The organism is Algoriphagus sp., assembly GCF_030694375.1.
GTDB lineage: Bacteria > Bacteroidota > Bacteroidia > Cytophagales > Cyclobacteriaceae > Algoriphagus.
In genome coordinates this window covers 287,767-345,304 of the sequence record NZ_JAUXYL010000041.1, presented here as the reverse complement: position 1 = coordinate 345,304, position 57,538 = coordinate 287,767, and the positions used below count along the sequence as shown (strand labels likewise).

Below are 57,538 nucleotides of genomic sequence, written 5' to 3'. Positions count from 1 at the left end.
TGTTTCCCTTTTTGGGGAACTTATACCCGATTTGTTTAACGACCACTCGATTTCTCAAACCAGGAGATTTTCATGGAATCATAACCTAAAGGCCAAAAAATCAAATTTATAGGCTGTAAAAGCATTTCCTGAGGACTCTAAAAAAATCAAGGCATTGGCTTTGGTTAAGGTATCTGAAATAACAAAATCATGAAAAAATTTTACATCACCGCTTTGGCACTTATTCTAAGTGTGAGTGCTTTTGCTCAGACAGAACGTAGCTTGGAAGAAATCGACCGAACTAATTCTTGGTTAAAAGTAGGTGCATTGATTGGCGCTCCCTCTAGTGCAGTTGGCAATTATTCTTCTTTTGTATTGGGATTGGACGTAGCCGCTCAGTTTTTGAGAACAAATAATTTTGGAGTAGGAATCGCAACGGGCTATTCCAAATACTTTGAGAAATCAGAAGCTCCTGCTTACCAGGGGATGAATGATGGTTTTGGAGCCATTCCACTTGGTCTTTTATTGAGATTCTATCCTCAGCCAGAAGGCATTTTTGTCGGAACTGACATTGGATACACGTTCCTTTCTGGAGTTACTTCTGTGAACACAGGTGGAGCATACATCCGTCCGATGGTAGGTTATCACAACTACGATTGGAATGTTTTTGCTTACTACAATCACATCTTCAGACCCGAGACTACCATTGATGTTCAAAGTGTTGGTCTAGCCATTACGCGCAATCTTAGATTCAACTAAAAAGAAACTTATAACCATATGAAGGCATCTAAAATCACCAACTTCCTAGCCATGAGTCTTATAATGGGACTTGGGCTTATTCAAGGAGCATTTGCTCAGGACAAAGGGCTTGACATTAAAATAGATTTAAGTCCGGAGCCAGTTTGGTACGAACAAACATGGCTGCTAGTAGCAGCTGGAGCTGCGGTATTTATCCTAATCCTTGTCGCGATTTTGAAGAATAACGGCAAAAAGATAGGCTAATAAAGTGAGGACCGGATTTTAGGATTTGGATTTTTACTTTTTATTTAAAAATTAAGGTTACTGACTTAAGTAGCCATTGAAAGGGAAAATGCGGTTACACTGCTTTTCCCTTTTCTTTTTAGTCTTAAATCAGAAATCTTTGCTGCCATTAATCCGTATGCTTTCGGAGGAAAAATTAATTTTACTGTATGAGAAAGTTATTCTTGGGGGTGTTTTTAGGGATATTGTTTCAATCGAATGTTTTTGCACAGGATAGTCCATTTCTTAGAGTAGAAACAAAGCGGAATATTCTGACCCAAAAGGTTGAAGTTTTTGAAGGTTCAAAACCATTGAGAAAACAAGATGTAATGCTACTTCTGTCCGAAGATCCTGAGGCATTGGCCCTCTACGAAAAGTCACTTCGGAGACAAAAAATCAATGTGGCCCTCTCGGTTTTAAACGTGGGATTATTTGCCGGCTCTACTTTCTTGGTAATTTCTCCTCAGAGCCAGTCCTCCACATTTAGTAATTTGTTTTGGCCGATAACGCTCGGGACTTTAGGTGTTGGGATTGTTTCAGGGATTTTAAGTGGAGACGTGCGAAATCTTACCAGAGAAGCTGTTGATCTCTACAACTTTGGAAATCAAAATGGCCCCCCGGTTTACTTTCAGGAAAATCGAATCGACCAGCAGATCTTTAGTTTTAAGATTCCGATTTCCGGAAAGCCCTCATTATTTTAGGAAGCACCAGGCGGTTGTTGGCCGTGTTCAGACTTAGGTGTATCACTTTACCCAAAAGGATTTTATCGCTTCATCATCATCCAGCCAGATGGATCGACTACGGGAGGTGTGGTGCTTAATACATCCACTTCTTTGGGACCTGCATTGATTCGCTGAATGCCCTCGGAAGTCAGCACTTCCAGGGGCATTTCAAAAGCTATTCCCTGAAGCGAAATGCTATATCTCGACTTGCCTTTTTTACTTACTTTCAACCGTGGCAATTCCGTAGAATAAAGGTATAAATCGAAGAATCCCTGAAGATTTTTTCCGGAATAAGCTTGCACAAATTCGATGAAATCGTTCGTGTTTACCTGATTCTGATAGGTGAATCGCTCATCAGATGCGAATGCTTTGAGCATAGGGAAAAAGATTTCGTCTCCCAAAATTCCCCGAAGTGAATGAATGACCATTGCCCCTTTGGTGTAGATCTCCGGATGATAGGCCTGCTCTTCGGTCGAATTGATTGGACCTACTACAGGTCTGGCGTGCGGGATATTTTTGGACTCGGATTTGACCTTTGTAAAATAGGCCTCGGGACCGCCATGCTCCCAGTAGAATAGCCAATCTCCATAGGCAGTAAGTCCTTCATGAATCCACATGTCTGCCCAGTCTCCCACGGAGACCTTGTTTCCAAACCATTCGTGACCAAGCTCATGGTGCAGAAGCCAATCGTACTGCACTTTTCCCATCTGAACAAACTGGAAATTGTTCCCATAGGCATTGATGGTTTGATGTTCCATGCCCAAGTAGGGCGTTTCGACCACCGCTATTTTATCCTCGGGGAAGGGAAAGGCTCCGAAGTATTTCTCTTGTGTTTCAGTGCTGGTTTTTAATACCTCCAATAAAGATTTGGCTTTGTTACGGTTTTCCTGAAGTACCCAGACATGCATGGGTACAAGCGCTCCTGAGACAGACAGAAAGTCCATTTTTTCCTCATGAAAAATACCCATCGTGAAGTTGATGTTGTACAAGTTGATCGGGTAGGAGGTTGACCAATGGTAAGTAACTTTTTCATTTTTCACCACTGTTTCTATTTGCCGCCCATTGGATGCCACAAAGTAAGGCTTGGGGACAGTAATAATGATATCCACTCCTTCGCTTGGTTCGCTGGATGGATGGTCCAGGCCTGGCATAAAAATTTGTGAACCCTCTCCTTGAGAAGACAAACCCATCCAGTGGTTTCCCAGCTGGTCCTTTTCCCAGGTAAACCCGCCTTCCCAAGGCGGATTGACGGCAATCGGAGTTTTCCCTCCGTAAAATACCTGAACCTGATCACAAGTACAGTCGATTGGGAAAATGTCCAAAATATCATTTTGATGATTGAATTGCACTTCTTTTCCATCCATCAGCACGCTGGAAACCTGATACGCTTCTATTAGATTGAGCCGTAGCGTGTCAAGTTTTTCGCTTGCAGAAAAAGTCACCGTATTGGACCCCTGAATGGATTGTGTTTCAGGAAGAAGCTCCAATTCCAGCCGGTAGTGCCGTACTTCAAATTTTTGCTGTAGCGGATCTACAGGTCCTCCCCAGTCCCAGTTTTGTGAAAAGGAATACTGCGCAGAAAGCACCAAAAGTATCATGAGGAAGATTTTTTTCATTTTCTTGGAAATAGTGTTAGGGAAGGCGGTAAAGAATTTCTTTCAATGGTACGCCAAAGTCTTCGGAGTGTTTTTCGGAGACTTTACGAAAGCCAAAGCTTTCGTAGAGATGAACAGCAGAATCCAATCCCGAAGTGGTGTAAAGATAGGCGCCAGAGAATCCTCTTTCTTGGTAAAAATCCATCCATTCCCTGATCAGTTTGCGTCCGAGTCCCATTCCGCGGTAATTTTTTTCCAAAATGAAATAGCGTAACTGAGCCTTGTTTTCTGGTTGGTGCATCAGCAAGAGAAACCCGACCAGTTGCCCCTGATCTTCCACTACCCAAACTTTGTCTTTGGCGGGATCATATTGTCTGTAAAATTCAACCAAGCTTTCCATCACATAGGCTTCAAATCCTAGCCCAAAGCCATGCTCCTCAAAGTATATTCGTCCGTGTAGTGCCGCTACTTGACCCAAATCTCCGGGTAAAAGCGTATTCCTAATGCTGATTTTTGACATGATGGTGTGTCCAAAAAAGAAAAGCCGCTAAGATTTTCAGCGGCTTGAATATTTAATCTTCGGTATAGTTGAATGAATCAACTTGCTCTTTGACCCAATCGGCGTACTTTCCTTTTCTGTACTCCTGCCATTCAGCTTTGTATTTGGATCCGTCGATCAGAAACTTAAATCCGGTGGATGCTTTTGGCTTGCTTAATGCGTTGACTAAATCCTCGGCTAGGTTGCGTTCTTTTACTTTTCGGTCAATAAAATCCTGCATCATCTGATGCTCCTGGGCCGGTTCCATTTTTGTAAACTCAGCGAAATTGTCGGGATTTTCATCGATTTCGTCCAAGACATCCTCTTCGGCCTCAGTCAAGTCGTAGTTGAAGTAATCTTCATCATCAGGCATTTGGTGAATCTTCTTCTTGTCGATTTGGTAGAAGCAGATCATTCCTTTAAGTAATTGGGCAGCAATATTGTCTACCTCTTTTTCATTAAGCGAAAGCATGGATGGGGTTTGATATTTTTTTAAAAATACTTAAGGTTGAATTTCAACAATTTGTTTGAATGTTAGCAATCTCGAGGCCAAAAATTAGCCTTATTTATTCGCATTTATGATTTTATCCAAAACTTCTGTATCCAGCTCATGACCACCGTCAAAAGTCAGCCTTTCCACCTGCTTTCCAAGATTTTGGATCAGTTCTTCTTGCTTTTGTATGCTTTCGGAGGTGATCAGATCATCCTTTTCTCCCAAAACCAGAAACATTTCTGTCTCTGCGAAGGCCTCATTTGCCGACTCAATATTCAAATCAAGCGCAAAACCCCCTGACCACAGCACGAGCGTATCAATTTTTCCAGTCCAATTACTTGCCCATCGTGTAGCCGTAGCAGCACCTTGTGAAAATCCCAATACGTGGACCTTTGGTTTTTCTTCGTAGTGCTCCATAAAGGATCCGATCAGTTTGTCCAATAGTCTGTGATTATTGGCGATGGCAGTTTCCCGCTCGTGTTTGGTCATCCAATTGGCCCCAACCCGACCTTGAAAGCCTTCCAAATAATTGTAATTTGTACCCTCCGGTGCAATGAAGAGTCGTTCGGGAGAATAAAATGATTTGAATTTTCGAACGAAAAACTCAGCAAGCTGCCCATATCCATGCACGACCAGCCAGATTTCTTTTTCTTTGAAAGTCGGTTCATGAGAGAGGAAGAAGTGCGATTCGTATTCAAATCGGATGGAATGCTTCACTTTTCTGAGATTAATGGTCTTTAATTCAAAAGTACGCCGTTGATTTTAACTTTTGTTTGTTTTCGATCTAACTGCCGCATTTTCAGATAAGCTTGGTCATTTTTTATACTTTCTCAAGTAAGGCACAATAATCAAGTAGGGAACTCCTGTAAATACAGCAATAAATAAGGCATTGGTTTGAAGACTTGGATTCCCCGTGAATTCAGTGAGTAGGATACCAACGGCAATAATCAATGCCATTCCAAACATGCCATTTCGGAATACATTTGCAATCGCTTCAATATTGATTTGCTCTTTTTCTGAGGACGACATGGTATTGTATCCGGCAATAAGAGAATACATTTTCCCATATTTCACCATTATACCCAGTACAATAAAAAGAATTACAATTCCTACCATAAATGCGATATTGAAATTGAGAGGCTTTTTTAGGTTGTTTGAAAATATAAAAATTTTCTAAAAGATTAGGTCACTCTAATTCTGAAAGGAATATAATACCTACAATTAGGCTTTAGTATTCTAATCCAGCGCTATTGAGATCGTCAAACTTTATGGGCAATAGAGCCGAAATGCCCTTGATCCGTAATACGGTTCCGCTTGCACTTAGAATCAACATCGTTATCGGTTTTTTGAACCGGTTTTCTGTCTCATTGATAGCCTGTCGACACATGCCACAGGGTGATACACCGGCCCATTTTTCCTCTCCTGCCCGATGCGCAACTATTGCCAGCATGACGGGTGCGGAAGTTGGATAATTTGCTCCTGCATAGCCCAAGACTATTCGCTCGGCGCAGGTTCCTACCGGATAGCTGACATTCTCCTGATTGGAGGATTGGAGTACTTCTCCATTTTCCAGTAATAGCGCCGCGCCAACGTTAAAGTTGGAATAAGGTGCATAAGCCAATTTTGAAATGGTTTGAGCTCTGGAAAGGAGAGCTTGCTCAATATGATCAAGTTCCTCGGGGCTCAGTTCCTCGATTTCGGAATTCAGAATTATTTTTTTCACTTTAAAAATAAGTTTAGGCCAAACCTAACGATCAAAGTAAGGAATTGTTCCTAAAATCCTGCGTATAACCCTTTCTTAGCCGAAAAATATTCCCAATTTCGTTGAGCAAACCCGATAAAATGAGCACAATACTAATTCTTGGAGCAGGTAAGTCCTCCACCTATCTGATTGATTTTTTGGCGGATAGTTGTGCGGAAAAGAGCAGAAGTTTGATTCTTGCAGACCTAGACCTGGAAGCAGCCAAAGCAAAACTTAAAAATCGAAAAGAAACTCGAGCTGAGCAGTTGGACTCAGCAAATGATGCGCAAAGAAGAGCGTTGATTGCCAAAGCTGATGTGGTGATTTCCATGTTGCCAGCATTCATGCACCCATTGGTTGCGAAAGATTGCTTGGAGCTGGGGAAGCATTTTTTTTCAGCCTCTTACGAGTCGGACGCCATGCGGGAGATGAGCGCCGAGGTCGAGGCAAAAGATCTTTTTTTTCTGAACGAATGCGGACTAGATCCCGGGATCGACCACATGTCCGCGATGAAAATAATCCATGAAGCTAAGTCCAAAGGAGAGGAGATCCTATCCTTCAAATCGTATTGTGGGGGACTTTTGGCACCGGAAAGTGAGGATAATCCTTGGAAGTACAAATTCACCTGGAATCCCAGAAATGTGATTTTGGCAGGGCATGGAACCTCCCGCTACATCGAAAAAGGCGATCTGAAGTATGTCCCCTATCATCAACTATTCAGGCGACTGGAAACGGTAAGTTTTCCGGGATTGGGAGATTTTGACGGCTATCCCAATAGGGATTCACTAAGCTATCGACAGGTATATGGATTGGAAACTATCCCGACCATGATTCGGGGCACACTGCGACGGGCCGGATTTTGCAAGGCTTGGGATGTATTTGTGCAGTTGGGCATGACCGATGATTCCTTTCAGATGGAAATGCATGAAAACACCACGCTTAGGTCCTTTTTGAATGCATTCCTACCCTACCATGAATCCTTGAGCGTGGAGGAAAAGCTGGCGGAAGTGATTCCGGACCTCGATTTTCCAACTTTCGAAAAGATGCAATGGCTGGGTTTTTTTGAAAATCGGCATTTACCCAAAACCAAGGGGACTCCTGCCCAGATTCTTCAGTCCATTTTGGAGCTGGATTGGGCATTGCTTCCGGAAGATCGGGACATGATTGTGATGCAGCATTTGTTTGAGATCAAAACCAAAAATGGCTTGAAAAAGGTAAGTTCGAGCTTGGTGAGCTTCGGACAGGATTCAGTGTATACGGCCATGGCCAAGACCGTTGGTCTGCCTTTGGCGATAGGGGTGGATTTATTTTTAGATGGGAAAATCAAAAAGTCGGGACTTCATGTCCCGGTGATTCCGGAAATTTACGAGCCTATTTTAGCTGAGCTCCTGAAGTTCGGGATTCGGTTTGAAGAGAGAATCCTTGAGGTATAGGATAAGGAAAGAGCTAACCGGAAAATGGGGAGGACTAAATTTTAGTGATTTAGGAAAGAGTAAAGTATGAGTTGGTTAGGGAATCCAGTCCAGGGGTGGATCTACACTTGCTCCACTCACCGTTCTACAATCGTCAGGTATGAGGCCATTGTTTTGCCTGAAGGTTAGATCAGATTTATCGATGTAAATCCGTCTGGAAGATTCTCCTGCAGCCATAAAATAGCCCAATACCACTTCATCGGGATTTTCCAGATTGATCATATTTCCCCGAATTGTAGCCGGTGGAGGATCAAAGATTGATCCATTGATTTCGGCTTGCTGCTTTACCAGTCGAAGGAATCGATAGGCTTCTTGTGAAACCGCATACTGTTTCAGATCTACTCTCAATTTACTCACGAAGCGAAGACCGTTATCTTCGATAAAAGCAGCCGGAATTCGGGTAGTAAGTCCATTGAAATTATCATCCTGTGCGATGAATACGCTTTGATTGCCTGTGATTTCAGTTCGATAGCAAATTGCGCAGCAGGGTTTTGGAAATACAATTCTATCTGGAAACTCTGGACTGGGTCTGGGAGTGAATAAATCCGGCCTCGCTTCCAAAACATGTACAACCGGGCTGAGTCTCCAGAAATAGAAGTTTTTTTGATCTGCCGGATCATTTATTTCTGAGATCAGTTGAACGCCGGATCGGGGATTGGTTTCGCCTTCTACCGGTACAGTGACGGTTTTTAAGGTGATATTTTCTATCTGAGGCACAGACTCCACCCGCTCGGGCAAAGAGGTGTAAACTTTCCCTTCCACAGTTTGAATCTGAAGGGTATAGGACTTTCCAATTTCTGCCCGAAATCCAGTTGGGGTAGTGTAATTTCCTCTGGAATTCTGATCCTCCTCCAGGAAAGTAATCCGTCCCTCATTGTCACGAATGACCACTGTAGCGCCCGAAACCGGGCGGATCAAGGCTTCAAAGACACTGCCATAGGTGGCACTGCGGGTCAATATAATCGTATGTGGTCCTGCTCCGGTATGAATGATACCTTCTATTGTCAAAAGTTGCTGCCCTTCAGGAATTGCTACCTTGAAGGGATCAATGCAGGCTACTGGCAATAGAAGGAGGATATAAATCAGTCTTTTGAACATTATTCGTTTAGGTAGCAAATGAATATTCCCCACTCTCTTTTAAGGAATCAATTCAAGGGATATTTAATGTCTCCAAATTTGAATCGAAAAGCATGATTAGGGTTTCCAGTCAAAAGGTGGGTCTATACTTGCACCACTCACAGTTCTGCAATCATCGGGTACAATTCCCGCAATTTGCCGGAAAGTAAGGTCGGATTTGTCAATGTAAATCCGCTTGGAAGATTCTCCGGCTGCCATAAAATAACCAAGCACCACCTCATCCGGATTGTCCAAACTGATCATATTCCCGCGAATCGTAGCCGGTGGAGGATCGAAGATCGACCCACTAATCTCCGCCTGCTGCTTCACCAAGCGAAGAAATCGGAAGGCCTCCTGAGATATGGAATACTGTTTCAGATCTACGCGTAACTTGCTCACAAATCGAAGCCCATTATCCTCAATAAACCCTGCCGGAATCCGTGTGGTGAGTCCGTTAAAATTATCATCCTGTGCGATGAAGAGACTCTGATTTCCTGTAGCCTCTGTCCTGAAGCAGGTGTAGCAACAGGCTTTGGGGGCTGGTGTCCGGGTTTCCCGATTTACAAACAAATCCGGTCTTGCTTCCAGCACATGGACAACCGGGCTGAGTCTCCAGAAGTAAAAGTTTTTTTGGTCCGCCGGATCATTGATTTCGGAGATCAATTGAACACCTGATCTTGGAATGATTTCTCCCTCTACGGGTATTGTCACTGTTTTCAGGCTTACGTTTTCAATTGCTGGACTTGACAACACACGCTCAGGCAAGGAGGAATAAACTTTTCCTTCCACTGTTTGGATCTGAAGCGTATACGACTTCCCGATTTCTGCTCTGAATCCTGCAGGCGTAAAATAATTTCCTCTGGAATTTTCCGTCTCTTCCAGAAATGTAATCCGTCCCTCATTGTCACGAATAACTACGGTAGCACCGGTGACCGGTCGAATCAATCCTTCGAAGACGCTCCCGTAAGTAGCACTCCTGCTGATGCTGATGGCATGAGGACCGGGTCCATTATGGATGATTCCCTCGATAGTTACGAGTTGTTGCCCCTCAGGCACCTCCACCTTGAATGGATCGATGCAGGCCATGGGCAGGAGGAGTAAGATATAAATCAGTCTTCTCAGCATCGGATTAAAATTTAATGGAATAACTCAAACTTGGAAGCGGTACGCCCAATATGGCCAATCGAAATGCTTGTGGAGGTGATCCAACTGCATCATCGAAGAAGATTGAGAATGGATTTTTTCTTCCGTAAACATTCAGCACAGAAAAAGTCCAATCTCCGTCGAAAAAGCGTCCTTTCCCTTTTAATTTAAAATTTGCTGCCAAATCCAATCGATGAAAATCGGGAACTCTCTGTTGGTTGCGGGAATCAAAATAGGCCAGATTATTTCCCGAAAAGTCAAATTTTGCTTCCGGGAAAGTGATGGGGCGTCCAGTGCTGTATGCAAAAGTCGCTGATACAGAGGTATTGGTGCTCACTTTGTAATTTCCGATCAGGGTCAAATCATGTGGCTTGTCAAAGTTGGATGCGTACCAGGCCCCGTTGTTGATGTTTTCCTCTTCGAAGGGTGTAATTACCCGGCGAAGTGATCGGGAATAGGTGTAAGAAATCCAGCCGGTCAGCCTACCCAAATTCTTTTTCACATAAAGTTCTATTCCGTAAGCTCGCCCTTCTGCCGGAATTAGCTCGGTTTCCAGATGATTTTGCATGATGAGTGTCGCGCCATCTTTATACTCCACGACATTCTGAAGGTCCTTGTAATAGACTTCGATAGACGTTTCAAAAATATTGCCCTTGAAGTTGTTGTAGTACCCCACCGAATACTGATCTGCGATCTGTGGTTCCAGGAAGTTGTCGCTAAGCTTCCATACATCTGAAGGGGCAATCGTGGCAGTATTGGAAATCAGATGGATAAACTGGTACATTTTATTGTAGCCAAGCTTCACCGAACTTGCCTTATTGAATGAATAGCGGAATGATGCCCTTGGCCCAAGACCATCATAGGTCTGGATCACTTCACCATCGCTGTAATTTGTTTCTCCTATGGCACTGCCATCGGAAACAGGTTTATTTTCCCGGTATTGACGGACTACTCTTGCCCCGAGGTATCGGTAAGTATCATAGCGTAAGCCATAGGAAAACCCAAACTTTTCGCCTAATTCAAATTCATGCTGAAAGTGAACTCCGGCCTCTTGCCCCACTTCGTTTTGCACTTTTTTGGGTAGAATTTCCTGTTGGGTGCCAGTTGGTATCAGTTCGCCGGGTTGAATATTGACCTGCTTGAAATCCCCCCCAAAGACAACCTTATTGGTTTCACTGAAATTATAGCCTAGATAGAGCTTCCCTCCAATATCCTGAATGTCTGAGTTGATATCAAAATCATTGATTCCGCTTTGATTGAAAATCCCATAATTATAGAGCGAATAGTAGCCCAAAGCCTCCAGGCTAAGCTTTGAACTTAGTCTACTTTTCCACTGCAGTGAATGGGCATTATTTTTCCAGGAGATCGTCGTGTCGGAAGCAAAAGCAAAATCATCGTAGCTCGTGTAATAGCTGTAAGTGAATTCATTTTTATCCGAAATAGGTGCACTGATGACCAGATTGCCATCATAAAAATTTGCCTGGGAATTTTTGACCGTAGGGTTGCTAAGGGAATTGAGAAACCAATTGATATATGATATTCGAAATCCACCTAAAATGGAAACTTTGTCCTTGATGACGGGTCCGTTGACTGAAAGCTTTCCTGAATAGTTACTCAGCATCAGGTCACCACCCCATTTGGTGATGCTGCCTGCTTTAGGCAAAATATCCAGAATTGCTGAGCTTCTTCCTCCGAATCGAGCCGGAACCACTGCTTTGTAAAGGGTGACGTCATTGACTACATCGGCGTTGAAAGCGGTAAACAATCCAAACATGTGGGATGGATTGTAAATCGGTGCACCGGCAAATTGAATCAGATTTTGATCCACGCCTCCGCCTCTGACGTTCAGTCCTGAGGATGCTTCCCCTACCTGGCTTACCCCCGGTAAGGTGGCCAAAGATCTCACGATGTCTATTTCTCCCAAAAATGGGGGTAACTCCCGAATCGTATTCATGCTCAGGGTAATGGCCCCCATGTCAGTGGAGCGGATATTTTTCTCAGGATCTCTTCCGAAAATAACCACATCATCCAACTGAAAGTCCTCCTGTAGCATCCTGAGTGAAATTCTCCCATCTCCTACAGCGGTGATTGGATAGTTGATGGTTTCATAGCCCACATAGCGAAACTGAAGATTGTATTCTGCCCGATCCAGTATCAATTCAAAGCTCCCGTTGTTGTCTGTGATTTTGACCAGATCCAATTCAGGAACGGTCACCGTGGCACCTACCAATGCCTCTCCAGTGATCGCATCAGTAATTCTACCGGAGATTTTAACACCCTTGAGCTGTCCAACGTCTCTTCCGACCACTTCCCGCTTCGTAGGAGAGGCGATCTGAGCCCAGCTGGCGTGACCAATGAAAAATAGTAGAAGGAATAGAATTTTTTTCATGTGTTTAAAATTGTTTTTATCGGTCACATGGAATCTTCGCATTGATTATAATATCCCAGTGTGTGACTTTTTTGTCACTCCTGTCTGCCTCAGGCAGGCTCGATTTCGACGCCTCTGTATTAAATGCCATTTGGATCAAATCTGTAAAGTTCCATTGGAAGTACACCTGCAATAGATTCCTCAGGTGCCCGAAGAATATAAATCTGCCCATTAAAGGTAAAATAGCCGGTGTTGATGCTTTGAGGTAGGCCTGGCACTGAATTTTTCGCCTTCCAAACCAAGGATCTCAAGTCAAGCTCAAAGAATTGTTCTGTACGTCGGTAAAGTCCGATATAGACTTTTTCTCCAATGACCTGAGCCAATCCATATCCGTTTCCCTGGGAACCCGGGTAAGAACTGAAAATCCTCCAAGAGTCATTTGTTGGTTGATATTCCCAAATTCGGCTATCGGAGGCTACGAAATAGGCTTTGTTTTCGAAAACAAACCAAGCCAAGCCATTATTGATATCAATTGGAGTGGGAGCTTGTGTACTCCAGGTTTGTGCAGTTGGATTGTACTTTCGGATACTTCTGGTACCGATTCCTGATCCACCTGCAAGGAAAAGTGCTCCGTTTAGCTCAAAAGCCAAGGAGTTAAAACTATTGGTCGGTAAATCCGGAAGCCGTGTGAAAGTGCTTCCGTCTATTCGCCAGAAATCTCTCTTTAATTCAAATACATCCCGTGAAACTTCAATGGCGCCCCCTCCTAAATAATTTGAAGTGGCAAAAGCTCCTTCCCGGCTTTCTCCTGGGAAGTTGACAGCTGACCAGGCATTGGATTGGGGATCAAATCGCTGAAATCCCTGATAATATCCGGCGCCTAACCTGAGGGATCCGATGCCTACAAAAAAGCCTGACTGATTTTGGAAAAAGACATTATCATAGATTCGCTGTCCTTCCGGAAACTGACCAAGCAAGGTGTATTTCCCGGACTGATATTCGAAATTTTGGCTGAATTCCAATATTTTATTCTGAACCTGTACACGCACTTTTACAATTGGATCAGTTGAGGCTGCAGGAATTCGAACTCTCAGTCGTGATTCGAATTGATTCTCAAGTATTGTGGCTTCCTGAGTTCCAAAGAATACCTTGGTCCCCAGGGGTAGATTTCGGCCTTGGATTATTATCTCAGCGCCAGGCTTTGAAAATGTAGGGCCATAAGATTCGATGATTGGATTGAGGGTTTTGACCTCGATAGATTCTCCATAAAGATCAACTCCACCCACGCTTGCAAAGGCCCTGACATAATAAATCTGATTGATATCAAGTCCTTCGGCTTCTCCAATAAATCTTCCGGGACCTTCCTTCACGCCGAGAGAGACAATGATTGGGGAGGGGAAATTTTCGGCGGTAGAAATTTGAAATCCATGGTCTGTTGTAGTAACAGGCTGATCGGTAATTAATCTGCCCAAGACTCGGACTTTATCGCCACTTACAAAAATCACTTCCTCTGTGGCAACCACAGTAGTGGCATCTCCTTCTTGGGTACAGGACCATCCAGCCAAAAGCATCAAAAAAATGCTCAATGACAGTATTTTTCGCATAAAAATGGGGTAGTAGTTTGTTCAAAAATATGAAAAAGAGGGAGTTTATCAACTGGGCGGAAAAAATGTCCTGATTATTTTACCAAAATCAAAAGGATTAGAACCGAAATCTCTTAATAACCCAATAAAAAACCGGAAAGCAAGGTTGAATATGAGCCTGTGTATTTTGAATCCTCCTCTTTAAGTACCAATTCTTCCGCTTTTTTAACCAGTTTTTGAAAAGTAAACTCGCAAACCCACCGATGAACAGGTTTGCTGTGCCCATCCCGTATCTGAATTCTCTGGCAACAAAATAAGCCTCGTTTTTCAGCCAGTACCACTAAGTCTTCCATCTGTCGGGGAGGGAGGATCACCCAAAACTTTCCGGGTTCGGTAAGGAGTGAGGATACTTTTTCAATCAGTTCGTCAAAAGACAATTCGTCCGTGTGGAGTGCTCTGTTCCGTTTGGAGTCTTGGGATTTTAAATGAGCTGGGAAAAAGGGCGGATTGCTGACGATCAGATCAAATTTATCGAGGTCGGGGAGATCTTGGATTCGGGCGTGGATTATTTTCAGTCTTTCCGAAAAGTGACTTTCCCGGAAGTTTTCTTCAGCCTGAGCCGCAGCATCCGCATCAATTTCGATGGCTTCAATTTGCGCATCAGGAAACCGCTGCGCGAGCATTAATGCGATTACACCTGTTCCTGTGCCGATGTCCAGAATTTTGGATGGGTTTTCAGCTTTTGCCAAGGTGCCGAGTAAAACCGCGTCGGTACTGATCTTCATGGCACAGCGATCCTGATTCACCCGAAATTGCTGAAACTGAAACCAAGATTTCCCCATTAATTTCGGGCCTTGCTGAAAAATTTGCTCCGGAATCCAGCTCGGTCTTCCATCGTATTAAGATCATCTTCAGAGACTCTTTTGACACTTTCAATCGTGTAGAAGGCCTTTTCATCCACTTCTTTCACCTTGGAAATAAATTCTTGGAGCGTGTCCCGCTTCATTACTGTAAAAAGTAAATTCACTTTTCCGAAACGTCCTTCTCCCCCCACATTGGTGAATCGGTAATTTCTCATTTTCATAAACTCAAGCAAATCCGGATGTGGTTCGGGAGTAATCACCCGCACGAGTACCCGTCCAATGGCGAGTTTTTCTTCCAAGGTCATCCCGACGTAGGTGCCCGTAGCAAAGCCTCCTGCATAGGCAATGTAGGAAAGTGGATTGTCTACATTTTGGAAAATCTGCCCAATGGCTAACAACCAAATCATCGCTTCAAAAAAGCCCAAAATCGGCACAATGTTCTTCTTCCCATTCATCATAAACATGATCCGGAGTGTATTGATCGATACGTCGCCAATTCGGGCCACAAAGATCAAAAGTGGCATCAGGACATAATTGAGGAGGTTTTCGGAGATCCCGAAGGAATGAAGCAAGTCTTGCATGGGTAGGTTAAAAGCTTTCGCAAAAATACCTCTTTTCTTCGGCTTAGGAGCTGAAATAAACTGAATTTGATCAGGTTAAATCTTACGGTTTCTTCCGGCAGGCAAGCCAAATAATATGAACTGAACTGTCATAATCAATAAAAACCAGATCAGAATATTCCAATTGTCAAACAAATCAAGCGAAATTCCAAAGATCAAAGGACCCAATGCTGCCAAAATGTACCCTGCAGATTGGACCATTCCCGAGAGTTTGGCGGTAGTTAAATCTTCGGCTGACCGAAGAGAAATTAAAGTGTAAGCAATGCTTAGGCTGGCACCACTTCCTATTCCGATGATGGTCAATGCTGCAAAGGCAATGAGTTCGTTTTGGATAAAAAGCGCACTGTAGCCGACCAGGTAGCCGATGCCTACAATGAGGATGACATTGGATTGTTCTTTGAGACGAATCAGATAATTGGGAACGAAGAATGTTCCGATTAGGGAAATCAACTGCATGTAAGACAAGGCAATTCCTGCTTTGACAGGACTCATTCCCCTTGCGATCAGCATGTCAGGAAGCCAAGTCACCATCGTAAAATACATCACCGATTGGGCTCCCATAAATAGGGTTATCTGCCAAGCTAATTTGGATTTCCAGACATTCTTGGCTTTGAGTAAATCCCCCTGAAAGCCACTTTTACGGCTGCTCATCTGAGGAATCCACACCACCAAAGCCAAGACCATGAGGACACCCCAAGATGCCAATGACCCCCGCCAACCTAATCCCAAATCGACAGCCAGCGGAACACTGACTCCCGACGCAACTGCTGCGAAGAGTGACATTCCAGTAGAAAGTATCGCTGTCATCAAACCGATTTTTTCCGGAAGTCTCGCTTTGAAAAAAGGGATCATTAACACATTGGCGATCACGATACCAACTCCGGTCAAAGCGGTGCCGAGGTATAGCAATTCGATTCCGCCGAGGACTCGTACTACTACGCCGATGGTAAGGAGTAATATTCCTAAAAAAATGGCTTTGCCATGCCCTAGTCTTTTCCCTATCGATGGGGCAAAAAGAGAAAATACAGCAAAAGTCAAAAGGGAGAGTGTCGTGAGAAATCCCGCCAGCCCATTGGAAATCCCAAGGTCTTCTCGAATAAATGGAATCAAGGGTCCAACCGAAGCTATCGAAGTCCTGAGATTGATTGAAATCAGAATGATGCCGAGGATTAAAAAGGCTTGGCCGGAAGATTTTTGCATTTACGATTTTTGAATTATGTTCTTCTTAATTCGATATTCAACATTCGATGTTCATTATTTTTTTATTAAATATCGAATAGCGAACACTGAACATCGAATATCGAAGAAAGGAAATCGTTAATTAAAATATCCATCTCTAAGGAAATTGATCCTCTGAGATTTCGAATGATCAAGATCTTGACTCCACCAAATCCTTCACACACTCCACCCAGGTGTCATTGGAATTTAGGCTGGGCACCAGATCCCAATGCTCGCCACCGAGTTCCTCGAATTGTTCTTTGTATTCTTCCCCCACTTCAACAGTGGTTTCCAGACAATCGGCCACAAAGGCAGGAGAAAAGACGAGTACTTTTTTTACTCCTTCTTTGGCCAGTTCCTTGATGGTATCTTCAGTGTAGGGTTTGATCCAGGGATCTTTCCCCAGTCTGGATTGGAAGCAGGTCATGACCTTGTCCTCCGGCAATCCTAATTTTTCTGCTACCAACCGGGTGGTCTGGAAGCACTGGGCCCGGTAGCAAAACTGATTTTTCAGCCCGTATTTGTTGCAACAGGCACCTAGTTGGCAATAGCCTTCGACACTTCCTTTGCGGATTTGGCGCTCAGGAAGCCCATGATAGGAGAATAAAAATTTATCATAATCGTGCTTTTGCATTGCTTCTCTACCCAATTCGGTCCAAGCCTCCAAAAAGAGCGGATGATCAACATAGTTGCTGATAAAAGTAATCTCCGGGATAATCTGCCAATCGCGCGCGATTTCCATTACGCGGTCAATCACAGACCCATTTGTTGCAGAAGCGTATTGTGGGAAAAGTGGAAGTACTATGATCTTTTTGACTTTGGCTTTCATCAACTCTTCCAATCCCTTTTCAATGCTTGGATTCTGATAGCGCATAGCCATAGCCACAAGGTACTGCTCCGGGTCTAGCTTTTTGATCAGCTTTTCTTTGAGATCTTGAGTGTGAAAAAGCAAAGGTGAACCTCGATCGGTCCAAAGTTTTCGGTATTCCCCAGCTGATTTTGGTGCCCGAAAAGGCGCGATTATCAGATTGACAAGCATCCAACGGGGAATGAAAGGGAAATCAATCACCCTTCCATCCATCAAAAACTCACGGAGGTATTTTCTTACATCTCCCGTTTTGGTGCTGTCTGGAGTTCCTAAATTGACGAGTAGAATGCCAATTTTAGCTGCATTTTTTGCCATTTTAATCTGGTAGTTTTTGCTTTGGAAAGCTTAAAAATAGCCCCTTTGTTTGGTTTATCTCAATTGAAGTTTTCTAAGAGAGATTGGAAAAAATGGTTTTCGGGTGTGAGCTAAACCCCATGACCAGTTTAGCCTCTATCTGAAAATCGATGAAAACGAAGTCAATCATTGGTCAATCTAAAGAGACAGTACGCAGGTGCTCTCATTAACCAAAATAACTAAATCAGTATACGGACGTATCAGACGCGTAACTAGAACGGACCTTAAAATCATTTTGCATAGTTTTGAAATTTCTAATCCGTTAATTTGAACTAGGTATGGAAAATCTAACAGATATGCCATCTGGAGTGTTGCTCTCGATCCTAGGAATTGGGCTTAGCTTTCTATTGATAATCTTCTACTTGGTCGTTCGTCTGCAAAAATCAGAGAAGGCAAAAAATGAGTCAGAGGATAAGTTTCAGCAGCTTGAAGGCAAAATCAATAAGCTGGAATTGCAAACGCTGGAATCCAAACTCAATCCGCATCTTTTTAAAAACATTCTAAACTCCATCCAATCACATGCTTATCAGACCTATTTCGCACTTGACAAACTGGCGAATGTGTTGGATTACATATTGTATGAAAGTCGAAATAAATTCGTAACACCCAAAGAAGAGATCGATTTTGCCTTAAACCTGATCGAAATAAATAAAATAAAGGTCAGTCCTTTATTTGAGTTAAAGGTCAAGACAAAAGTCAATGATTTCGAACCTCTATTCGAACAACGTGTATTGGCCCCTTTGATTTCCATTGATTTAATCGAAAATGCATTCAAGCATGCCGACCTACAGCGCTCGGATGCCTTTATTGCCGTGACGTTTGAGTTTAAAGAAAACATCTTCTCCCTAACTGTAGCCAATAAGGTGTCTACAAAAAAGCCGATGAAGAAAGAAAAGGGCGGATTTGGAGTGGAATCTTTGGAGCAGCGGCTGAAAATTATTTATTCAGATAATTTCAAACTCGACCGTTTTCTGGAAGGTGATGTCTATATCGCACATTTAAAAATAAACTTAATTGAACACAAAGCTAAAATGCTTGCTGCTAGACGATGAGCTACCGGGACTCACCTACCTAAAAATGCTTTGCGAGCAAATCTCCGATCTGGAAGTCGTAAAGGCCTTTGACAACGCTTCAACTTTTCTACGGGAAGTGCCCAAGTTGGAGTTTGATCTTTGCATTTTAGATATCGAAATGCCTGAAATGAACGGGCTTCAAATTGCCAACCTGCTGAATGGAAAGCCCGTGATTTTTGCCACAGCCTACAAAGAATATGCAGCAGAAGCATTTGACCTGAATGCGTTGGATTATATCCGGAAACCCATTCAACTCGACAGATTAAAACAGGCAATCGATAAGGCAAAAAAGCAAATCAGTTTAAGCATTCTAAACCCTAAATCATTTATCCAACTAAACACAAACAAGGGCAAGGCGATCTTATATTTTGACAAAATTGCCTACATCAAAACTTCCGAAAATGACAGCAGAGATAAGCTTGTTTGCCTCTTTGATGGAGAAGAATATGTAGTCAAAAACATCACCTTTGATAAGTTGAGAGAAATACTCCCAAACAAAGATTTTTGTAGAATCAACAAACAGGAAATGCTTGCACTTAGAGCTGTTCAGGTCTTTTCATTTGATGAAATCACCACTGGTTTATTTTCAAACCAGGGGAAAAAAATCAAATTTTCATTGAGTGAAAATTACAGAAACGAATTTCTGCAAAAAGTCAAAATCTAATTCATTACACATTTTTTCCTACTCATTACATTTCAGAGTTGCTTCCCTCCATCAACGGATTTCTGCTTTCAATTAATCCACATCTTCGTCATTCTAAATCTCTTTACTATGGATGCGAATTTGATAGCTGGGTCCTACTGGGAGTCTCCGAAAAATGAAAATTCATTTTTCAGTACAATTTTTTCGGTGCCTAAAGTCAAATCAAAAAAGATTGCCACGCCATCTCTGATAGCTCAAAAATGCAATGGGATAGCCATAGGTACTTCGCACATCAATTATGCAGCTCCTTGTTATCCCATACTAGCCACAGGAGGCAAAACCTTAGCACATGTCGAACTTTCTTTTCAGGCGGGAGCAGACGCAATAGTTCTTTCACCTCCCTCATCAGGAGAGCTCTTTAATTCAATAATGAATCAATACAGATTGGGATTCCATCAAATGAATAAATAGCTAAATCCTTTTTAACGAAAAATTATGGAAACGGAATTTAAGGAAATAGAAAAAGAAAAAATCGGTCAATTAAACTTCCCCAGTCATGACGTTCTGAGTTCTGAATCGGAGATAAATCTCAGGTTGGATGTGCTTGAGCGAGCCATGTCCTTAGGAAATCTGGATCAAATCAAGGTGAAGATTTATTTCGAAGACGATAGGGAAAAATTAGTTGTAGACACCACCATTTGGGCGGTGACTTTTGAAAGTGTAATCCTGAAACATGGGCTTATGATCCCAAACCACAGAATTTACAAGGTCATTTAGTTTTTCAAATTACTTTAAAAATGAAATTCTTACTTCTAATGCTAGTAATATTTATTTCTTCAGCCACATTCGCACAAGAAAAAAAGGTAGAATTCGCATTTTATGATGGGATTGCCATTATAGGAATTGTGGATAATGGAGGCTTTTCAAATTTCACAGGGCCCAATATCAACGCCACTTATAAAAATTCAAAATTTATTCTCGGAATGCTTCCATCACTTCGCTTTAAGGAAGATAGAAGCACTCCAAGAAATGCCTTTGTAACCCCTAATCTCGGAATTGGCTTTACCTACAGCTATAAAGTCTGGGCGATCCAATTGCCTTTATACTACAATGCCAAAACCGCCTCAACTGATGGAAAATGGCACGTAGGTTTAGGTGTAGGATTAAGATTAAATGAGTTTAACAAAATAAAATAAACGATATGCAAAGATTCAAAAACACATTTTTTTATGTGGGCATCATTGGAGGTTTTACTGCCTTGATGTATTGGATTGTAATACTGGGAGCAAAACTAGAACAGGGCAGAAATATTGTGATCCCGAATACTGGCAAAACCCAATGGCAGGAGTTTTTGGACTCGCTCATCTATAATTTGGAGCATCCATTGGCTATTCTTTTGGCTCAGATTGTCACCATTATTTTGGTCGCACGCTTATTTGGTTGGATATGCCAAAAAATTGGTCAGCCCACCGTCATCGGTGAAATCATCGCGGGAATTGTTTTAGGTCCTTCATTGATTGGCTTGTATTTTCCTGAGTTTTCAGCGACGCTTTTTCCGGTAGCCTCCTTGGGTAATTTACAGTTTCTAAGTCAAATCGGTTTGATCCTCTTCATGTTCGTCATCGGGATGGAATTGGATTTAAAAGTCCTCAGGAATAAAGCGCACGATGCGGTGGTGATCAGTCACGCAAGCATTATCATTCCTTTCGCACTGGGGATGGGACTGGCCTATTACATCTATGATTCTTTTGCTCCTAGTGGCGTTCAATTTTCTTCTTTTGGGCTCTTTTTAGGTATAGCGATGAGCATTACAGCATTCCCTGTTTTAGCCCGAATTGTGCAAGAGAGAGGCCTGCAAAAAACTCGTCTGGGAACCATGGTAATTACCTGTGCGGCCGCCGACGACATTACAGCTTGGTGTATTCTTGCAGCTGTGATTGCCATTGTAAAAGCCGGCTCGTTTGTGAGTGCATTGTATATTATCGCTTTGGCTGTTCTTTATGTCCTACTGATGGTCAAAGTAGTCCGGCCTTTTTTGGGAAGGATTGGGAGTCTGTACCATACCAAGGAAAGCCTAACCAAACCCATCGTTGCTATCTTTTTTTTAACGCTCATTCTTTCATCTTACGCTACAGAGGTGATTGGTATCCACGCCTTATTCGGAGCGTTTATGGCGGGAGCTATTATGCCTGAAAATCTTAAGTTCAGAAACATATTTATTGAAAAGGTGGAAGATGTGGCCTTGGTCCTACTCTTGCCTTTGTTCTTTGTCTTCACTGGATTGCGCACAGAAATCGGCCTACTCAATGATCCCTATCTTTGGAAAGTCACTGGACTAATTATCCTCGTAGCTGTAGTGGGGAAGTTTATTGGGAGTGCTCTTGCAGCCAAATTTGTTGGACAAAATTGGAAAGACAGTTTGACAATTGGAGCTTTGATGAACACACGGGGATTGATGGAATTGGTGGTTTTAAATATTGGCTATGACCTCGGGGTTCTATCTCCTGAGATATTTGCCATGGCCGTGATCATGGCTTTGGTGACGACATTTATGACCGGACCTGCTTTAGATTTGATTAATTGGGCCTTTAAATCAAAGGAGGAAGTGATCCCTGTGGAAATCAGTCAGATCAATAAATTCAGGATTTTAGTATCATTTGGTAAACCTGAACGAGGAAAGTCTCTATTGCGATTAGCCAATAGTTTTATCCGAAAGCTGAATGGAAATGCATCTGTAACAGCGATGCATCTGACCCCAACCAATGAGTTAAATCATTATAACTTGGCCGAATATGAGCGAGATAGTTTTCGCCCAATTTTCGAAGAATCCCAAAACCTAAATCAAAAAATTACCACGCTGTTTAAAGGTTCAAACGACATTGAATCTGAAATTACAGAGGTTGCAAATAAAGGAGATTACGACCTTTTGTTAATCGGCCTAGGCCAATCCATTTTTGAGGGCAGTTTACTTGGAAAGGTTTTGGGATTTACTACCCGAATAATCAATCCGGAGACACTCATCAACCAAGTAACGGGTAGAGAGAGTTTATTTGAAAACTCACCTTTTGAAGAAACAACACGCAATATTCTCAATAAGAGCAAAGTACCAGTGGGTATCCTTGTCGATAAAAATTTTACTTCTTCAGAGCGGGTTTTCATTCCCGTGTTTTCAAAGGATGACACGTTTCTAATTCAATTTGCTCAAAAACTCATCCATAACGCAGAATCACAAATCACGATTTTGGATTTAGCTGGGCAGATCAAAAACAACCCGGAATTCAAAGAAAAAATCAGGTCTATCGAGCAACAAGCCCCCAACCATATTAATTTACTCAGTGAGCAAATCATAGAGAAGGAATTCTTACGCGAACAAAATCTAATGATTGTAAGCATAGAAAGTTGGAAAAAGCTAGTGGATTCAAAAAGTCTTTGGCTTTCTGATATCCCATCGACTTTGATCATGAAAGAAAATGAATGATTCTCTAAAAATGTAAGCTATTGCAGATTTAAGTCAGATTTTTTTCGGTTGCTTCTCCTTTTTTCAGTGCCCATTTCATCAATGGCCCAGAGGTCATTGAAGTCACCAATGCCATTACTACCAGAGCGACAAAAAGCTTTTCATTAATCAGACCATTCTCTAAAGCGATGAGTCCAAGGATGATTTCCATTGCACCTCTGGCATTCATCCCAAATCCAATCGCCATAGATTCCCATTTTCCAAGTCCACCTCTTAAAGAACCAAATCCACATCCGATTACTTTGCCTGCATAGGCTACAATTATGACCACCAAAACGAGTAAAGGATCAAAATTGGTGAAGAAGTTGACCTTCAATCCTATTGAAACAAAAAAGACAGGTGCAAAAATATTATTGACAAATTGATGAATAATCTCTTTTGCACGCTCAGGCATATGATCAGAATCTCCAATTGCTACTCCCAAAATAAAGGCTCCGAAAATGGCGTGAATTCCGATATACTCCGTGAAAGCTGCCGCCAAAAAACATGCAGAAAGTGAGAGTGAAATCAATCCGCCCGGCCAAGCCAAACGTTTATTTACCCATGGCAAAACCTTATTAATTAAAGATTTGCCTACAGTGACCATGAAAATTGCGAACCCAACTGTAAGAAGAATGGTGTAGCCCAGTCCCATGGTAGTGGCTTCTTTGCCCATGAAGCTAAGAATAATTGAAAAAATCATCCATCCAATGATATCGTCTACCATAGCTGCTGAGACAATCATCATTCCCATTCGACTTTTGAATAAATTCAAATCCATCAGGGTCCTAACAATTACCGGCAAGGCACTAATGGCCATAGCTGTCCCCATAAATAGCGAGAATAAAAGCTTATTACCTTCCGCAAATCCGAAGAATTCGGCAAAGAAAAAAGGAGCGGTAAATCCAAAAGCAAATGGAATAACCAAGCCGAAGAAGCTGATGTTAAGTGCCCTTTTGCCCTGAGAAAGAACTAAGTTCAGCTCAACTTCCAGCCCGGCTATAAACAATAGTAGTACTACTGAAATCTGAATATATCCATCCAAAGCAATATTTGTCATCGCATTTGATTTAAAAAGCGAATCAAAAAGCTCTGGAAAAACTCCTCCTAAAATTGTTGGCCCTAATAAAATACCTGCCAATATTTCACCAACCACTGCGGGTTGTTTGAATTTTTGAGCTATTTCGGCAAAAATTCTCGCAGCAATCAGCATCACTGCGAGCTGAATTAACAGATTGACGACTTCACCATGTGCAAGTTTTTCCATCTGCTTTTATTTTACAATTAAAAGATTGCAGGGAAGCTCTGAAAGAATATCTTCCAAGTCATGTGGGAATATGCGATCAATAAAACTATACCCATTTTCATCCCCCATGATCAGCAGATCAGCTTCGATGGATTCGCAGTACCTTACCAGTTCAACCGCCCACTTACCTGCAGTTACTTTAATATTAATCCTCAAGCCGGTTTGATCCAATCCGTCAAGAATTTCTTGGACATATTTGATTTCTTCTTGAACCAATTTTCTGCGGGTTGTAGAAACTTCATCTTCAGAGCCCTCTCCTGCAGTGGCCATTTGTAACCCATAGAGCTTGATTTCATTTAAAATATGGATTTGGCCAGCTCCTTCTACTTGACAGAACTTTAGCCCTTTTTCTATTACTCGGGGAGTAACTTCTAGTTGAGTTCCGTTGATGACAACTTTGGAAAAGCGGGTAGTTTCAATTTTAGGATCTATCAAGGTCAGGACCGAGCATGGCGACTTTCGAATCACTTTTCTAGCTATAGATCCTAGATAATAAGTTAAGAGTCCCTCCTTTTTCAAAGCCCCCAAGACTAACAGGTTTACTTGCTCCTCCTCACAGGTTTTTAGGATGGTTTTGGCAGGTTTGCCTTCTTTCCAGATTGTTTTGATCCGTTTTAGATCAGAGCAGTGCCGCTTGAGAATCTCATTTAATGTAGATTCTAACTCGGGAGTTTTTACCCCCACATGGATAAGCACTAGCTCGCCCTGAAATATTCCTATAAGTCTACGTGCTTCAGCAATAAGAGCCTCCATCCTTGGGGAAAACGCAATGGCGAGCGCAACTTTAGAATACATAGTAGTTTGATTAGTTTTTCTTAAATAAGACAATTTTAATCACAACACAAACCATTATTTGAACATGCGCCACTTATCCTTGGCCATATCCGCTTGAGGCTGATTTCTTTTTTCTGAAAAATCCCTGCCTGATTTATTGCCTTTTTTGCCTAAACTTCCATTGAATTATTGATTCTTATATTCAGAAAATAACCCGAAACTAATTTCCCTATGAGAAAATTATTACTCACCGGGCTGTTGCTGGGGTGCTTGATATGCAGCGATACTTTCGCACAGTCAGACTACCCCACACTCAGTCAGGTCACCCAACGACTCCAAAAACTAGGAAGCAATGCTTCTGTGGAGTTAAAATCACTGACAAAAACCGATGGAGGCAAAGATATCTATGTCCTCAAAGTCGGAACAGGCAAAAAAGATGAAAAACCGGCAATTGCTGTGGTAGGAGGCGTCGAAGGCTTTCACGTACTCAGCGTAGAGGTTGCACTTCAATTTGCGGAGAAGCTGGTAGCTGAAAACAGTGCAGTCCTAGAAAAAACGACCTTTTACATTTTTCCAAACATGTCTCCGGATGCTTATGAGCAGTATCATGCAGCGCTAAAGTATGAGCGACGAGGAAATGCCGTTCCTATGGATCACGATCGGGATGGTAAGATGGGAGAAAGTGGATACTCCGATCTCAATGGGGATGGAATGATCACGTGGATGCGAGTAGAAGATCAGATGGGGGACTGGATGGTATCCAAAGACGATGAGCGTGTGCTGGTAAAAGCGGATCGGTCAAAGGGAGAATCCGGAAAATACCGAGTTTACAAAGAAAGCAAAGACGATGATAAGGACGGGAAATTTGCTGAAGATCTGAAGGAAGGTGTCGCTTTCAACAGATCATTAACCTACAAATTCCCGGTTTTTGAGCCATTGGCAGGAGATATCGCTGTTTCTCAAAAGGAGAGCAGAGCATTGCTCGACTATCTCTTTGAGCAATGGAACATCTTCGCTTTTGTAACTTTCTCCCCTGCGAATAATCTCAGCACTCCGTTAAAATACAATGCAGGCGATGCCAAAAAGCGGGTTGTAACTTCCATTTTGGAAAAAGATCAGGCGATCAATGCCTTGGTTTCAGGAATTTACAATGAGACTGTAAGCCAAAAAGCTTTTCAGCAAACCAATCAGGGAACTGATGGTGATTTCTTTCAGTGGGCCTATTTCCATTTTGCAAGATTGAGTTTCAGTACGCCGGGTTATTGGACCCCTGAATTTAAAGGCAAAACAAACGCAGAAGTCAACTATTTGGCATGGGCAGATTCATTGGGATGGAACTCATTCGTGCCTTGGACTGAGGTGAAGCATCCTGATTTTCCAAATCAAAAAGTTGAAGTCGGTGGAATCAAGCCATTCGTAATGGTCAATCCTCCTTTCGAAAAAGTAGGTGCAATCGCTGATGAGCATACTGCTTTCATCTTGAAATTAGCGGAAATGCAACCCAAGCTGGAATTCCACAACCTGAAAACAGAATCTCTTGGGAATGGACTGACCAGAGTTACTGTTGATTTATTCAATAATTCCCCGCTTCCGACTCATTCAGAAATGGGAGCTAAATCACGCTGGCTGAGAAAAATCAGGATAGATATAGATGCAACTTCTGACAAGGTTGTTTCGGGAGACAAAATCAAACTAGTTGATTCTATGGATGCCTTTGAAAAAACTACGCTGAGCTGGATCATTCGTGGGTCAGGAAATATTACGATCAAAGCAGGAGCTCCTCACGCAGGTTTTGCCACTCAAACTGTAAAACTCTAAGCCATGAAATCGAGCATATCACAGCAAGCTGAACAGTGGAATAATTATCAGTCATGCGAGATTCCATCTGACCGATTAAAAAAAACTAAAGAACAGATGAATACACTAAAAACAACAAAACTAATCGTTGCCTTGGCTTTGAGTGCATTATGTCTGGGCTCTTTCGATGCCAATGCACAGCAGGAGAATTATTTCCGGGCAATTGGATCACCCCACAAGCCAAAAGTAGAAATCGCCTGGAACCGCTATTACAGCGCCGAAGGACTTTGGGATTGGATGAAAAAAATCGCCGCTGCTCACCCAAAATTGGCGAAAATCGAATCTATCGGTAAATCCTTCGAAGGGAGAGATATTCTGACGCTGACAATCACTGACTTTTCTACAGGAAAAGATACTGACAAACCGGCCATGTGGATTGATGGAAATATCCACTCCAATGAGATTCAGGGGGGCGAGTTTTCGCTCTATGTCGCTTGGTATCTAACTGAAATGCATGTGGATACGAAGTTTATTCAGGAATTGCTCCGGGACAAGACCTTTTACATCACTCCAACAATTAATCCAGACGCTAGAAATAATTTCTTCAAGGAGCCGAACACTGCCAATTCTCCAAGATCCGGCATGATTGTGTTGGACAATGACGGAGATGGTCAAGCTGGTGAAGATATGATGAATGATCTCGACGGGGACGGACATATCACCATGATGATCCGCAAATCTCCTACTGGACGATTTATCAAAGATCCTCTGGATCCGAGAAAATTGATGGCAGTAGGCCCTGATCAGGTTGGTACCTACGAAATGCTGGGGCAAGAAGGCATGGACAATGATGGGGACGGAGAAGTCAATGAGGATGGTGTTGGATATTATGATCCAAACCGTGATTGGGGCTGGAACTGGCAGCCGGATTACATTCAGCGAGGCGCAATGCGCTATCCGTTTACTCTGCCCGAGAATCGTGCCGTGATGGAGTTCGTGATGAAGCATCCAAACATCGCCGGAGCACAAAGCTTCCATAATTCAGGAGGGATGATTCTTCGTGGACCTGGAGCTGAGGAAGATCTCAATACCTACAACAGAGAGGACATTCGAATCTATGATGCGATCGGCAAAAAGGGAGAGGAAATGATCCCTGGTTACCGTTACCTGACGGTCTACAAAGACTTATACTCTGTCTTTGGTGGAGAATTGGACTGGTTCTATGGCAACAGAGGAATATTCACCTACACTAACGAATTGATGGTTCCTTACCTTTATTTTAATAAGGAAGCTGGAAGGGGAAATCAGGATGAGCAGCTCAAGGTGGATCAGTTATTGACTTTTGGCGATGCCTTTGTTGATTTTAAAGAGTACAACCATCCGCAATTTGGCACAGTCGAGATTGGAGGATTCAAGAAGAACTTTGGGCGTGCCCATCCGGGATTTTTGCTGGAACAGGATGCGCACCGTAATTCAGCCTTCACCATCTATCATGCGTATCACACGCCAAAACTTTCTGTAATGGATGTGAAAGAAGAAGATCTTGGCGGAGGATTGAAAGCAATCACGGCGACTATTTTCAATGAGCGAATGATGCCAACTCACGCCAGTCAGGATTTGAAATACAAAATCGAGCGACCGGATTATGTAAGCATTACAGGTGCCAAAGTAGTGGCTGGATTTGTGGTAGAGGATGAAGACATGAAGAAATTCAAGGAGCAGAAATCCTCGCCTGAAAAAATGGCCGTGGAAAATATCCCGGGAATGGGTGCAGTGAAAGTGAAGTGGATTGTTTCTTCTGCGTCTAACTACAGCATCACCGTAGACTCTGCCAAAGGCGGAAAGGCGAGTTGGAAGAAGTAAGTGATTTGTAATCATTTAATTAAGAAAATCCCGCCGCACTCAATGGCGGGATTTTTATTTGCTTTTCAATTAATTTCCAGCCAAAACTCTACTATTTAACTCAATTTTGGCTGCGAAAATGTTTATTTACAGCCAAAACCTAATAGAAAATATAATTTTAGGCTGTAAAATATTTTATTTCCAGCCAGAAATAGTATTTTTATAGCAGTTTTGGCTGAAAATAAATAAATTGTGGATAATCCAAGTTTGATCGGACGGAAGAAACCTAGGGAACGGTTCAAGAAATTGCTGAAAAGTAAAAAGTCAGAATTTCTGGCTGTATATGGTCGAAGACGGGTTGGAAAGACCTTTTTGGTCAAGGAATATTTCCACTATCAGTTTGATTTTTTTATGACCGGAATGGCCAATGCGACGACAGAACAGCAGCTTTTCAATTTTGATACCGAGCTGAATCGTCAATCACATTTGGTTTTTGATTCCCCAGCGCAGAATTGGTTGGAAGCATTTCAGCGCTTGAGAATGCATCTAGAGCTCAAAAAAAAGGATGGGAAACTGGTCATTTTCATAGATGAACTGCCCTGGATGCATACGCATGGCTCAGACTTTCTGATGGGGTTAGAGCATTTTTGGAATGCCTGGGCCACTCACCGAACCGATATTTTGCTGATCGTCTGTGGTTCGGCGGCTTCTTGGATGCTTACCGAGGTCATCAATAGTACTGGTGGCCTGCATAATCGTGTCACGGCTCAGATGAAAATTGAACCCTTTACGCTGGGAGAAGCCGAGGAATTACTTAAATCCAACAATTGTCAACTGGATCGCTATCAAATCATCCAATTGTACATGTGTTTGGGTGGGATTCCCTACTATTTGGATGCGGTGGAGGCTGGGAAAAGTGCAGCTCAGAACATTCAAGAGCTGTTTTTTGAAAAAAGCGGATTGCTCAGAAATGAGTTTCACAACCTCTACCGTGCGCTCTTCAAGCGACATGAAGTCTACGAAAAAGTGGTCGAGGTGCTTTCTGCCAAAACCTACGGAATGGCACGTAGCGAAATCATTCACAACTCCGGGCTTCAATCCGGCGGAACCTTGAGCAAAGTACTCGTGGATTTGGAGGAAAGTGGATTTATCACTTCTTATCCGGCCTTGGATAGAAAACTGAAAAATACGATTTATAGACTTTCAGACTATTTCACTGCTTTTCATTTCCGATTTCTTCAAAAACCACAAAGCAATGATTGGCTTAAGTTAATAGATCAGCCTGCACATCGCGCTTGGCAAGGGTTTACTTTTGAGCAGGTATGCCTAGATCATGTTTTCCAAATCAAAAAGGCACTTGGAATAAGTGGAATTCAGGCCGAGCATGCTGCCTGGAGGGGGTCGACTGGTGACAAAGGCGCACAAATAGATCTGCTGATTGATCGGCGGGATCATGTGATTACAATCTGTGAGTGCAAATTTCACCTAGATACCTTCGCCATCAACAAGGAATATGCGGATCAACTAAGGTCAAAAATCGCTGTGTTCAAGGAAGTTTCAAAAACCAAAAGCGCGGTACATTTTGCATTTGTCAGCACCTATGGCCTGCATCGAAATACCTACAGCGATATGCTGGTGCAAAGTGAAGTGACAATGGATGCCTTGTTTGAAGAAGTTTGAGTGAATGATTACCTTGAGGGAGGCACAAATTCTTTTCCCTATGAATCAACAAAATCAGGTAGTCTGGATTACAGGAGCATCTTCAGGCCTAGGCCGGGGAATGGCTCTTGAATTTGCTTCACAAGGAGCTACCGTGGCTGTTTCAGCCCGAAGAATGGATGAATTAAATTCAGTGGTTCAAGAAATCGAATCCAAGGGTGGAAAAGCCAAAGCCTACTTTTGCGATGTACTGGATCCGAAAACAATCGAGACTTGTGTCGATCAAATCCTGTCTGATTTTGGAAAGCTTGACGTAGCGGTTGCCAATGCTGGATTTGGTGTGATGGGTTCAATTGAGCAATTGACTGAAGCGGATTGGCAGCGGCAATTTGCAGGAAATGTGACGGGATTGGCATTAACCTGCAAATATGCATTGCCACACTTAAAAAAAACAAAAGGTAGATTAGCACTAATCGGCAGTGTGGCGGCCTTTGTCCCGAATCCGGGAATTGGAGCCTATGGAGCATCTAAAGCTGCTGTCCACAATATTGGAGAGTCTTTGCAGGTTGAGCTTAAGGGAAGTGGAGTTTCTTGCACGACTATCCATCCCGGATTTGTAGACAGTAATATCACCCGAATAGATAATGAAGGACATTTTCATCCCCATCGTCAGGATCCAAGGCCGGCTAATTTAATGTGGCCAACTGATAAGGCCTCAAAAGTAATGGTAGCAGCGATTCAAAAAAGAAAAAAAGTTTTTGTGTTTACGGGACATGGTAAAGTGGTCGTTTTCATTGGGAAATATTTCCCTAACCTAATGAGAAAAGTTGCCGACAAAATCGCCCCAAAATAACCAGATATGAGGAAAATCGTCTTATTAATTTGTTTTGGATTAGGGATTGTTTTGAATTCCTTTGCCCAGAAACAACCAGAGGTTTTAATTGCCTACTATTCCCAATCAGGAAGTACCAAAGCATTGGCGGAGTCAATTGCAGAAGGAGCCAAGTCTGTCGACGGAGTAACGGTGACTCTTCTTTCGATCGATCAAGTCACTTCTCAGCATTTATTTGATGCGCGAGCAATCATTGTCGGTTCACCCGTTTATAATGCTAATATCGCTCCCGCTGTTCAGGAGTTTATCAATTCTTGGCCCTTTGAGGGTAGACCTTTGAAAAATAAGATCGGAGCGGCATTTTCAACGGGAGGTGGGATTTCGATCGGGGAAGAGCTGGTCATGCTGAACATTCTGCATTCGATGCTGATTCATGGACTGATCGTTGTCGGAGGTGAAGAAGCTGAGGCGGCATTTGGCGCATCAGCGGTGACAGGTGAAGTCCCTTTTGATTCCGGAAAAGCAGAGGATGTGTTTTTGAAAAAAGGTTTTGGGCTTGGAGCTCGTGTAGCAAAGTTGGTTATCAATTTTCCTGAAGTTCATAATTGACCCAACTCGGATTATGGAGCCTTGCCGATTTCAGCTTTTTTGAATTTGATTGAAAATCAAGGGTTAATTCCGATTTGATTTTTAATTTGTATGCATGAAAAGGGCAAAGTCCATCAGTCCACCATATTTCCATGCCATGACCTGGATATTTTTATGTCTGGTTTTTATTGGTTTTGCTCCGAGTTTTTTCCTAAAATTTTGGATTGAAGCGCAACCATTTTACCCTGAAGGACTTCCTATCCCGTATATTTTACATGGCTTAGTGCTCACGGTTTGGTATGTATTTCTGGTAGTTCAATCCACTTTAATTAAAAATAGAAGTCTAAATCTGCATCGGAAAATTGGCTACTTTGGAGCGATATGGGCATTTTTTGTACTTGCGTCAACACTTTGGGTGATTAGTTTATTCCCCTCCCGAATGGAAGAGTTGTCATTTGCTCTTGGAAAAACTGTGCAAGAAATAGAGCCAGGTTTGTCAGGTATTCTTTGGCTGGATTTTTTTATGAGCTTATTATTCTCCTCGTTTGTTGGATTGGGAATAGCAGAGCGGAAAAACCCTGAGGCACATAAGCGCTTGATGTTTTTTTCAGGCTTAGTTTTCCTTTTTGCAGCAGTATTTCGAATTAGTGGAATAGTTGGAACACTTGGCGGCATTGAAGCAGGGCCAGTTTTTGGATTAGGATTATTACTTGTGATTTCAATCAGTGTACTTTTTTATGACCGAATGCAATTGGGTAAAGTTCTTCCGATTACCTGGGGCTGTTTTGGTTTTTATTGGTTTGGTGTCATCCTGAGTTTTATACTGGGAGAGTCTTCATGGGGAAAAGAGTTTATGCTAGGGTTATTTTGATATTTTTTTAGTTTAAAAGGAATAGACTACTACAATGCCTTCCCTTTATAGGATGTGTTTTTTTTATTTGGGTCGGAAATAGTAACTTATTCAAACTATTGAAATTCAATAGTTTATTTTATCTCCACAAATAACCTTTCAAAAAATGGAACAGTCAGACATCAACAAAGAACTTTTAGCAAAACCATGGAGTGGATCGAGTGTCAGTGAGCGGGAAGGGCAAGCATGGGATAAGAAGAAAGAAATGGACTTCACCTACACCAACATCGATAAGTTTATACGATACAGTCTGGGTGAAAACCCTGTTTTCAGCAACGCGATGTACCTCGGTGACTTTTCGATTTCTCTGGAAGAAGCTCAACGGAGGAAACATGAGTTTGTAACCAAAGCTTTGGATATAAAGCCTGGGAGTCGGGTTTTGGATTTGGGTTGTGGCTGGGGAGGTTGGTTGAAATACCTAAAGGATGTCGTAGGTGCAGAAGGTATCGGTGTAAACCTGTCGGATGGTCAAGTTCATGCCTGTAGGAAGAATGGATTAACTGCCTACATCAAAGATGCTCGATTTATCAAACCCGAGGATTTTGGGACTTTCGATGCGATCACTGCTTTTGGAAGTTTCGAGCATGTGGCTTCGGTAAAGGATTACCTCGAAGGCCGTCAGGATGAAGTATATGAAGATTATTTTCGTCATGTGTACAATCTGCTCAAACCGGGCGGGAAATTTTACATGCAAACCATGACTTTTGAAAAGAATATGATGCCTTTTGATCAGATTGACATCAATGCGCCAAAAGATTCTGACAGCTACATTATGGCTCTTTTGCTGAAGCATAATCCGGATTCATGGATTCCTTATGGATATGAACACGTCGTGCGTACTGCCAGTGCCTATTTTAAAAACACCTATTATAGTGACGGAAGATTGGATTATGTAAATACCAATCGAGAATGGACTAAGCGCTTTTATAAATTCAATTTGAAAAAGTACTTATGGTTTGCCTCTTTAGTTCCTAAGTTATTTACAGATAAAGAATTTAGACATCAACTGGCAATTTTGAGAGTTCGCCCCAATCGAGTTTGCTTCGAGCGGGAGATCATGGGACATGCGCGATTGGTTTTTGAAAAGCTCTAAAAAAGTAAACCCCTGCTGAGGCAGGGGTTTTTAAAATAAAGTTGGTTTAATTATCGCGTTGCAACGTAAGCTTCGAAGCCACTTGAGGTAGTCACTTTGAAGCTGATTCCTTCAGGAGAACCTGGATTGTCAATCGTATAGATTTTGTGTAGTCCCTGAGGATTCTGAATCAATTCAGTATGGATCAGATTGTTTCCGTCGAATATCTGTACTGTTACGTCTTTGGATTCGAGGTTCGCCACCAAAAGTCTGTATTGATTGTAACCCAAGGCTGTCACCCGGGAATATACCAAAGGCTTGGTGATCACCTGAGTATTGAATGTGGCAGTTCTCAACTTACCCTTTGCGTCGGATACTTCGATTGAATAATTACCTACAGGTAGGGCATTCAAATCATATCTTTTTGCAAAAGCTTCGGTTTTTGTGATTCTGTCACGCAACACCAGACGGTTGTCAGCATCAGTGATCCGTACAGTTAATGTTCCCTGAGGCGCATCATTTACTGCTATCATTACTTTAGCCGGTTCAGTTTGTCTGATCTCTACAGATTTCTCGTCGTTGTAAGCAAACGCTCCAGTTGCGATCCCCGCAACAAAAAGCATAGTGAATAATTTTCTCATTTTACTAGTTGGTTTAAATAGGTTCTAGATTTTGTGTGTAACCGCTGGATGGACAGTTTCCATCAGTGGGGGATTTTGGGCTACAGGGTCTTCGATGCAATTCGAATTACATTACAAAGATACCTAACGGAAGTGAAATTGCAAATGTTTTAATAAAATGTCATAAATATTTTCAAATCATTAACAAAAATATCAAATAATTACAAAAAGCATAATTTAATCCCGTCATCGATTGCGGAGCTTACTTTATGGTGAAATTTTAACACAAAACAGAATAATAAATTGTAAAATTATTAAATAACAAAATCATGTAATTACATCAATTGCTATATTCTCTTTTTCGCAAACGATTGTATAAACAAAAAGTATTTTTACAATTTGATCTATGTCAAACACAAAAGCCCGAAATATTCGGGCTTTTGTGTTAAAAACTGAAAATGAGGTTTAAATTTAAACTCAATTAAGCTTGGAAGTTGCTTTGGATAAAGCTTCTTGGGTAAATTTTCCTTTCAGCTCAATCACCATTAAGTCTCCCTTCTTGTTGTCCCCTACCAAGATGACCAAATCTGAAATTATTGAAGCTCCTTTGGAATAGATAAAAACCCCACTCTTTCCTCCAGCTGTCTCCATCAGGAGTTCGTAGCGCTCTCGCTCGAGGCCTTTTTGTAAAGCTTTGAATTCGGTGTAATTACTATTGTCCTTTGGCAGGCTTAAAAAAATCAATTTTTCAACTGATTTGGCAACAGTTGCCATGTTGTTTTTATCGACATCGATTTTGAAGCCATCCGCAAAGTTCATAAAATTTCCTCCCAATTCAAGTTGGAAAAAGTCCTTGTCTGATTTGAACCTTTCTTTTAGTGAAGCTACACTTTTGCTTTGGGCATTTGTAGCATAGACAATAGCAAGTAGGCAGAGGGTTACAATGAGTCTTTTCATTTTTGTAAGTGGTTTAGTTTTCAAATAATATTATTTCGGCCCCTTGGGCCCCTTACTTCCTTTTCCGTATTTATCCATTCCGGGCAGGTTGGTCTTTTCAGCCAACATATTCAGGTCCTCATAGGTGAATGCGCCTAGCATGGATAGCAGGGTGAAGCTTTTGGTGTCCCCTGTTATCATCATCAGTTCCCGAATTAAACCAGCCTCTTCACGGATCATGAATTTCAGACTGGTGCCTTTTTCCTGCACATCCATCAATTCCTCGTACTGGTTTCTGTTGAGTGTGGACATGGCCTCTTTGTATAAAGGCATCCCTTCAATTCCGTCGGCTGACAGTATTCGAATACCTTTTACTTTCGAGATTAACTTCCCCAACTCCTGAGCCTCAACATCTCCCCCTGAACTACTTTTTAGGAATCCACCGGCCATCTGCATCATTTTTGGAGAAATGTAGACCCGGGAGAATCGGTCGTCCTCCATGTATTTGGAGAAAAACTTCTGTATGGCATCCTCCTGAGCATAAGACGCAGTAGTCAGTCCCAGTAGAAAGAATAGTATGATATAGGTCTTTTTCATCTGTTTATAAATTGATTTTTTTGGTCAGATGGAATCTTCGCATGAATTCCCCGATAGCTCGGGGCATCCCAGTGTGTGACGTACTCGTCATGCTCGATTTCATGTGTTTATAATTTGTCTTTTAATTGCCATCCCGATAGCCGCTCCGATAGCTATCGGGGGGGGCACCCCTCTGTGGGTCGCTTTGGGTCATGCCTGTAGCAGACAGGCTCGATTTCATTGGTTTGAATTTTGATCCAGCTGAAACAGCTGATTGGTTGTGTTCAAATATTTTAGATCATTCAGCGGAGCCAGCTGATCTTTTGCTTTTGAAAGGTTTGACTGTATTAAACCAAAGGCTTGTATGACTTCTTCGAATGCTCTCTGCTCGGCTTGCTTTTGCTCATAGACTCTCCATCCCCAAAAGCTTCCAATCAAGATCGTAATCGAAGCCGCCCAGCTTAGCCAAGCGGGGTTTAGCCTCCGCGTTTTGGTCTTGGGAACACGCAGAATTTTTGGTTCTTCGGACTTGAACAGGTCAAGTCCTTTGAACAAGGCCTTTTCCTGTTCATAGCCTGTCGCTTCTCGAATTAATTCCCGAAGCTCCTTTTCTTCATTTTGGGATGTTTCCGCCTCCCAATATTTCTCCAGCAGTTCTTCAATTCTTGTCTTCATCCGGTGATTCCTTGGTTGATTAATTTTTCGCGTAGGGTCTTTCTTGCCCGATGGAGGTTGACTTTCACTTGGTCAAGGCTGATCTCCAATTGCCCTGCAATGGCTTCATAACTCATCTCCTCCACCTCTCTGAGGTGAAAAATCTCCCGTTGCTTCTCAGGTAGATCTCCTACCAAATCAAATATCAAACGAAGTGATTCTTCAGATTCAAGTTGATTTGGTTCATTAAAAGCCGTTTCCTGGATTCCTTCCAAACTTTCAATTCTTTCATTTTTTCGGTGATGCATCAAGACCTCATTTTTCAGGCTTTTGACCATCCATCCAGTCAGATTTGGATGTGTTTGGAGTTCCTTTTGACGTCCCATTGTTTTTTCAAATACATTTTGCAAGACATCTTCTGCTAGATCCCGGTCTTTGGTCCAGAGAAAAACCATCCGGAACAGCTTGCCTCTCAAGGGCCAGATGTGTGTCTCGAAAAATGAATTCATTTAAGAAGGTGATGCGGAAAAGGTCAGAATGTTACAAATTCACGAAGAAATTTCCTGAAATTATTTTTTTAAGTCCAAAACTCACTCGGAAGGAAGTGGTTAGGTTATCAATTGTCCTTATGAGTAATCCTGGACTTGTGTAGATCGAGTATAAATTTGAATCAGAAATAGTATGCATGCAGACTATTTTATATTTTGCAGTGATGAACAATCCAGCTTTATATCGACGAAGTTTTGAGAAATGGGCAAAAAAAATCCCGATCCATGGGGATCGGGAGGGTGGTGATAAGTGGACTCGAACCACCGACTCACGGATTTTCAGTCCGATGCTCTACCAACTGAGCTATATCACCAACTCTTAAAGTGATGCAAAGGTAGAAATTTGAGTATTTGATACAAACGCTTTTCAGAAAAAATAAACCCTAATTAACGAAAAACAAGCTAATCTGATCACTATGAGCATTTTACCGCAACTCGCATTTGTCCTGATTTTGGGTATCGCGGGTTATATTTTGAGTAAAAGGATCAAATTTCTCAGAAGAAATATCCTTTTAGGAAAAGCAGAGACTCGGAACGACCAATCCGAATCCCGCTGGAAGACCATGATGCTGGTGGCATTTGGTCAGCAAAAAATGTTTAAACGCATCGTCCCCGCTTTTCTTCATTTATTAATTTATGTTGGCTTTTTAGTCATTAACCTTGAAGTACTGGAATTCATTCTTGACGGAATTATAGGTAGTCACAGGCTTTTTGCTCCGGTTTTGGGAGGCCTTTATACTACTGCCATCAACATGTTTGAGTTTCTGGCTGTCGCAGTATTGGTTTCCTGTGTTGCTTTCCTGATCAGAAGAAATGTGATGAAAGTGGAGCGATTCACCAAGCCGGAGCTCAAGGGTTGGCCTGCCATGGATGCCAACCTGATTTTGGTGATCGAAATCGTTTTGATGTTTGCAATTCTGACGATGAATGCAACGGATCAGATTTTGGCAAACCGAGGAGATGAACATTATTTGGCCTTGGGAACCTTGTTTTTCAGCAGCATGCTGATGCCAATCTTTGAGGGAATGTCTGATGGAGCTTTGGTTTTCATGGAGCGGTTTGCCTGGTGGTTTCATATTGTAGGGATTTTGGCTTTCGCTATTTATGTCACCTACTCGAAGCATTTGCACATCTTTTTGGCTTTTCCAAACACCTGGTATTCCAACCTCAAAGCAAAGGGCGAAATGGTCAATATGCCTGAAGTGACCAATGAGGTGAATATGATGTTGGGAATTCCTGTGGAAACTTCCTCTGAGGCGCCTGCTGAAATCGGTCGTTTTGGCGCTAAAGATGTCAATGACCTCAGCTGGATCAATGTCCTCAATGCGTATTCCTGCACAGAATGTGGGCGTTGCACGGCAGAATGTCCGGCAAATCTTACTGGTAAAAAACTTTCCCCGCGTAAAATCATGATGGATGTGCGGGATCGTGCTGAGGAAGTTGGAAAAAGCATCGATGCTGGTGGTGCCGGTTTTGAAGACGGAAAGTCACTTTTGGGAGATTACATCACCAAGGAAGAAATCAACGCCTGCACGAGCTGCAATGCCTGCGTAGAAGCATGCCCTGTCAATATCGATCCTTTAGCTATTATTCTTCAAATGCGCCGCTACGTGGCCATGGAAGAATCCGGTACTCCCGCCCAGTGGAATTCTATGTTTCAAAACATGGAAACCAGCTTTTCGCCTTGGAAATTTAGCCCCTCAGATCGCTTCAACTGGTCCGAAAAAGTCAAGGAAGAAGAAATTAAATGAATCGAGATTTAGTCTTGAATCTTGTATCTAAAATCTAAAGTCTAAAAAAAATGTCAACATATAAAGTTCCAACCATGGCCGAAATGGCCACAAACGGTCAGACACCAGAAGTTCTTTTTTGGGTGGGATGCGCCGGTTCTTTCGATGAGCGCTACAAAGCCGTGACTCAGGCTTTTGTGAAAATATTGAATAAAGTCGGTGTCAGTTTCGCAGTTCTCGGACCGGAAGAAGCCTGCACCGGTGATCCGGCAAGAAGAGCTGGAAATGAATTCCTATTCCAATTGCAAGCAGTCGCCAATATTCAGGTAATGAATGGCTATGAAGTAAAAAAAGTTGTTACAGCATGCCCTCATTGCTTCAATACCATCAAAAACGAATATCCTGCATTGGGTGGAAATTATGAAGTAATTCACCATTCTCAGTTTTTACAGCAGCTGATCAATGAGGGGAAGGTCACACTTAAAGGAGGAGGAGAGTTCAGAGGTAAAAAGATCACCTTTCATGATTCCTGCTACCTTGGTCGTGCCAATAACGTCTATGAAGCCCCCCGGGAAGTCATCAAAGCCTTAGATGTGGAGCTGGTCGAGATGAAGCGCTGCAAAACCAAAGGACTTTGCTGCGGGGCTGGTGGAGCGCAGATGTTTAAAGAACCTGAACCGGGTAAAAAAGACATCAACATCGAACGTACCGAGGAGGCATTGGCCACCGGAGCAAGTACAATTGCAGTTGGATGCCCATTTTGCTTGACCATGATGACCGATGGAGTGAAAAATCAAAACCGGGAAGCTGACGTCAAGGTCTATGATTTGGCAGAAATGATCGCCAAAGACATGGGGATTTAATTTGAAGGATTGAATCAATTCAGCCCTTTTTGCCGTTATGCAAAAAGGGTTTTTTATTTGTAAGTTAAACAAACCGCATGTATCTCCCATTTGATCAAATGCCTGATTACGCTAGAGTTTGGGTTTACCAGGCAGACCATAAATTATCCTCAGCTGATGAGCAGCTTGTCCGGGATCGGATGAAAAGTTTTTGTGAAGGCTGGAATACGCACGGAAACTTGATGCCCACTTCATTTGAACTCATCGAAAGCCAGATACTGATTTTGGCCGTGGATGAAAGTAAGCTTGGGGCCAGTGGCTGTTCGATTGATAGTTCAGTTCGGACGCTTCGGGAGCTGGAAAGTATCCTACATATCAATTTGACCGATCAAGGGAAAGTCAGTTTGAGAAAGCCAAGCGGAGAAATGAACGTAATTTCAGCCTTAGGTGTGAAATCAAAAGTGACTTCAGGTGAAATAGATCTTGAAACTGAAGTGATCAATCCCATGATCCGCGTCAAATCCGATCTTCAAAATCTCTGGCAACCTGTCCGAAATAGTTGGCTTATTAAGTATTTTCCAAATTAATTAGTAATATTCAGCATTGACCTACAATCACCATTCGATGAAGAAGCATTTTTTATGGATTTATGCCTTGGTTCTTTTGGCTTTTGTTGGCTGCAAGAGCTTGCAAGAAAAAGGAAATGACCAATTCCTGTCCGGGCAGTACCAATATGCGATCAATACCTTTACTCAGATTCTAAGTCAGGACTCCTCCAATCTTGAGGCGAACCAATTTATTGCGGAAAGCTACCGGCTCTCAAATCGAATAGAAAAGTCAGAGCCATACTATCGCCAATTGGCAGAAAAAGATCCATCATTTACCAGTTACTTCTTCCTTGGGCAGAGCCTTAAAGCGCAGCAGAAAAATGAGGAGGCTATTCAGGCTTTTGAAAAAGCAAAAGGTTATACAGCCGACGATGCCCTATTGGCGAGAAATCAGCGGGAAATAGAGGCGATTAAATTGGCCGAGGGAATTGAAGATTATTGGCCAAATCATGTTTTGGTCAATTATACCGAACTGAATACTCCAGGAGCTGATTTTTCTCCCGTATTGAGCGAAAAATTCCTCTACTTCACTTCAGGAAGACAAGCATCAGCAATTTATCCGGCTACAGGAACACCCTATTTAAAGCTATTTCGCGCGCGAGCCGATGGGTTAAAAGTAGACGTTGGTGCAATACAACCCTTGCCGGAATTCAGAAATGAGGAAGGCTTAAATCAAGCTTCCATTGCAATAAGTCCTGACGGGAACACAATCATATATTCCCGAGGAAATTCTACTTCTCCAAAGGATTACCCAGAGACAACCTTGTTTGCTTCTTATTTCCGAGGTGCCGGTTTTACCCAGCCCATCTGGATGCCAGTTAATGGTGAGGAAAATTGGTGGAATTCTACGCCGGCCTTCAGCCCGGACGGATCAGAACTCTATTTCGCTTCTAATCGACCTGGAGGATATGGAGGCATAGATCTCTGGAAAGCTACCCGACTTGCCAACAGTGATTTTGGAAACCCTGTCAATCTTGGCCCCACCATCAATACTCCGGGGAATGAAATGTTCCCAAGAATGACCCCTGACGGTAAATTCTTTTTTGCTTCAGATGGACATCCCGGTTTTGGAAAGTTGGATTTATTTGTAGCTGAAAAGGACGAATCCGGTAAACAGCTGATTCGAAACCTGGGAAAAAATATCAATAGCAAGGACGATGATTTTGGGATTTTCTTCACAGAATACCCGAAGGCAGGATTCATCTCTTCCAACCGTGAAGGTGGAGTAGGGGACGACGACATCTACTTCTTTGAAGACAAAACTCCTAAGCCTAAAATCGTCAATGTATTGCTAAACGTCTTCACCAAAGAAGAAAAAGCTGATGGTTCCATCGCAGACTTGCCTCAAACCAGGGTTGTGCTTTACGGTTCGGATAATAAGCAGCAAGGTGGAGATTTCTCCAATGCCAATGGTCGTGTAAGATTTACCATGGCTCCTGAATCGGATTATACTATTATAGCTTCAAAGGGAGGTTATTTCTCCAAATCGATCCCCTACACCACAAAAGGCAAGACACCCGATCCGGCGACTTTGATTCAGGATGTGACCAACGTATCACTTGATACTACAATCGTTTTGGATCAGTTGATTTTGGAGAAATCCATCGTCCTGGATAATATTTATTATGATCTTGATAAGGCTGAAATCAGACCTGATGCAGCGATTGAGTTGGATAAATTGGTCAAAATCCTTGCGGATAATCCTTCGATCAGAATTGAGCTGAGTTCCCATACCGACTCCAGATCCAGCGATGCCTACAACCTGAATTTGTCTCAAAGAAGAGCACAATCCGCAGTGGATTACATTGTGTCAAAAGGAATCGCAGCCGACCGATTGGTGGCCAAAGGATATGGAGAAAGCCAATTGATCATCAAGGATGCCAAGACTGAGGAAGAGCATCAGGTCAACCGTCGAACTGAGTTTAAAGTGATTGAGATTCGGGAGTAAAAAGTACTTCCCTAATAAATATAAAAGCCTGTCAGGAGTGTTCTTGACAGGCTTTTTTTGAACAAAAGTCCCAGTGGACCTGCCCGCTGCAGGTAGGTTTCCGAAGAAAGAGACTTAGATGATCGCGGATTTTTCTGTTTTAGAAATCCTTTCTCAAATCCCAACCCACAAAAAAAGTCCGAATCATCGATTCGGACTTTGGGTTAAAATTATTGGTTGAGGTTATACGTAATTGTTAAGCATTACTGGCATTACGAGCATGAGGATGTCTTCATTAGCATCCTGTTCGGCAGGGAGAATCAGACCAGCCCTATTTGGAGCGCTGAATCTTAAGCTAACTTCTTTGCAGCTCAGATTATTGAGCATTTCCACCAAGAACTTGGCATTGAATCCGATTTCGATGTCTTCACCTTCGTGATCGCAAGAAAGACGTTCGTTTGCCTCGTTGGAGAAGTCCAGGTCTTCTGCAGAGATCATCAATTCACTGCCAGTCAATTTCAATCTAACCTGGTGTGTAGTCTTATTTGCATAGATTGCAATTCTTCGCAAAGATCCCAACAGCTCCAATCGGTCAATGTTCATGCGGTTTGGATTGTCCACCGGAATCACATTTTCGTAATCAGGATAGCGCTCGTCTATCAGACGGCAGATCATCTTGATATTGTTAAACTTGAAGTAGGCGTTGGATTGGTTGAATTCCACGGTGACAGGTACATTTTCACCGGGCAGAGTTGATTTCAACAAGTTGAGCGCTTTCCTTGGGATGATTAGGCTGGTACTGTTTTGCGAAGCGATATCCACCCTTCTGTACCGTACTAGTCTATGACCATCTGTTGCCACAAATGTTGTATTCGTATCGCTCAAATTGATGTAAACACCAGTCATTGCAGGCCTGAGTTCATCAGAGCTTGTTGCGAAAATGGTGTTTGAAATGGCAGAGGATAGCACCTCTGTGGACATATCCACAGTTGTTGCGTTGTTTACGGTTGGGATTTTTGGGAAATCCGTCGCATTCTCACCGGCCAGTCTGTAGCGACCGTTGTCTGAGCTTATTTCGACTGCGTAGGTGTCATGATCGATGCTGAAGGTTACCGGCTGCTCAGGTAGATTCTTCAAAGTTTCGATCAGAATACGCGCTGGTACTGCAATATTTCCATCCTCTTTTGCCTCGACATGAAGCTGTGTCATCATGGAAGTCTGCAAATCAGAAGCAGTTATGGTCAGTTCGGAATCTTTGATCTCAAAAAGGAAGTTCTCCAAAATAGGAACAACCGGATTCGTTGTTACGACACCGTTGATGGCCGAAAGTTGCTTGAGCAAAGCAGAAGAGGAAACAATAAATTTCATGTGTTTATGATTTTATTTTAGTGGTCACATGGAATCTCGCATTACAAATGATCATCCCAATAGGGGATGTTTGACTAACGCTCGATTTCATATCGTAGGGCTTAGTATTTAGTTTAAGTCCAGCGGGGTAAATTTATAAATAAAATGCTAATTCGATGGGTCGAAAATCCCTTTCCCCGAAAATTTATCCTGTTAATTTCATCTGTTTATAATTTGGTTTTTTTGTCAGATGGAATCTCGCAAGTTTGATAATCATTCCAGTGTGTGACACCGCAGGGTCATGCTCGATTTCATGTGTTTATAATTTGTTTTTTAAAAGGCCACATGGAATGCCCTTTGATAATCATCCCCCTGTGTGAGAATCTTTCTCATGGGCATTTCACATTAACCTAAATCAGGTAGTGGAATACCTACGCTTTCTGAGATAAAGTATTATTCCACCCAAGAGACTTAAAATCAGAACAGGAAGCGCCACATTGACTCCCTGCCAAAAAGTTTTCTGTTGGCTGATTTTTACTTTGTTCAATGGTCGGATTTGTAGTGATCGGGTTCGGGAAGCTATGATGCCTTCCGGATCACTGAGGAATTGAACAAGGTTTTGGAGCAATTGCTTATTGGCGTAGGTAGTTTGGGCAAAAGGATCTTCACCTAATAACAAAGGCTGCTTTCCCTGTAAGCTTAGCTGGCTTTGAAATACCGAACCATCGCCAAAAACAACTACTTTTCCTCGTCCGCTTTCCTTAAAATCGTCTTTTGAAAAGTCTTCGGGTACAAATCTGTTTTTGAAAAGTGAGGTAAATTCACCTTCCAGCAAATAAGCCAAAGGCAAGTTGCGCAAGGTGAATTCTTCCATTTTCGGTGCTTTTTCCATATCCGAAAATGCCACTCTTGATGGCGCAGGAATGATTTTTGCACTTTCTGATCCAAAAATCAAGGGGGTCTTAATCACCCCATCTGCCTTGACTGTGTCTAAACTACTCGCAAATCTATAATTGACCTGATCCAGGGTTTTGGTGATCGGATGAGTATTGACTCTTCCTGCATTGAAATAAAATGGCCAAGGCAATGGAACCAGTTGTTCTTGATTTCCAAAATTGCCCCCCATTACTGGGATGAAGCTAAAGTTTAGATCCTGAATTAGGTCCTTGTTGATTCTTACCCCATAGCGGAAGAGCAGGCGATCCAGTTCATTTTCTAGGGGAAAAGAGAAGGTGCCATTTCCTCCTGCTTCTGCTATATTCACTTCGACTCCCTCTGCAGCAATTACAAGATTTCCTCCTTGCATCACATACTGATCCAAGAGATAAAGCTCACGATCAGTGTAAGTAAGCTTGGGGCCGACAATAAAAATCGTCCCAAAAGTACTCAAATCCTGAATAGACTTAGCTTGGTCAAGGGGAACTTTGAAGACCTCATATTGACCATCAAGTGCTTCTACTATTCCAAAACCGTCATCTTCGGAAAGTTCTCCGTGACCGATGATCAATGCAATGGCTCCCTTCTCGGGATTGACCAGTTTTCGGATGGCATTGCTAAGTTCAAACTCCAGATTTTCGATGGATGTATTCAAAATCTGATCCGGAGACATTCCCTGCTCGCCTTTCAGAATCAGTGCGCCGGTTTCGTATTCATCATCGGCCACCAAAATCCCCGGAAAAATCAATTGTGTCTGCTGTCCTGAATTTTGATTGAAAAAAACATTGGTTGGATTGATGCCATAATCGGCTAAAGTGAAGATGAATTCCTCCTGAAGTGAATCTGTCACCGTCAGTGGGTCAAAATAGGAAACTGTGATATTTTCCGAAGAATAGGCGTTAAATGTCCGAACGGTTTCCTCCATTGATTTTTGTAATCTTCGCATGCCACCCGGAAGATTTTTTCCTGTCAAAAGTATATCCACATGAATCGGCCGATCCAGACTTTCCAATAATTCCTTGGTGGCGGGATGAACGGAGAATCGCTTTTCAGCTGTCAAATCAATTCGAAATCGAAGTAATTGTCCCAGTAAAAGCAAGATCAAAATCCCCGCTAAAAGGGTCAGATAGGGTTTTGCGGTATAGAGTCCTGATTTTTTCATTTGTTTCTTAAAACCAAAACAGAAGCTCCCAAAAACACCCAAATCATTCCCAGAAGGAAAAATAAATCCCGGCTGTCTATCACTCCGCGGCTAAGGCTGATGTAATGATAACTCAAGCTAAGTTCCTCAACCCAATAGGCGATGTCACCGGAAAGAATTTCCGACAAGGCTGTGAAACCAAAATACAGCACAAAGCAAAGAAAAACACCCAATACGAAGGCAACTACCTGCTGGGAAGTCAATGAGCTGGCAAAAAGTCCTACTGCGGCAAAAGTGGCACCTATCATCAACAGTCCGATCCAGCTTCCAAAGAAGCCAGCTAAATCAAGATTTCCGACCGGTTCCCCAAGCTGCACAATACTGTAGGCGTAAAGAAGGGTAGGTAAGACTGCCAAAAAAACCAAAGTAACTAAGGCGAGGTATTTTGCCGAGATGATTTGAATCAGTGAAAGTGGAGAAGTCCTTAAAAGCTCCCAAGTACCTGTTTTTCGTTCTTCGGAGATAGCTCGCATGGACAGTGCAGGAATCAAAAACGTAAAAACGTAGGGTGTGTAGGAAAAAAGGGCTTCCAGATCTGCAAAACCATAATCCAAAACCGAGCTTTCGGGAAAAACCCAAACGATCAAACCTAATGCGACAAGAAACAATGCCAGAATCAAGTAGCCGGTAAGGCTTCCAAAAAAGGCGTTGATTTCTCTTATATAAAGACTCCTCATAGGTTTTGGGTAATTTCTCTAAAAAGGGTTTCGAGATTTTTCTTGGATTGGTTTAGGCTGTTCAGGTTCAGGCCCCGCTCGGCAATAAGTTGCATCAGCACTTTTCTCGTTTCGCCAGGGTCGGCTGTTTCGATTACCAATTGCTGATTTCCTTTGCTGCCAAACTTGACCTTTCCAAGTTTTTCAAACCACATCAATTCCAATTCCTCCTCAGTTTCCAGAATTAATTCTACTTGACCTGATCCTGCTTTAAGTTCGGACAGCGGACTTGCAGCCAGGATCCTTCCTTTGTTGATGATTACTACATCATGACAGATTGCCTCAACTTCCTGCATGATATGGGTGGAGAAGATCAACGTTTTATCCTTGGCGATTTCACAGATTAAATTCCGGATTTCGACCAATTGATTTGGATCCAGGCCTGTAGTAGGCTCATCCAAAATCACCACTTGAGGATCGTGAATTAATGCCCGGGCCAATCCAACCCGTTGCCGGTAACCTTTGGAAAGTTGGCCGATTTTCTTGTGCTGTTCAGTTGAAAGTCCTGTTTTTCTTACCAACTCTTCCACTCGGGATCGGATGTGCGAGGATCTCATCCCATAAAGGCCTCCCGAAAATTCGAGGAATTCACGGACATACAGGTCAAGGTAGAGTGGGTTGTTTTCAGGCAGATAGCCAATTTTTGGGCTGACTAATTTGGGGTTTTCCAACGCGTTTTCCCCCAGTATTTTCACTTGACCAGCATCAGCGCTGAGGTAACCCGTGATGATTTTCATCGTTGTGGATTTTCCGGCACCGTTTGGGCCAAGAAACCCCAATATTCTCCCCGGAGTAGCCGAAAAGCTCACTTCATCGAGTGCTTTTTGGTTGCCATAAAATTTACTTAAGTGGGAGACTTCTAATGACATAAAAAGGAAAAACCAAAGAGAAAATTTTAGCAGGGCAGGAGTAAATTCCCTTTGCACAGGACTCGAACAAAAATATCAAACCCTGAGGGAAAGGCAATGCGATTTATACTTTTTAGGAAAATGAAGTGACTTATTTTAGAATGTTCAAAAAAGCCCAGATCCAGCCTTTCCTTTCAGACTTTCTTCGTAGCCCGTATCAGCTTTCAATCCGTAACCTTCTGCTGCTGCTACTGCTAATTGGTCGCAGCGTTCATTCTCGGCATGTCCGGCATGCCCTTTTACCCAAAAGAATTTGGGCTTGTATTTCAGGTGTAGCGGAATGTATCGAAGCCAGAGATCCGGGTTTTTTTTGTCTTTAAAGCCTTTTTTCTGCCAGCCCCAAAGCCAACCTTTTTCGATCGCATCTACGACGTACTTGCTGTCGGAGTAGATATGTACCGGGAATTCGGTGGATTTCAGTTCCTGCAAGGCCCGAATCACAGCCAAAAGCTCCATGCGGTTATTGGTAGTAAGGCGAAATCCTTCAGACAATTCCTTACGGTGTTGACCGAATTTGAGAACAGCCCCATAGCCACCCGGACCGGGATTTCCTTTGGCTGCTCCGTCTGTAAAAATGATAATCATGTGGTGAAAATCGGGAAAATCGCTGAAACTCCTTTTTTAAAATTAATTAAAGACCTCAACAGGGAAGGCATTTGTTTTGAAAATTTTGACAGCAATAGAAAGCAAAATGATCCCGAAAATTCTTCTTAAAACATCCAGTCCAGATCTTCCAAGTTTACTTTCCAGCCAAGTGGTGCTTTTCAAAACTGCATAAACAAAAATCAGATTCAGCAGAATACCGACAGCAATATTGACCTGTTCGAATTCCGCTTTTAAAGTCAAGATGGTGGTGAGTGTTCCTGCACCTGCGATCAGAGGAAATGCAATAGGAACAATAGAGGCACTTGAAGTGGCCTCCGGATCAGGCTTGAAAAGTTCGATGCCTAGGATCATTTCCGCTCCTAAAGCAAAAATGATTAAGGCTCCTGCAATGGCAAAATCGCTCACTCCAATCCCGAATAATTTCAAAATCGATTCGCCAACCAGTAAAAACGCGATCATCAAAAGTCCTGCAGCGAGCGTGGCTCGCTCTGACTTAATGTGACCTACTTTTTTCCGAAGGTTGATGACTATCGGGATCGAACCCAAAATATCTATTACGGAGAAAAGGATCAGTGATACAGACAGTATCTGCTTGAAATCTAACATGACGCAAAGTTAGCGGATTTCGGATGTGGGATATGCGATTTCGGATTGGAACGGGAAAAAATCCGAAATCCGAAATCCGAAATCCGAAATCAAATTACTCTAATCCCTTATCCCGCATCTTTTGGAATTCATCAAATCGGCGGAAAATAGCGACCGTAAATCCGATCAACATAATTATTGTTCCGATCCAAAGTACATTGATGTAGGGTTTCACGATAGCCTTCATGACCACATAGTCTTTTTGATATTGGTTGACCTTGAACACAAACTTATTTTGCTCCGGGAGGATATTTTCCAAACTCACCTTGATACCAAGTTCTGTGTCGATTACAGGGAGTTTTCCGATTTGATTATTTCGGATGATAAAGGTGGGCTCAATACTTTTTTCTACATCATAATCCAAAATTCGGAGCTTTGCCTTCACGGCAATATCACCTTCCTGGAGTTGGTATCCGTCCACCTCTTTGAGGACCTCAGCGCCGTCAAAATAGGTCACAAAGTCAGCGATATAAAATTGCTCACCCGGTGTTGCCTCGTATGTCTCATCCTCTTTCCATTCAGGATCCTCAGAGTCGTTCATCGCTGCCACGTAGGTGTACAAATCTTTATTTAGGTAAATCTTGGAATCCGGAGAAGAGATCAGACCGCCCATACCTGCATTGAATTGTGACATTGGACTTAGAGAAAATTTCAAGGTTTCGTTCTGCAGGTAATCGATTTTGAAATAGTCGTTTTCTTCAAGAACAATCTTTACTACATCTCCTTTTTTGAAATGATCTTTAAAATCTGCCAAAGCAATAGCTTCATTGACTTTACCAGTCGATTCAAGGAGTTTGGCAGGCACATACTCATTGACCCCCACCACTTTTTTCTGGCGACCTCGGTAGATTACCGTGTAGTCTTTCATTTGGGTGGGCTTGTTGATCCAAAGGAGGACATGTTCTTTGTTCATCTCATCCTCCCAGCTGTTGCTGTAGGTGAGCCCCGACATATTGATGGAAATAACATCCGAGTAGCCGGAACTGAACATGATTCCGATCAAAATCAGCCCCAATCCGATATGTGCCAAAGAGCCACCGGCCAATTTGAAAGTTGATTTCTTAAGGATTTTCATCAATATGACCGCATTGGCTACGATCGTAAACGTGCCAGCCAATACGATGATGATGTATTTCCAGTCGTAGACTTTTGCCAAAACGATGATTGCGGCCGATATCAACACTGAAACAATATATGGAGTAACCAAAGCATCTTTTAACGCTTTTTTATCGATTTTTTGCCACCAGAAAAACTGACCAACAGAGGTCAGCAGAGCAATTGCCACTGCAAACCATAGCTGAAATTTGGTGTAAAACTCTACCTGATTAGCAGGAGGTGCCATATTTGAGATTCCACCGAAGCTTTCTACCAATGCATTCCAGGCAGGAATAGAAGTAGGCAAAATGACCTGAAAGGCCATCAAACCCAATGTCACAGCACCCAAGAATATCCAAAATTCTCTGGAGTAAACAGAGGCTTCCTTCTCGGAAGTTGGAATATGCTTCCATGCCCGAGCTGCCAAAAACACAGCAATGACCAAGAAAAATAACATGTAAATCAACAATTGACCAGATAGTCCCAAGTCGGTAAATGAGTGAACCGATGCGTCTCCAAGTACCCCTGATCTCACCAAAAAAGTAGCGTATAGCACCAGAATGAAGCTCAATATGACCAGTACGATAGAGGTTTTAAGGGCGGTTGCGCTTTTCTTGAAGGTGATCATCGTATGGATCGAGGCCACCAAAATCAACCAGGGAACATACACGGCATTTTCCACGGGATCCCAGTTCCAATACCCACCGAAGTTTAAGGTCACATAGGCCCAATACGCACCCATGATAATTCCCATCCCCAAAATCATCGCAGAGAAAATCGCCCAAGGCAAGGCCGGTCGAATCCATTCAGAATATTTTTTTGTCACCAAGCCGCCAATAAGGAAAGCAAAAGGAACCAATGTTGAGGCATATCCCAAGAACAGCGTCGGAGGGTGAATGACCATCCATATATTTTGCAAAAGCGGATTCAAACCCGTCCCATCTTCCGGGACAAAGTCAGGATTCAATTGGAAGATAGGAGCCTGCGTAGCGTCTCGCAGAAGCATAAAGGGTGAACTTCCAATCTTCAAATCCCCTATCACCACACCCATAATCATGGAAATCAAAAATGCCTGAACCAAGGCAAAAACCACCATGACCGGTGCTTCCCAGAATTTGTTGGTCTGGATGAGAATTACACCCAAAATCACGTTCCAGAAAGCCCAAAGGATGAACGCCCCCTCCTGACCTTCCCAGAAACTGGAGATCATGTAATGAACAGGCAGTGCTTTGGAAGAGTGTGAATAAGCATAAAAGTACTCGTAGCGGTGATTGTAGATGATTTCAAAAAGTGAAAAAGCAATCATCACAGTCGAAGCTGTATGAATGTAAAAGCTGATTCTGCTAAATCGTCTCCAACTCGCTTTTTCAATTTCGTTGGCACGGAAATACTGCACGTAGGCGTAAGCCGTCACCAATGCACTCACAAAAGCCACGATGGTCATCAGGTGGCCAAGATTACCCACAAAGGTATTGATCATGATTTTTTACTTGAGATAGCTTTCAACATCACATTCCTGCCGCCTTCACATCAGTTTCCTGATACTTGGATGGACACTTCATCAGGATTTTATCCGCTACGAAAATTTCTTTTTCCCGATATGAACCGATTACGACCACTTGTTCTGAGCGCTGAAAATCTGCAGGGACCGGTTCGTTGTAAAACACCTTCTGTTCGGTGCCTTCGTTGTCAATTAAAAGAAAAGTGAAGGAGGTTTTATCTTCTCGCACTTCCAGTCCAGTCACTTGACCCGTTGCATCTTTTTTCAACTGCCCCACTACGTGGATTGACTTATCTTCTCCACCTTCCTTCATTTCCCAAGCCGTCTTAAAGTTTTCATAGCTGCTTGCATCGCCGATTGAAGTCATGATGATGACAATCGCGATGGCTATAATTCCGAGGCCGATGATGTGTCCTTTCTTCATAGGAATAGAAAATTAAGAGGGAAGATTTTTTTCAAGTTTGGTAATCTTCCGGTCGGTATTGATCACATAAACTGTGATTCCGGCGAAAATGATTACAATGATTCCAACCAACACATAGATTTTTCCATCTGCGCGCATTAGATCTGCCATTTCCACTGAATTGTTGGAATAATCAGAATCAGTCACCGGAATTTTCTCCTGTGCCAACGCACTTAAAGAAAAAACTAGCAGGGCTATTGTCAATAATTTTTTCATGTGTTTATAATTTGATTTTCAATGGCCATCCCTGTCTGCTGCAGGCAGGTCGCATGGCTGATAATCAGTAAAGTGTCACTTGCTGTAAACTCGATTTCATTTATCGGGAATTTATAATACTGTCCTCCAATACTCGTTCGGCTTGACGGATTCTGACCCGTACTGTTGCTATCCATGCTCCCAAAAGTGTCCATCCAAGGATTGCAGGATAGAAGATCATTCGAAGCTTGGAATCCAGATCATAAGCATTGAATCCCGGATTTCCGCCATTTCCCGGATGCAGGCTGTCAGTGAGACGGGGCAATACGAAAATCAACGGAATAAAGGCTGCGAAAGCAAAGATGTTGTAGACTGCGCCGATCCGCGCTCTTTGCTGTGGATCAGTGATGCTGCCTCGGAGAATCAGATAAGCGAAATACATCAAAATCCCTATGGCTGATGCATTTTGCTTAGGATCGCCACTCCAATAATCTCCCCAGGTGAATTTTGCCCAAAGCATACCGGTCAAAATCCCCAAAACTCCGAATAGGATGGCTGCATTGGTAAATTCTATCGCCATGTCGTCGTGTCGCAGATTATTGCTTCGCAGGTATTTGATGCTGTAAATGACAGCAACTACCAACATCAGAATCATTCCGAACCACATAGTCACGTGAAAGTGAAGTGCACGGATCGTTTCGTTTAGGATCGGAAGCCGAGGCACATCCATAATCAATCCGGCAGTGAGTGTGTACAGCAGGAGACCGATTGCAAGGATTTTCCACCAAGATTGGCGCATAGGGTGATTTTGCTATTTCAAGTGCAAAAATACGTCATAAGTTCCTGAATCCCCTGCTTTTTTATGATAAAAGGAGATGGGATAAAGATTGATAAAATTTATACCTAAAGCGAGACTCGTGTTATATATTGAATGCATTTCTTGGATATGCCAATACGCTGACAATTTACAACCTTACCAACTTCCAGCTTTCCCACCATCCCACTCGCTTACAATTTTCCAATTTTGGAATTTTCCAATCTTTCAACACTTACCTTTGCCCCGTGGAAAATCAGAAAATCGACATTCGAAAACTCAGCCTGACCGAATTGGAGGAGTATTTTTTAGCCAATGGAGAAAAAAAATTCCGAGCCAAGCAAGTCTACGACTGGCTTTGGAATAAATCGCTCAAAAATTTCGACGATATGAGCAACATTTCCCTTTCTACAAGGGAAATGTTGAAGGAAAACTTTATCATCAATCATATCCAAGTGGATTTGATGCAGCATAGCTCTGACGGCACGATCAAAAATGCAGTTAAACTCTTTGATGATAAAATTGTAGAATCGGTACTTATCCCCACCACCAAACGAATCACTGCCTGTGTGTCCTCTCAAGTAGGATGCAGTCTTGATTGCAATTTTTGTGCGACCGCACGGTTAAAGCGCATGCGAAATCTCACTCCGGGAGAAATTTATGATCAGGTAGTGGCGATCAAAGAAGAGGCGGAAACTTACTTCCAGCGTCCGCTTACCAACATTGTTTTCATGGGGATGGGGGAGCCACTTCTGAATTATGCCAATGTGATTGAGGCGATTGATAAAATCACTTCGCCCGAAGGCCTGGGGATGGCACCCCGCCGAATCACACTCTCTACAGTCGGCGTGACCAAAATGATCCGTAAAATGGCTGACGACGAAGTCAAATTCAACCTTGCCGTTTCGCTTCACTCCGCGATCAATGAGACTCGATCCCGACTCATGCCAATCAACGATTCCAATCCCGTGGAGGAACTGGGAGAAGCCCTGAAGTATTGGTACCAAAAGACCAAGCGGAAAGTGACTTATGAATACGTCATTTGGGATGGGATCAACGACGACGAAAAGCACGCCCGGGCACTGGCTAAATTTTGCAAAATCATTCCTTCCAAAGTGAATCTGATCCAATACAATCCGATCGATGAAGGTGAGTTTCGTCAGGCAAAACAAGAGGCGGTGGACATGTATGTGCGGATATTGGAGCAAAACGGTATCATCGCCAAGGTCCGAAAATCCCGAGGTCAGGACATCGACGCTGCCTGCGGTCAGCTGGCCAACAAAAACGAAGTGGCACAGCTAAACAATATTTAAGAGTTTTTTATTTGTATTTAAAACAAGAAGTAGTTTTATTACTTTCGATTTTAACAACCAACTATTCTACCGATGAAAATCTTTTTTTCCAAGCTGCTTACAGCGGCCTTGTTTCTTATTGCAATTCCAAGTTTTGGGCAGGAAAGTCTCCCTGAAAAGATCCAAACTTATTTTCAAAGTATCCAAAGAGAATTCCCAACTGAGAAATCCTACCTTCATCTAGACAAGCGAACCTACACGCTTGGGGAAGATGTTTGGTTTAGTGCGTATTTATTGGCTGGGAGCAATCAAATCCCCTCTCCGCTAAGCCGCACACTTTACGTCGATATATTCGATGGTGAAGGACTCTTGCTTGAACAGCGAAAAGTAAGAATCGAAAATGGTCTTGGTGCCGGAGACTTTAAAATCCCAAGATTTGGAAAAACAGGAACCTATCAGATCAAAGCTTACACCGCATGGATGAGGAATTTTGACGAGGCCTATTTTCTCAGCAGTTCATTTGTGGTGGTAGATGGTGCGGCGGGCTCTTTTTTGCCCAAAGTTGACTTCAAAGAAATCAGTGCCTCGGCAGGACAAGTCAAATATCAGGTGGAAATTGAAGCAGTTTCCACCTCTGGTAATCCGCTTAGCAATCAAACATTAGAGTTAAGAGCGTTGGCTGGAGAAACTCAACTGCACAAGCAATCACTTTCTTTGAATGGGCAGGGTCAAGCATCCTTTTCATTCTCCATCCCTGAAAAGGCAAACCCAAGCCAAAGCCTTGAACTAACCTATTTTGAAAACGGAGATTATCCGGTCACTCAAATCATTCGGCTTCCTTATGCATTAAAACTGGCGGATATTCAGTTTCTTCCTGAGGGAGGACATTTAGTGATTGGGAAAAAATCAAATGTGGCATTTCGGGCTATAGACCCTGATGGGACGCCCGTAGAGATCCGGGGGGAAATTGAAGGACAGGGATTTTCGTCGCGTTTCGGAGGGATGGGAAAGCTGGAATTCACTCCAACAAAAGCGGATAATGCTGCCAATATTACCAATCCAAAAACAGGTGAGACGAGATCTGTTTCACTTCCAAAAGCAGATTCCCGAGGCTTGGTAGTTCAGGTAGTCAATAATCCATCTGCCTCTTTTGTTACAGTTTTTGTACAAGGCGAATACGAGCCTAATTCACTTTTGCTGGTTTCTCAGACTCGGGGAGTGATCAATTACATGATTCAGGGGGTTTTGGCCAACGGCGTTTGGGGGGTTCGGATTCCAAGGGAAAATTTGATTACCGGCATCAATCATATTACGATTTTGAGTTCAGATGGTAAGCCCTTATTGGAGCGGCTGATTTTTGTTCAAAAAGATGACTTTTTGAAACTTGAGCTAAACAGCTCCGGTCCTATCAATCCGAGAGGGAAAATTGGCTTAGATCTCTCCAGTTTATTCCAAAATCAGCCCATGGAAGGCTCATTTTCCATGGCTGTGACAGACGCGGATCAGGTGAGCGATGAGTCGGATTCCTTCGGCTCTATATTTTCCTCCTTATTACTGACATCAGACTTGCGGGGGAAAATCCATCAGCCCGGGCATTACTTCAAGAATCAGGAAGCAGAGACCTTAGAGTTGCTTGATTTGGTGATGTTGACTCACGGATGGAGACGTTTCTCTTGGGATGATGTAATGGCGGGTAAACTGCCTGAAATCAAAAATTTTATTGAGCGGGGAATCAATATCGAAGGTCAAGTCAAAGAACAAACTGAAACCAAGAAGGGACTTGGCGGAGGTAAAGTCAATGCGATTTTGGGTGATGGAGTAGAAATTGTGTCCTCAGAATTTGGACCAAACGGCAGATTTATTTTTACCGAATTGGACTATCAAGATTCGGTTACGGTCACCATAACAGCAGTGGACAATCGGGTCAAAACATTTGTGGATGTGAGTATCATTGAGCCTGATGCCGTATTTTCAAAAATCGAAGGAGAGTATCCTCATCAGATCGTCTGGCCGGAAGGTTTGGCGGCCACTTTTGCTGAAAGAAACCTACTGCAACAAATGAAGGATGATCAAAATATCCTTGACTTGGAGGGAGTCACCGTGGAGGCTAAGACGATTGAAAGAGAAGATGAAGAAATCCGGAAAATGTATGGAACAGGAGATGTCACCATCAATCCGGACAAAATACCGGGCACTATTGCCTTTACCAATGTTTTTCAACTGATCCAAGGACGGGTCTCGGGTGTTCAGGTGTTTGTTTCAGGTTTGGCGGTATCCGTTCGGATCAGAGGTGTGGGATCTGCAAATGCCGGTACTGATCCACTTTACTTACTGGATAATGCACCTGTGGATGCGGGAACTCTACTTCAGATCAATCCCAGGGATGTATCGAGTATAGATGTGTTCAAAGATCCTGCACGTGCTGCGATTTTTGGTGCACAGGGTGCCAATGGTGTCATCGCAGTATATACCAAAACCGGCTCGGGAATGAATTACAAAAGTGTAGGGGGCACCTTGGTTACCAAATACGGAGGCTATGCTTCACCGCGAGAATTTTACAGCCCGAAGTATGACGTGAAAACTGCTGAAAATGCCATCACAGACAGCAGAGCGACGATCTATTGGAATCCTTCAATAAAAACTGATGCCGCAGGCAAAGCGAAGCTTGAGTTCTATAATACGGATGTTGCTAAGCGGCAATTGATCATTGTGGAGGGAATGGATGCCGAAGGAAGATTAGGCAGAGTGGTCAAAGTCATTGAATAGTCACTTGCAAAACTCAGCAAAGCCTCTTACCTTTTTCGGAAAACTTAGAAAAATGAAAAAGGCTTTGCTTGTTTTTGTACTCTGCGTTGGGGTTTCCACATTTTCAACGGCTCAGGAAAAAGGGGATTCCCGGATTCATGCCCTTGGGACGTATGGCTTCAGATTCAATGAATTTGGGGCAGCTGCTGGTCTTGAATTCTTTTTTGCAGACAAGTTTGCGGTAATGCCAAGCTTTACTAAATTTTTCCCGAAAGTGGGAAACTTCAGCAATTTCAGTTTCGATCTTCGATACTATGTCACAGAAGGCCCTTCCCAGCTTTATTTTCTTGCCGGATACAGTCAGACTTTTGAAAACAATCAACCCGGTCAACCCGGCACAAAACGAGACTATGTGGGCGCCAATGCTGGTGTAGGGGCTTACATCGTATTGACGGAATGGGTGGGCTTGAGCACTGAGTTTAAGTTTCAAAGCCAGTTTAGGCAAGAACCCAGCTTTCGGGTAGGCTTGGCTTTTCCGCTTTAAGAATATACAAGGGATTCAGCTGAAATCCTTTGAATCTTATTTCTTACTAAACTCAAACAACTTCCTTTTCTCTTCTTTGCTCAGGGCATCATAGCCCTTTTCCGCGATTTTATCCAGGATTTTATCGATGTCTTCTTGCGTAGTTTCTTGGTTTTTTTGAGCTGGACTCACGTTTGGTTTGGATGAGAAGCCACCAAAACCTCCATTGTTGCCTGTCTTTGCTTTTCGATAACTCACTTTGACATTGCTTCGATTGCGACTAAAAAGGTTTTCGAAGAATATCCCGATTTTCTGAACAGGAACCCCCAAGTCAGTACCCCGCCGAAGTTGTACGATATAGAAATAGCCTAAAAGTGCTCCTCCCAAGTGAGCGATTTCTCCCCCGGCGTTTGCTCCAATTGAGT

56 protein-coding genes and 1 tRNA gene (1 of these 57 cut by a window edge) are annotated in these 57,538 nt (G+C 42.7%); 24 read left to right on the top strand and 33 right to left on the bottom strand.

Annotated features, from left to right (window positions below):
• Positions 1 to 189 precede the first annotated feature (189 nt).
• The 3 genes from Q8M62_RS17410 to Q8M62_RS17400 all read left to right on the top strand — a co-directional run bounded on the left by Q8M62_RS17410 (position 190) and on the right by Q8M62_RS17400 (position 1,700).
• Positions 190 to 738: a hypothetical protein gene (locus Q8M62_RS17410; protein WP_304899408.1), complete on the top strand. Its 549-nt coding sequence runs from the start codon at positions 190 to 192 to the stop codon at positions 736 to 738.
• 18 nt (positions 739 to 756) lie between these two features.
• Positions 757 to 981, top strand: coding sequence for a hypothetical protein (locus Q8M62_RS17405; RefSeq protein WP_304899407.1), 225 nt, complete (start codon positions 757 to 759; stop codon positions 979 to 981).
• Between the two features lie 188 nt (positions 982 to 1,169).
• Positions 1,170 to 1,700, top strand: a complete 531-nt coding sequence (locus Q8M62_RS17400) for a hypothetical protein (RefSeq protein WP_304899406.1) — start codon at positions 1,170 to 1,172, stop codon at positions 1,698 to 1,700.
• Positions 1,701 to 1,762: 62 nt separating this feature from the next.
• Here Q8M62_RS17400 and Q8M62_RS17395 read toward each other — a convergent pair whose 3' ends face one another.
• From Q8M62_RS17395 to Q8M62_RS17370, 6 genes are all read right to left on the bottom strand, one after another.
• Positions 1,763 to 3,337: a M1 family metallopeptidase gene (locus Q8M62_RS17395; protein WP_304899405.1), complete on the bottom strand. Its 1,575-nt coding sequence runs from the start codon at positions 3,335 to 3,337 to the stop codon at positions 1,763 to 1,765.
• 16 nt (positions 3,338 to 3,353) lie between these two features.
• Positions 3,354 to 3,836 (bottom strand): GNAT family N-acetyltransferase, encoded by a 483-nt coding sequence (locus Q8M62_RS17390; protein ID WP_304899404.1) that lies wholly within the window; start codon positions 3,834 to 3,836, stop codon positions 3,354 to 3,356.
• Between the two features lie 52 nt (positions 3,837 to 3,888).
• On the bottom strand, positions 3,889 to 4,326 hold the full coding sequence (locus Q8M62_RS17385; protein WP_092729043.1) for a UPF0158 family protein: 438 nt from the start codon (positions 4,324 to 4,326) through the stop codon (positions 3,889 to 3,891).
• A gap of 90 nt (positions 4,327 to 4,416) precedes the next feature.
• A complete protein-coding gene (locus Q8M62_RS17380) occupies positions 4,417 to 5,064 on the bottom strand; it encodes an alpha/beta hydrolase (protein ID WP_304899403.1) in 648 nt (215 codons plus the stop codon).
• A 96-nt stretch (positions 5,065 to 5,160) separates the two neighbouring features.
• Positions 5,161 to 5,463, bottom strand: coding sequence for a DUF3784 domain-containing protein (locus tag Q8M62_RS17375; protein ID WP_304899402.1), 303 nt, complete (start codon positions 5,461 to 5,463; stop codon positions 5,161 to 5,163).
• Positions 5,464 to 5,575: 112 nt separating this feature from the next.
• Positions 5,576 to 6,070: a cytidine deaminase gene (locus Q8M62_RS17370; RefSeq protein ID WP_304899401.1), complete on the bottom strand. Its 495-nt coding sequence runs from the start codon at positions 6,068 to 6,070 to the stop codon at positions 5,576 to 5,578.
• 119 nt (positions 6,071 to 6,189) lie between these two features.
• Between Q8M62_RS17370 and Q8M62_RS17365 the strand changes: the two genes are divergently transcribed.
• On the top strand, positions 6,190 to 7,521 hold the full coding sequence (locus tag Q8M62_RS17365; RefSeq protein ID WP_304899400.1) for a saccharopine dehydrogenase family protein: 1,332 nt from the start codon (positions 6,190 to 6,192) through the stop codon (positions 7,519 to 7,521).
• A 75-nt stretch (positions 7,522 to 7,596) separates the two neighbouring features.
• Here Q8M62_RS17365 and Q8M62_RS17360 read toward each other — a convergent pair whose 3' ends face one another.
• The 8 genes from Q8M62_RS17360 to hemH form a co-directional block, all read right to left on the bottom strand.
• On the bottom strand, positions 7,597 to 8,658 hold the full coding sequence (locus Q8M62_RS17360; protein ID WP_304899399.1) for a DUF4249 domain-containing protein: 1,062 nt from the start codon (positions 8,656 to 8,658) through the stop codon (positions 7,597 to 7,599).
• Positions 8,659 to 8,754: 96 nt separating this feature from the next.
• Complete coding sequence (locus Q8M62_RS17355; protein ID WP_304899398.1) at positions 8,755 to 9,801, bottom strand: DUF4249 domain-containing protein; 1,047 nt, start codon at positions 9,799 to 9,801, stop codon at positions 8,755 to 8,757.
• A 4-nt stretch (positions 9,802 to 9,805) separates the two neighbouring features.
• On the bottom strand, positions 9,806 to 12,208 hold the full coding sequence (locus Q8M62_RS17350) for a TonB-dependent receptor (protein WP_304899397.1): 2,403 nt from the start codon (positions 12,206 to 12,208) through the stop codon (positions 9,806 to 9,808).
• 119 nt (positions 12,209 to 12,327) lie between these two features.
• A complete protein-coding gene (locus tag Q8M62_RS17345) occupies positions 12,328 to 13,791 on the bottom strand; it encodes an IPT/TIG domain-containing protein (protein ID WP_304899396.1) in 1,464 nt (487 codons plus the stop codon).
• Between the two features lie 113 nt (positions 13,792 to 13,904).
• Positions 13,905 to 14,612 (bottom strand): tRNA1(Val) (adenine(37)-N6)-methyltransferase, encoded by a 708-nt coding sequence (locus Q8M62_RS17340; RefSeq protein WP_304899395.1) that lies wholly within the window; start codon positions 14,610 to 14,612, stop codon positions 13,905 to 13,907.
• Complete coding sequence (locus Q8M62_RS17335; protein WP_304899394.1) at positions 14,612 to 15,214, bottom strand: DUF2179 domain-containing protein; 603 nt, start codon at positions 15,212 to 15,214, stop codon at positions 14,612 to 14,614. Before Q8M62_RS17335 ends, Q8M62_RS17340 begins: the two co-directional genes overlap by 1 nt.
• Positions 15,215 to 15,289: 75 nt before the next feature.
• Complete coding sequence (locus Q8M62_RS17330; RefSeq protein WP_304899393.1) at positions 15,290 to 16,453, bottom strand: MFS transporter; 1,164 nt, start codon at positions 16,451 to 16,453, stop codon at positions 15,290 to 15,292.
• Between the two features lie 169 nt (positions 16,454 to 16,622).
• Positions 16,623 to 17,654, bottom strand: coding sequence for a ferrochelatase (hemH, locus tag Q8M62_RS17325; RefSeq protein WP_304899392.1), 1,032 nt, complete (start codon positions 17,652 to 17,654; stop codon positions 16,623 to 16,625).
• 317 nt (positions 17,655 to 17,971) lie between these two features.
• On the opposite strand from hemH, the gene Q8M62_RS17320 reads away from it, so the two are divergent.
• The 6 genes from Q8M62_RS17320 (at position 17,972) to Q8M62_RS17295 (ending at position 22,887) form a co-directional block, all read left to right on the top strand.
• Positions 17,972 to 18,745, top strand: a complete 774-nt coding sequence (locus Q8M62_RS17320; RefSeq protein WP_304899391.1) for a sensor histidine kinase — start codon at positions 17,972 to 17,974, stop codon at positions 18,743 to 18,745.
• The gene (locus tag Q8M62_RS17315; RefSeq protein WP_305668229.1) at positions 18,708 to 19,430 is read left to right on the top strand and encodes a LytTR family DNA-binding domain-containing protein; all 723 of its coding nucleotides are present in this window, start codon (positions 18,708 to 18,710) and stop codon (positions 19,428 to 19,430) included. Before Q8M62_RS17320 ends, Q8M62_RS17315 begins: the two co-directional genes overlap by 38 nt.
• Before the next feature lie 108 nt (positions 19,431 to 19,538).
• On the top strand, positions 19,539 to 19,880 hold the full coding sequence (locus Q8M62_RS17310) for a hypothetical protein (RefSeq protein WP_304899389.1): 342 nt from the start codon (positions 19,539 to 19,541) through the stop codon (positions 19,878 to 19,880).
• Between the two features lie 24 nt (positions 19,881 to 19,904).
• The gene (locus tag Q8M62_RS17305) at positions 19,905 to 20,186 is read left to right on the top strand and encodes a hypothetical protein (RefSeq protein WP_304899388.1); all 282 of its coding nucleotides are present in this window, start codon (positions 19,905 to 19,907) and stop codon (positions 20,184 to 20,186) included.
• Between the two features lie 20 nt (positions 20,187 to 20,206).
• On the top strand, positions 20,207 to 20,605 hold the full coding sequence (locus Q8M62_RS17300) for a hypothetical protein (protein ID WP_304899387.1): 399 nt from the start codon (positions 20,207 to 20,209) through the stop codon (positions 20,603 to 20,605).
• Between the two features lie 5 nt (positions 20,606 to 20,610).
• Positions 20,611 to 22,887 carry a cation:proton antiporter gene (locus Q8M62_RS17295; RefSeq protein ID WP_304899386.1) on the top strand — a complete coding sequence of 759 codons (2,277 nt, stop codon included), beginning with the start codon at positions 20,611 to 20,613 and terminating at the stop codon, positions 22,885 to 22,887.
• A gap of 28 nt (positions 22,888 to 22,915) precedes the next feature.
• On the opposite strand, the gene Q8M62_RS17290 is transcribed toward Q8M62_RS17295, so the two are convergent.
• Positions 22,916 to 24,172 carry a cation:proton antiporter gene (locus tag Q8M62_RS17290; protein WP_304899385.1) on the bottom strand — a complete coding sequence of 419 codons (1,257 nt, stop codon included), beginning with the start codon at positions 24,170 to 24,172 and terminating at the stop codon, positions 22,916 to 22,918.
• 6 nt (positions 24,173 to 24,178) lie between these two features.
• Positions 24,179 to 25,006, bottom strand: coding sequence for a universal stress protein (locus tag Q8M62_RS17285; RefSeq protein WP_304899384.1), 828 nt, complete (start codon positions 25,004 to 25,006; stop codon positions 24,179 to 24,181).
• 210 nt (positions 25,007 to 25,216) lie between these two features.
• On the opposite strand from Q8M62_RS17285, the gene Q8M62_RS17280 reads away from it, so the two are divergent.
• From Q8M62_RS17280 to Q8M62_RS17250, 7 genes are all read left to right on the top strand, one after another.
• Positions 25,217 to 26,803, top strand: a complete 1,587-nt coding sequence (locus tag Q8M62_RS17280; protein ID WP_304899383.1) for a M14 family metallopeptidase — start codon at positions 25,217 to 25,219, stop codon at positions 26,801 to 26,803.
• A gap of 96 nt (positions 26,804 to 26,899) precedes the next feature.
• Positions 26,900 to 28,645, top strand: a complete 1,746-nt coding sequence (locus tag Q8M62_RS17275) for a M14 family metallopeptidase (protein WP_304899382.1) — start codon at positions 26,900 to 26,902, stop codon at positions 28,643 to 28,645.
• 231 nt (positions 28,646 to 28,876) lie between these two features.
• Positions 28,877 to 30,304, top strand: coding sequence for an ATP-binding protein (locus Q8M62_RS17270; RefSeq protein ID WP_304899381.1), 1,428 nt, complete (start codon positions 28,877 to 28,879; stop codon positions 30,302 to 30,304).
• Between the two features lie 40 nt (positions 30,305 to 30,344).
• Entirely contained in the window at positions 30,345 to 31,136 is a 792-nt protein-coding gene (locus Q8M62_RS17265) for an SDR family oxidoreductase (RefSeq protein WP_304899380.1), read from the top strand.
• 6 nt (positions 31,137 to 31,142) lie between these two features.
• A complete protein-coding gene (locus Q8M62_RS17260) occupies positions 31,143 to 31,724 on the top strand; it encodes a flavodoxin family protein (protein WP_304899379.1) in 582 nt (193 codons plus the stop codon).
• 94 nt (positions 31,725 to 31,818) lie between these two features.
• Positions 31,819 to 32,574, top strand: coding sequence for a hypothetical protein (locus Q8M62_RS17255; protein ID WP_304899378.1), 756 nt, complete (start codon positions 31,819 to 31,821; stop codon positions 32,572 to 32,574).
• Positions 32,575 to 32,719: 145 nt separating this feature from the next.
• Entirely contained in the window at positions 32,720 to 33,706 is a 987-nt protein-coding gene (locus tag Q8M62_RS17250; RefSeq protein ID WP_304899377.1) for a cyclopropane-fatty-acyl-phospholipid synthase family protein, read from the top strand.
• A 50-nt stretch (positions 33,707 to 33,756) separates the two neighbouring features.
• On the opposite strand, the gene Q8M62_RS17245 is transcribed toward Q8M62_RS17250, so the two are convergent.
• From Q8M62_RS17245 to Q8M62_RS17220, 6 genes are all read right to left on the bottom strand, one after another.
• Positions 33,757 to 34,326: a hypothetical protein gene (locus Q8M62_RS17245; RefSeq protein ID WP_304899376.1), complete on the bottom strand. Its 570-nt coding sequence runs from the start codon at positions 34,324 to 34,326 to the stop codon at positions 33,757 to 33,759.
• Positions 34,327 to 34,782: 456 nt separating this feature from the next.
• Positions 34,783 to 35,262 carry a DUF4252 domain-containing protein gene (locus Q8M62_RS17240; protein WP_304899375.1) on the bottom strand — a complete coding sequence of 160 codons (480 nt, stop codon included), beginning with the start codon at positions 35,260 to 35,262 and terminating at the stop codon, positions 34,783 to 34,785.
• 30 nt (positions 35,263 to 35,292) lie between these two features.
• Positions 35,293 to 35,838, bottom strand: a complete 546-nt coding sequence (locus tag Q8M62_RS17235; protein WP_304899374.1) for a DUF4252 domain-containing protein — start codon at positions 35,836 to 35,838, stop codon at positions 35,293 to 35,295.
• Positions 35,839 to 36,054: 216 nt separating this feature from the next.
• Positions 36,055 to 36,492, bottom strand: coding sequence for a hypothetical protein (locus tag Q8M62_RS17230; protein WP_304899373.1), 438 nt, complete (start codon positions 36,490 to 36,492; stop codon positions 36,055 to 36,057).
• On the bottom strand, positions 36,489 to 36,980 hold the full coding sequence (locus Q8M62_RS17225) for an RNA polymerase sigma factor (RefSeq protein ID WP_304899372.1): 492 nt from the start codon (positions 36,978 to 36,980) through the stop codon (positions 36,489 to 36,491). Before Q8M62_RS17225 ends, Q8M62_RS17230 begins: the two co-directional genes overlap by 4 nt.
• A 280-nt stretch (positions 36,981 to 37,260) precedes the next feature.
• Positions 37,261 to 37,333 (bottom strand) — tRNA-Phe (locus tag Q8M62_RS17220).
• Positions 37,334 to 37,435: 102 nt separating this feature from the next.
• Here Q8M62_RS17220 and Q8M62_RS17215 point away from each other — a divergent pair.
• The 4 genes from Q8M62_RS17215 to Q8M62_RS17200 all read left to right on the top strand — a co-directional run bounded on the left by Q8M62_RS17215 (position 37,436) and on the right by Q8M62_RS17200 (position 42,147).
• Positions 37,436 to 38,770, top strand: a complete 1,335-nt coding sequence (locus Q8M62_RS17215; RefSeq protein WP_304899371.1) for a 4Fe-4S dicluster domain-containing protein — start codon at positions 37,436 to 37,438, stop codon at positions 38,768 to 38,770.
• 50 nt (positions 38,771 to 38,820) lie between these two features.
• On the top strand, positions 38,821 to 39,612 hold the full coding sequence (locus Q8M62_RS17210; protein WP_304899370.1) for a (Fe-S)-binding protein: 792 nt from the start codon (positions 38,821 to 38,823) through the stop codon (positions 39,610 to 39,612).
• A gap of 77 nt (positions 39,613 to 39,689) precedes the next feature.
• Positions 39,690 to 40,178, top strand: coding sequence for a hypothetical protein (locus Q8M62_RS17205; protein ID WP_304899369.1), 489 nt, complete (start codon positions 39,690 to 39,692; stop codon positions 40,176 to 40,178).
• A gap of 37 nt (positions 40,179 to 40,215) precedes the next feature.
• Entirely contained in the window at positions 40,216 to 42,147 is a 1,932-nt protein-coding gene (locus Q8M62_RS17200; RefSeq protein ID WP_304899368.1) for an OmpA family protein, read from the top strand.
• A gap of 222 nt (positions 42,148 to 42,369) precedes the next feature.
• Here Q8M62_RS17200 and dnaN read toward each other — a convergent pair whose 3' ends face one another.
• From dnaN to ccsA (Q8M62_RS17150), 10 genes are all read right to left on the bottom strand, one after another.
• Positions 42,370 to 43,494, bottom strand: coding sequence for a DNA polymerase III subunit beta (gene dnaN, locus Q8M62_RS17195; protein WP_304899367.1), 1,125 nt, complete (start codon positions 43,492 to 43,494; stop codon positions 42,370 to 42,372).
• Positions 43,495 to 43,888: 394 nt separating this feature from the next.
• Positions 43,889 to 45,571 (bottom strand): gliding motility-associated ABC transporter substrate-binding protein GldG, encoded by a 1,683-nt coding sequence (gene gldG / locus Q8M62_RS17190; protein WP_304899366.1) that lies wholly within the window; start codon positions 45,569 to 45,571, stop codon positions 43,889 to 43,891.
• On the bottom strand, positions 45,568 to 46,287 hold the full coding sequence (gene gldF / locus Q8M62_RS17185) for a gliding motility-associated ABC transporter permease subunit GldF (RefSeq protein ID WP_304899365.1): 720 nt from the start codon (positions 46,285 to 46,287) through the stop codon (positions 45,568 to 45,570). Before gldF ends, gldG begins: the two co-directional genes overlap by 4 nt.
• Positions 46,284 to 47,195 carry a gliding motility-associated ABC transporter ATP-binding subunit GldA gene (gene gldA, locus Q8M62_RS17180; protein ID WP_304899364.1) on the bottom strand — a complete coding sequence of 304 codons (912 nt, stop codon included), beginning with the start codon at positions 47,193 to 47,195 and terminating at the stop codon, positions 46,284 to 46,286. Before gldA ends, gldF begins: the two co-directional genes overlap by 4 nt.
• Positions 47,196 to 47,339: 144 nt before the next feature.
• Complete coding sequence (gene rnhA / locus Q8M62_RS17175; protein WP_304899363.1) at positions 47,340 to 47,819, bottom strand: ribonuclease HI; 480 nt, start codon at positions 47,817 to 47,819, stop codon at positions 47,340 to 47,342.
• A 42-nt stretch (positions 47,820 to 47,861) separates the two neighbouring features.
• Entirely contained in the window at positions 47,862 to 48,446 is a 585-nt protein-coding gene (locus Q8M62_RS17170) for a MarC family protein (protein WP_304899362.1), read from the bottom strand.
• Positions 48,447 to 48,540: 94 nt separating this feature from the next.
• A complete protein-coding gene (ccsA, locus tag Q8M62_RS17165; protein ID WP_304899361.1) occupies positions 48,541 to 51,060 on the bottom strand; it encodes a cytochrome c biogenesis protein CcsA in 2,520 nt (839 codons plus the stop codon).
• 28 nt (positions 51,061 to 51,088) lie between these two features.
• A complete protein-coding gene (locus tag Q8M62_RS17160) occupies positions 51,089 to 51,505 on the bottom strand; it encodes a cytochrome c maturation protein CcmE (RefSeq protein WP_304899360.1) in 417 nt (138 codons plus the stop codon).
• Between the two features lie 12 nt (positions 51,506 to 51,517).
• Positions 51,518 to 51,760 carry a CcmD family protein gene (locus Q8M62_RS17155; RefSeq protein WP_304899359.1) on the bottom strand — a complete coding sequence of 81 codons (243 nt, stop codon included), beginning with the start codon at positions 51,758 to 51,760 and terminating at the stop codon, positions 51,518 to 51,520.
• Between the two features lie 100 nt (positions 51,761 to 51,860).
• A complete protein-coding gene (ccsA, locus tag Q8M62_RS17150; protein ID WP_304899358.1) occupies positions 51,861 to 52,538 on the bottom strand; it encodes a cytochrome c biogenesis protein CcsA in 678 nt (225 codons plus the stop codon).
• A 263-nt stretch (positions 52,539 to 52,801) separates the two neighbouring features.
• Between ccsA (Q8M62_RS17150) and rlmN the strand changes: the two genes are divergently transcribed.
• The 3 genes from rlmN (at position 52,802) to Q8M62_RS17135 (ending at position 57,134) form a co-directional block, all read left to right on the top strand.
• Complete coding sequence (gene rlmN / locus Q8M62_RS17145) at positions 52,802 to 53,866, top strand: 23S rRNA (adenine(2503)-C(2))-methyltransferase RlmN (protein ID WP_304899431.1); 1,065 nt, start codon at positions 52,802 to 52,804, stop codon at positions 53,864 to 53,866.
• Between the two features lie 72 nt (positions 53,867 to 53,938).
• Positions 53,939 to 56,611, top strand: a complete 2,673-nt coding sequence (locus tag Q8M62_RS17140) for a TonB-dependent receptor plug domain-containing protein (protein ID WP_304899357.1) — start codon at positions 53,939 to 53,941, stop codon at positions 56,609 to 56,611.
• Between the two features lie 52 nt (positions 56,612 to 56,663).
• Positions 56,664 to 57,134 carry a hypothetical protein gene (locus tag Q8M62_RS17135; RefSeq protein WP_304899356.1) on the top strand — a complete coding sequence of 157 codons (471 nt, stop codon included), beginning with the start codon at positions 56,664 to 56,666 and terminating at the stop codon, positions 57,132 to 57,134.
• 36 nt (positions 57,135 to 57,170) lie between these two features.
• On the opposite strand, the gene Q8M62_RS17130 is transcribed toward Q8M62_RS17135, so the two are convergent.
• Positions 57,171 to 57,538: the final stretch of a rhomboid family intramembrane serine protease gene (locus Q8M62_RS17130; RefSeq protein ID WP_304899355.1), read on the bottom strand. The gene runs 568 nt beyond the window's last position; the window shows 368 of its 936 coding nt (coding positions 569-936); its start codon lies beyond the right edge, outside the window; its stop codon occupies positions 57,171 to 57,173.

Coding starts and splice junctions, on each gene's coding strand:
- Q8M62_RS17410 (WP_304899408.1), top strand. CDS start 190: ATGAAAAAATTTTACATCACCGCTTTGGCACTTATTCTAAGTGTGAGT.
- Q8M62_RS17405 (WP_304899407.1), top strand. CDS start 757: ATGAAGGCATCTAAAATCACCAACTTCCTAGCCATGAGTCTTATAATG.
- Q8M62_RS17400 (WP_304899406.1), top strand. CDS start 1,170: ATGAGAAAGTTATTCTTGGGGGTGTTTTTAGGGATATTGTTTCAATCG.
- Q8M62_RS17395 (WP_304899405.1), bottom strand. CDS start 3,337: ATGAAAAAAATCTTCCTCATGATACTTTTGGTGCTTTCTGCGCAGTAT.
- Q8M62_RS17390 (WP_304899404.1), bottom strand. CDS start 3,836: ATGTCAAAAATCAGCATTAGGAATACGCTTTTACCCGGAGATTTGGGT.
- Q8M62_RS17385 (WP_092729043.1), bottom strand. CDS start 4,326: ATGCTTTCGCTTAATGAAAAAGAGGTAGACAATATTGCTGCCCAATTA.
- Q8M62_RS17375 (WP_304899402.1), bottom strand. CDS start 5,463: ATGGTAGGAATTGTAATTCTTTTTATTGTACTGGGTATAATGGTGAAA.
- Q8M62_RS17365 (WP_304899400.1), top strand. CDS start 6,190: ATGAGCACAATACTAATTCTTGGAGCAGGTAAGTCCTCCACCTATCTG.
- Q8M62_RS17360 (WP_304899399.1), bottom strand. CDS start 8,658: ATGTTCAAAAGACTGATTTATATCCTCCTTCTATTGCCAGTAGCCTGC.
- Q8M62_RS17355 (WP_304899398.1), bottom strand. CDS start 9,801: ATGCTGAGAAGACTGATTTATATCTTACTCCTCCTGCCCATGGCCTGC.
- Q8M62_RS17350 (WP_304899397.1), bottom strand. CDS start 12,208: ATGAAAAAAATTCTATTCCTTCTACTATTTTTCATTGGTCACGCCAGC.
- Q8M62_RS17345 (WP_304899396.1), bottom strand. CDS start 13,791: ATGCGAAAAATACTGTCATTGAGCATTTTTTTGATGCTTTTGGCTGGA.
- Q8M62_RS17340 (WP_304899395.1), bottom strand. CDS start 14,612: ATGGGGAAATCTTGGTTTCAGTTTCAGCAATTTCGGGTGAATCAGGAT.
- Q8M62_RS17335 (WP_304899394.1), bottom strand. CDS start 15,214: ATGCAAGACTTGCTTCATTCCTTCGGGATCTCCGAAAACCTCCTCAAT.
- Q8M62_RS17330 (WP_304899393.1), bottom strand. CDS start 16,453: ATGCAAAAATCTTCCGGCCAAGCCTTTTTAATCCTCGGCATCATTCTG.
- hemH (WP_304899392.1), bottom strand. CDS start 17,654: ATGGCAAAAAATGCAGCTAAAATTGGCATTCTACTCGTCAATTTAGGA.
- Q8M62_RS17320 (WP_304899391.1), top strand. CDS start 17,972: ATGGAAAATCTAACAGATATGCCATCTGGAGTGTTGCTCTCGATCCTA.
- Q8M62_RS17310 (WP_304899389.1), top strand. CDS start 19,539: ATGGATGCGAATTTGATAGCTGGGTCCTACTGGGAGTCTCCGAAAAAT.
- Q8M62_RS17305 (WP_304899388.1), top strand. CDS start 19,905: ATGGAAACGGAATTTAAGGAAATAGAAAAAGAAAAAATCGGTCAATTA.
- Q8M62_RS17300 (WP_304899387.1), top strand. CDS start 20,207: ATGAAATTCTTACTTCTAATGCTAGTAATATTTATTTCTTCAGCCACA.
- Q8M62_RS17295 (WP_304899386.1), top strand. CDS start 20,611: ATGCAAAGATTCAAAAACACATTTTTTTATGTGGGCATCATTGGAGGT.
- Q8M62_RS17290 (WP_304899385.1), bottom strand. CDS start 24,172: ATGGAAAAACTTGCACATGGTGAAGTCGTCAATCTGTTAATTCAGCTC.
- Q8M62_RS17285 (WP_304899384.1), bottom strand. CDS start 25,006: ATGTATTCTAAAGTTGCGCTCGCCATTGCGTTTTCCCCAAGGATGGAG.
- Q8M62_RS17280 (WP_304899383.1), top strand. CDS start 25,217: ATGAGAAAATTATTACTCACCGGGCTGTTGCTGGGGTGCTTGATATGC.
- Q8M62_RS17275 (WP_304899382.1), top strand. CDS start 26,900: ATGAATACACTAAAAACAACAAAACTAATCGTTGCCTTGGCTTTGAGT.
- Q8M62_RS17265 (WP_304899380.1), top strand. CDS start 30,345: ATGAATCAACAAAATCAGGTAGTCTGGATTACAGGAGCATCTTCAGGC.
- Q8M62_RS17260 (WP_304899379.1), top strand. CDS start 31,143: ATGAGGAAAATCGTCTTATTAATTTGTTTTGGATTAGGGATTGTTTTG.
- Q8M62_RS17255 (WP_304899378.1), top strand. CDS start 31,819: ATGAAAAGGGCAAAGTCCATCAGTCCACCATATTTCCATGCCATGACC.
- Q8M62_RS17250 (WP_304899377.1), top strand. CDS start 32,720: ATGGAACAGTCAGACATCAACAAAGAACTTTTAGCAAAACCATGGAGT.
- Q8M62_RS17245 (WP_304899376.1), bottom strand. CDS start 34,326: ATGAGAAAATTATTCACTATGCTTTTTGTTGCGGGGATCGCAACTGGA.
- Q8M62_RS17240 (WP_304899375.1), bottom strand. CDS start 35,262: ATGAAAAGACTCATTGTAACCCTCTGCCTACTTGCTATTGTCTATGCT.
- Q8M62_RS17235 (WP_304899374.1), bottom strand. CDS start 35,838: ATGAAAAAGACCTATATCATACTATTCTTTCTACTGGGACTGACTACT.
- Q8M62_RS17230 (WP_304899373.1), bottom strand. CDS start 36,492: ATGAAGACAAGAATTGAAGAACTGCTGGAGAAATATTGGGAGGCGGAA.
- Q8M62_RS17225 (WP_304899372.1), bottom strand. CDS start 36,980: ATGAATTCATTTTTCGAGACACACATCTGGCCCTTGAGAGGCAAGCTG.
- Q8M62_RS17215 (WP_304899371.1), top strand. CDS start 37,436: ATGAGCATTTTACCGCAACTCGCATTTGTCCTGATTTTGGGTATCGCG.
- Q8M62_RS17210 (WP_304899370.1), top strand. CDS start 38,821: ATGTCAACATATAAAGTTCCAACCATGGCCGAAATGGCCACAAACGGT.
- Q8M62_RS17205 (WP_304899369.1), top strand. CDS start 39,690: ATGTATCTCCCATTTGATCAAATGCCTGATTACGCTAGAGTTTGGGTT.
- Q8M62_RS17200 (WP_304899368.1), top strand. CDS start 40,216: ATGAAGAAGCATTTTTTATGGATTTATGCCTTGGTTCTTTTGGCTTTT.
- dnaN (WP_304899367.1), bottom strand. CDS start 43,494: ATGAAATTTATTGTTTCCTCTTCTGCTTTGCTCAAGCAACTTTCGGCC.
- gldG (WP_304899366.1), bottom strand. CDS start 45,571: ATGAAAAAATCAGGACTCTATACCGCAAAACCCTATCTGACCCTTTTA.
- gldF (WP_304899365.1), bottom strand. CDS start 46,287: ATGAGGAGTCTTTATATAAGAGAAATCAACGCCTTTTTTGGAAGCCTT.
- gldA (WP_304899364.1), bottom strand. CDS start 47,195: ATGTCATTAGAAGTCTCCCACTTAAGTAAATTTTATGGCAACCAAAAA.
- rnhA (WP_304899363.1), bottom strand. CDS start 47,819: ATGATTATCATTTTTACAGACGGAGCAGCCAAAGGAAATCCCGGTCCG.
- Q8M62_RS17170 (WP_304899362.1), bottom strand. CDS start 48,446: ATGTTAGATTTCAAGCAGATACTGTCTGTATCACTGATCCTTTTCTCC.
- ccsA (WP_304899361.1), bottom strand. CDS start 51,060: ATGATCAATACCTTTGTGGGTAATCTTGGCCACCTGATGACCATCGTG.
- Q8M62_RS17160 (WP_304899360.1), bottom strand. CDS start 51,505: ATGAAGAAAGGACACATCATCGGCCTCGGAATTATAGCCATCGCGATT.
- Q8M62_RS17155 (WP_304899359.1), bottom strand. CDS start 51,760: ATGAAAAAATTATTGACAATAGCCCTGCTAGTTTTTTCTTTAAGTGCG.
- ccsA (WP_304899358.1), bottom strand. CDS start 52,538: ATGCGCCAATCTTGGTGGAAAATCCTTGCAATCGGTCTCCTGCTGTAC.
- Q8M62_RS17140 (WP_304899357.1), top strand. CDS start 53,939: ATGAAAATCTTTTTTTCCAAGCTGCTTACAGCGGCCTTGTTTCTTATT.
- Q8M62_RS17135 (WP_304899356.1), top strand. CDS start 56,664: ATGAAAAAGGCTTTGCTTGTTTTTGTACTCTGCGTTGGGGTTTCCACA.